General features: G+C 57.3%; 24 protein-coding genes and 1 pseudogene. 22 read left to right on the forward strand and 3 right to left on the reverse strand.

Annotation, left to right across the window (positions count from 1 at the left end):
• Window positions 1-307 precede the first annotated feature (307 nt).
• Window positions 308-1,003 (forward strand): M48 family metallopeptidase, encoded by a 696-nt coding sequence (locus GTP44_RS23395; RefSeq protein ID WP_161021297.1) that lies wholly within the window; start codon window positions 308-310, stop codon window positions 1,001-1,003.
• Between the two features lie 88 nt (window positions 1,004-1,091).
• Here the strand turns inward: GTP44_RS23395 and GTP44_RS23400 are convergent.
• Both GTP44_RS23400 and GTP44_RS23405 read right to left on the reverse strand, forming a co-directional pair.
• A pseudogene (locus tag GTP44_RS23400) lies at window positions 1,092-1,378 on the reverse strand (integrase core domain-containing protein); the annotation flags it as partial.
• Window positions 1,379-1,492: 114 nt separating this feature from the next.
• Complete coding sequence (locus tag GTP44_RS23405) at window positions 1,493-1,873, reverse strand: BlaI/MecI/CopY family transcriptional regulator (protein ID WP_161021299.1); 381 nt, start codon at window positions 1,871-1,873, stop codon at window positions 1,493-1,495.
• A gap of 173 nt (window positions 1,874-2,046) precedes the next feature.
• On the opposite strand from GTP44_RS23405, the gene GTP44_RS23410 reads away from it, so the two are divergent.
• Together GTP44_RS23410 and GTP44_RS23415 are read left to right on the forward strand one after the other, a co-directional pair.
• On the forward strand, window positions 2,047-3,072 hold the full coding sequence (locus GTP44_RS23410; protein ID WP_161021300.1) for an IS5 family transposase: 1,026 nt from the start codon (window positions 2,047-2,049) through the stop codon (window positions 3,070-3,072).
• A 259-nt stretch (window positions 3,073-3,331) separates the two neighbouring features.
• The gene (locus GTP44_RS23415; protein ID WP_161021301.1) at window positions 3,332-5,464 is read left to right on the forward strand and encodes a TonB-dependent receptor plug domain-containing protein; all 2,133 of its coding nucleotides are present in this window, start codon (window positions 3,332-3,334) and stop codon (window positions 5,462-5,464) included.
• A gap of 54 nt (window positions 5,465-5,518) precedes the next feature.
• Here the strand turns inward: GTP44_RS23415 and GTP44_RS23420 are convergent, their stop codons facing one another.
• Window positions 5,519-6,475 carry a TauD/TfdA family dioxygenase gene (locus tag GTP44_RS23420; protein ID WP_161021302.1) on the reverse strand — a complete coding sequence of 319 codons (957 nt, stop codon included), beginning with the start codon at window positions 6,473-6,475 and terminating at the stop codon, window positions 5,519-5,521.
• 379 nt (window positions 6,476-6,854) lie between these two features.
• On the opposite strand from GTP44_RS23420, the gene GTP44_RS23425 reads away from it, so the two are divergent.
• From GTP44_RS23425 to GTP44_RS23515, 19 genes are all read left to right on the forward strand, one after another.
• Window positions 6,855-13,202, forward strand: coding sequence for a non-ribosomal peptide synthetase (locus tag GTP44_RS23425; RefSeq protein ID WP_161021303.1), 6,348 nt, complete (start codon window positions 6,855-6,857; stop codon window positions 13,200-13,202).
• Between the two features lie 14 nt (window positions 13,203-13,216).
• A complete protein-coding gene (locus GTP44_RS23430; RefSeq protein ID WP_161021304.1) occupies window positions 13,217-14,641 on the forward strand; it encodes an ATP-grasp domain-containing protein in 1,425 nt (474 codons plus the stop codon).
• 11 nt (window positions 14,642-14,652) lie between these two features.
• The gene (locus tag GTP44_RS23435; RefSeq protein ID WP_161021305.1) at window positions 14,653-18,159 is read left to right on the forward strand and encodes a non-ribosomal peptide synthetase; all 3,507 of its coding nucleotides are present in this window, start codon (window positions 14,653-14,655) and stop codon (window positions 18,157-18,159) included.
• Window positions 18,160-18,193: 34 nt separating this feature from the next.
• Window positions 18,194-18,724 (forward strand): VOC family protein, encoded by a 531-nt coding sequence (locus GTP44_RS23440; RefSeq protein ID WP_161021306.1) that lies wholly within the window; start codon window positions 18,194-18,196, stop codon window positions 18,722-18,724.
• A 49-nt stretch (window positions 18,725-18,773) separates the two neighbouring features.
• The gene (locus tag GTP44_RS23445; protein WP_161021307.1) at window positions 18,774-19,478 is read left to right on the forward strand and encodes an SIMPL domain-containing protein; all 705 of its coding nucleotides are present in this window, start codon (window positions 18,774-18,776) and stop codon (window positions 19,476-19,478) included.
• Window positions 19,456-21,882, forward strand: coding sequence for a penicillin acylase family protein (locus tag GTP44_RS23450; protein ID WP_161021308.1), 2,427 nt, complete (start codon window positions 19,456-19,458; stop codon window positions 21,880-21,882). The genes GTP44_RS23445 and GTP44_RS23450 overlap by 23 nt, the downstream gene beginning before the upstream one ends.
• Window positions 21,879-23,555 carry a cyclic peptide export ABC transporter gene (locus GTP44_RS23455; protein ID WP_161021309.1) on the forward strand — a complete coding sequence of 559 codons (1,677 nt, stop codon included), beginning with the start codon at window positions 21,879-21,881 and terminating at the stop codon, window positions 23,553-23,555. The genes GTP44_RS23450 and GTP44_RS23455 overlap by 4 nt, the downstream gene beginning before the upstream one ends.
• A 23-nt stretch (window positions 23,556-23,578) precedes the next feature.
• Entirely contained in the window at window positions 23,579-24,160 is a 582-nt protein-coding gene (locus GTP44_RS23460; RefSeq protein WP_161021310.1) for a DUF6817 domain-containing protein, read from the forward strand.
• 164 nt (window positions 24,161-24,324) lie between these two features.
• On the forward strand, window positions 24,325-25,557 hold the full coding sequence (locus GTP44_RS23465; protein ID WP_229257046.1) for an aminotransferase-like domain-containing protein: 1,233 nt from the start codon (window positions 24,325-24,327) through the stop codon (window positions 25,555-25,557).
• A 56-nt stretch (window positions 25,558-25,613) separates the two neighbouring features.
• On the forward strand, window positions 25,614-26,576 hold the full coding sequence (locus GTP44_RS23470) for a TauD/TfdA family dioxygenase (RefSeq protein WP_202424200.1): 963 nt from the start codon (window positions 25,614-25,616) through the stop codon (window positions 26,574-26,576).
• A gap of 128 nt (window positions 26,577-26,704) precedes the next feature.
• Window positions 26,705-28,627 (forward strand): carbamoyltransferase family protein, encoded by a 1,923-nt coding sequence (locus GTP44_RS23475; RefSeq protein ID WP_161021312.1) that lies wholly within the window; start codon window positions 26,705-26,707, stop codon window positions 28,625-28,627.
• Between the two features lie 22 nt (window positions 28,628-28,649).
• Complete coding sequence (locus tag GTP44_RS23480; RefSeq protein WP_161021313.1) at window positions 28,650-36,260, forward strand: non-ribosomal peptide synthetase; 7,611 nt, start codon at window positions 28,650-28,652, stop codon at window positions 36,258-36,260.
• Window positions 36,253-44,370 carry a non-ribosomal peptide synthetase gene (locus tag GTP44_RS23485; RefSeq protein ID WP_161021314.1) on the forward strand — a complete coding sequence of 2,706 codons (8,118 nt, stop codon included), beginning with the start codon at window positions 36,253-36,255 and terminating at the stop codon, window positions 44,368-44,370. The genes GTP44_RS23480 and GTP44_RS23485 overlap by 8 nt, the downstream gene beginning before the upstream one ends.
• Window positions 44,371-44,401: 31 nt before the next feature.
• A complete protein-coding gene (locus GTP44_RS23490; RefSeq protein WP_161021315.1) occupies window positions 44,402-45,550 on the forward strand; it encodes an alpha-hydroxy acid oxidase in 1,149 nt (382 codons plus the stop codon).
• Window positions 45,551-45,569: 19 nt separating this feature from the next.
• Window positions 45,570-46,964 carry a hypothetical protein gene (locus GTP44_RS23495; protein ID WP_161021316.1) on the forward strand — a complete coding sequence of 465 codons (1,395 nt, stop codon included), beginning with the start codon at window positions 45,570-45,572 and terminating at the stop codon, window positions 46,962-46,964.
• Entirely contained in the window at window positions 46,961-47,680 is a 720-nt protein-coding gene (locus tag GTP44_RS23500; RefSeq protein ID WP_161021317.1) for a 4'-phosphopantetheinyl transferase family protein, read from the forward strand. Before GTP44_RS23495 ends, GTP44_RS23500 begins: the two co-directional genes overlap by 4 nt.
• 512 nt (window positions 47,681-48,192) lie before the next feature.
• Entirely contained in the window at window positions 48,193-48,435 is a 243-nt protein-coding gene (locus tag GTP44_RS23505; RefSeq protein ID WP_161021318.1) for a transposase, read from the forward strand.
• Window positions 48,436-48,573: 138 nt separating this feature from the next.
• On the forward strand, window positions 48,574-48,717 hold the full coding sequence (gene tnpB / locus GTP44_RS28285) for an IS66 family insertion sequence element accessory protein TnpB (RefSeq protein ID WP_202424201.1): 144 nt from the start codon (window positions 48,574-48,576) through the stop codon (window positions 48,715-48,717).
• A gap of 109 nt (window positions 48,718-48,826) precedes the next feature.
• Window positions 48,827-49,300: a hypothetical protein gene (locus GTP44_RS23515; protein WP_161021319.1), complete on the forward strand. Its 474-nt coding sequence runs from the start codon at window positions 48,827-48,829 to the stop codon at window positions 49,298-49,300.
• Window positions 49,301-49,376: the final 76 nt, after the last annotated feature.

Consider the following 49,376-nt stretch of genomic DNA (forward strand, 5'->3'; position numbering starts at 1 on the left):
CGCTGCTGGCTGGCGTGCTGTTTAAAGATGGACTTCCGGCGCAGGACAATCCGCCGGAACAACAGAAACTCGCCGCCTGATGGCCCTACGCTTCAGGATTGGCATACACCAGATTTGACATTAGCTCTGCGTCTTGCGCGGTGTTCTTTGTCGCATGCGCAGCATCTGGTAGCAGCCAAGATTGGTTGCATGCGGATCCGCATGCGGGGGCAGAGACTTCTCCATATCGAAGCATGCCGGTAGTGGCCTATTGCGACGACTCCAGATATCGGCCCGCAAGATGATCCCCGGACCATTTTGGCGCCGCATGCTCGCCTTCTTTTGCATCATCGCGGGTGGCCTTTTCTTGCTCGCGGTCGCAGACTGGCTTGCGCCTGATCCATCGCAAGCCAACTTAGCGCAAGCGATCGCGGTCGGCCTGTTCCTGTTTCTTTTCTACGCCTGTGCGCCGTCGTATGCGCGGTTCATCGGCGCGAACGTTATCGTAGATCAGGAAATGCTGACGCGGTTGAACTCAGCCCGATGCGACCGCATCCGCGCGAACTTGCTGCTGTACGACGATGATGTCAAAAACGCGAATGCGGTCGGCCTTGTTCCTGGCTACGCTACAATCTACATTACGCGCAGTTTTCTTCAACACTTGAGCGATGTTGGATTGCGAGGCATTCTGGCGCATGAAAGCACCCATGTGCGCGAGTTTCATCTATTGGTCATTGCGATCTACGCCAGTGTGTTTGCGTCGCTCGCCCAGTTGACTGGCGACGTCTATTTCTTTGTTAGTGGCGTGCTGGGTTTCCTGGCTTTGCGGCGCCAGCTAGAGTTCCGGGCGGATGCCGGTGGCGCGCGCATGGCGGGTAAGACAGCCATGATCGAGGCGTTAGTGGAATTGGCGGTGATCTGCCCCTCGTATCGCTTTGAGCGTTGGGTGGTCTTCCTGACGCCGTACCCGACTTTGTCGATGCGCCTACAGGCGCTGCGCACGGGAAAAAAGCCGTTCGTCTGAACGTTGCTGAACCATCGCTCCGATTCGGGGGCGATTCCGGGTACTCTTGCGGGCAAAAGGCATTCCCCCAATTCGGCAGACACTTCACTTAGGCGCATTTAAATGTTTGGGCTTCGAATTGTATCGGGCTGGCGTAGCCCAGTGTTGAGTGTCCGCGTTTCGGGTTATAGAATTTTTGAATGTAACCGAATACGTCGGCGAGCAAGGCGTCGCGAGTCCGGTTGTGCTTCCTGACTTCAATGTCGAGAAAAAGCTCTCCATCGCGGCGTTGTCCCAACAATTTCCTCTGCTGTTCATGCTGCACAACATGTCGTGGCCTCAAGCAGCTTCTGGAAATGCTCGCTGATGTACTGATAAAACTTGATCGGAGAGATGCGGCATTTCCTTGCGCCGTTCCCGTTGAAATACCTCCACCAACAAGCGCGCCGTTGACCAACTGCAATATCATGACTGACTGCATCAACTAGCCGATCGCCTGGCAATCCCCCTTCAGTTGGCGTGTTCTCGAACTAGCCTTTGGATTTCTTCCCGTTCCTGTTCTGAGGTGCCCGACCGAACGAGTGTCATTAACATCGCGGATGCTGAGCCAGAAAAGGCACTTTGAATAAGCTGACGCATAAGAGAAGTCTGTACGATTTCCTGCGCCTGTGCTGGTGAATAAAGATGGAAGCGGTGGGTCTCATCGCGGACCAGCAAGTCCTTCGTGTGCATGATCTGCATGAGACGAAGTATGGCACCGTGAGACAGGTCGGGCCTTTCTTTTGACATCAATTGGTGTACCTGTTGGACGGTAGCTGGGCTGATAGGCCACAACACTTGAAGTAAGTCCAACTCGCGGGGAGTGGGGGGCGAAGGGAGGGGGGATTTCATGGAAGATTCGGTTGCCTGATTAGCTAGAGCATACTACAGCTGCAAGCCGCCTTCAGCACATGTCTTTTGGGGAAAGACTGTGGCTGGGCTGTCCATAAAGAATACTTAAGGGCACCTCGAAAAACCTCCCCAGTTCTGGCATGATGTTGGCGAACCGTTTCTTACTGATTCCCATGATCAAACACAGCCTGTTTGCCGACCAAGAACGCGAAGCGAAGCTTAACGAGCTTGGCGACACGTTGCGGCTGCTGGAACAGCATGTTGACTTCGCGGCGTTGGCCGCATCGGTCGATCATGCTGCGCCACGCCCCAGCCGCGAGCGTGGCGGTCGCCCGCCGTTCCCCACCGAACTGATGGTCAGGGTGCTGCTGATTCAGCAGCTGTTTAACCTGAGCGATGAGCAGATGGAATTCCAGCTGCTCGACCGTTTGAGCTTCCAGCGCTTTGTCGGGCTACGACACAGCAGCCAGATTCCGGACCGCACCACGATCTGGACGTTCAAAGAACGTCTGATTGAAGCCGGTGCCAGCGAGACCGTATTTCAAGCGGTCAATCGCCAATTGTCCCGGCACGGCTACATGGCCCGCGGCGGTCAGATGATCGATGCCAGTATCGTGCAAACGCCAAAGCAGTCGATCAAGAAAGAAGAAAAAGACATCGTCGCCGCGAAAGCCATGCCGGCCGACTGGTCGCCGACGAAGCGTCGCCAGAAGGATATAGAGGCACGCTGGACCAAGAAGCACAACAAGTCCTATTTCGGTTACAAACTGTCGGCCTGTGCCGACAAGCGTTACAAGCTCATTCGCAAGATCAAGATCAGCACCGCCAGCGAGCACGACACATTGCACTTTGAAGCGGTGATCGACACATCCAATACTAGCCGCGACATCTACGCCGACAAGGGCTACGTCAACAGCGAGCGGGAGGCGCGCCTGAAAAGCCAGGGCTGGCGCATGCATGTTCAGCGCAAAGGCAACAAGGACAAACCACTGTCCGAAGCACAGGAGCGGCGCAACCGCCGCATCGCCTCGCCACGCGCCCGCGTCGAGCATGTGTTCGCAGGACTAGCACAACTGGGCGGCAAAACCTTGCGCTCAATCGGCCTTGCGCGCGCCACGCTACATCTGAACTGGAAAGCAGCGACCTACAACTTGCGCCGCTTTGCCTACTTGAAGGAGGCTGGGATCGTGGCGTTCTGACGCCCGAGGTCCGTCTGGACTGCCCAAAACGGCAGATTCGGATGGTAAAAGAAACATCAAAACGACAAGGTTGGCGGCTTCAGCGCTGCCTGGCGCGCTATATTTTTTGTGGCGGCCGGAATCATCGGTTATTCGAGGTGCCCTTAAGTTCGTACAAGTGCTATGTGCGGACAGGATATTGCACGGATGAATTATTTTTCTTGCAAAGATACTTAAATTGAAATAGGATGCAAATTCTTATTTTTTTCTTATTGATTAAATGCGTCCTGCTTACGTTACTTCGGCCTTGCTCGTATCATGTGCTGCATATGCGCAGCAACCTACTTCCGATAGCCCAGTCCCCCCTTCAGTAGAGATTAAGGCGGACACTAATCTCCAGCGAAAGAATGAGACTGCAAGTAAGATCGTCATCGGGCGAGACGATATTTTAAAGTTCGGAGACCAATCCGTCGTCGACGTGATGAAGCGAGTCCCCGGCGTGACAGTTATTGATGCCACGGTTCGTTTGCGTGGGCTGGGTAATGGGTATACGCAGATTTTAGTTAATGGCGATAAGCCTCCGGCTGGCTTCTCGCTTGATTCCTTGTCGCCCGATTCGGTAGAGAAAATTGAAGTGATGCCCGCAACTAGCGCTGAGTATAGCGCGCAGGCTATAGCGGGAACCATTAATATTGAACTGAAGAAGAGCGCAATTAAACGTTCGCAGGAGCTTAAGCTAAACGCCGGAGGCGTACCTGGTACTAGAGAACAAGGAGTGACCTTTTCACGCTCGGATAAGCTGGACAGATTTTCATATACTGTTGGCGGCACCTTGAACCATAGCGATGCTGAGTTACCCTCTAGCGGTATCGATACTGTCCGCGATAATAATGGTGTACTAAACCAGCTGCGAGAGTCTAATCAAAATAAGCACAACGAATTTACCGGTTTAAATTTGAATAGCCGCCTCAATTGGGCATTGGAGGGGGGGGACACCTTCGCGTGGCAAACCTTCCTTAATAGTAATCGTTCGCACGGCAATAGTGTAGAGGATACTGCTACGTTACTCGGTCCGGTTTACCCTTTTCCCATTTTGAATCTGTGGTTTGTAGGAAATTATTTCAGCTTGCGCAGCGACGCGACTTGGAACGTAAAGTTTGAGAGCGGAAATAAGCTGAATCTCAAGGTGGCAGGGTATGTGTCGCGTTTCGATCGCGGAATGCATCGCCTGGGAAGTGAGGAAAATTCTAAACTGGTGCTGGATCGTCAATTCAATAGTAATGTTTCGGATAAGGGAGGAAGTTCAAAAGGGAAATATTCCATTCCGTACCTGAAGGATCATGCTCTTTCGTTCGGATGGGATGCGGGCTATAGCAGATATTCCCAGCACGATATCCAGAATGACGTGACTTTTGATGGCAGCCTGCCGTTGAGTTTCAATAATCTGTTTGATGCATCTATCACTCGGCTGGCCGGTTATGGGCAGGACGAATGGGATATCAGCTCGCGCTGGTCTTTATATCTCGGCCTGCGCTGGGAGGGAATTCGAACCCGCACCAGTGGCCAAGGTTATGAGCCAACCAGTTCAAGCTACAGTGTGGTCAGCCCGGTAGCTCAGTCCTTGTGGAAGGTGCCCGACACTAAAGGCGACCAAGTACGTGTCGCATTGACTCGAACGTATAAGGCGCCTGAATTATCGCGCTTGGTGCAGGGGCATTTTTATACGGCGTATAATACCTCTACGTCGCCAGACTTTATCGGCAACCCGCACTTGCGTCCTGAACTGGCTACCGGAATTGATGTTGCTTATGAGCGCTACTGGGCCGAAGGTGCGCTGTTATCGCTGAGTGCCAACTCACGTGAGATTCACGACCTGACACAAAACAACATCGTTTTCGATGGTAGCCGATGGGTTTCCTCCCCAATTAATAACGGCGCCGCGCATGTACGCGGAATCGGAGTTGAATCCAAATTTCCACTTAGAACCATATGGCTCGAAGGGCCAGCCGTGAACGTACGTGCCGAAGTTTATCGCAATTGGTCGCGCGTCGATAGCGTTCCCGGGCCGAACAATCGGCTGGATCGACAGCCACAAGTGTCCGCCGTACTTGGGGTCGATTATCAAGAGGGCGCGTATAGCGGTGGCGCAAGTTTCTCGTTTGCATCCCGAGGCTGGGCGAGGACTTCGCCAACTGAGTCCCAGTACAATACAGTGCAGCGTGATCTGGAAGCCTATTTTGTCTACAAGATGAATGCTAAAGACCAATTACGCTTCACGATACGGAATGCGTTGAAAACGGGGAGTACCTCGGTGTCGCGCTACCAAGATATGGCATCTAATCTGGACAGTGCATCGAGCACGACCAGTCCTGGCTATTTGGGCTGGCGTCTTCAGTACGAGCACAAGTTCTGAGGAACTCAATCTTGCTCACTTGCGCTGCTTCAGGCAGCGCAAGTTTTGGGGAGGTTATTGCGTGTGAAGATTCCCCATCATGACCAATACTGCACGCTCTCCAATAAATGGCTGTCTTCCGTGGGCCACTTGCATATTGTCCACCATTAATATGTCGCCGCGTTGCCATTCAAAGACAGACTGAGCTTGAACATACGTAGAACGTATGTGCGTCAATTCCTCTTCGTTCAGTTCCGACCCATCTCCGAAATAAGCATTCCGCGGCAGTTCATTGGGTGGAAATATCTTTAGCATGGCGGCGCGGGTTGCTGCTTCAAGCGCGGATACATGGAATAAATGGGCTTGATTGAACCATAATAATTCCTGGCTAAATGGGTGTCGGGCCATCGCTGGACGCCGCTGGCGGGTTTGCAAATTTTCACCTTTCCAAGCATATTCAATCTGATTTTCTCTGCAGTAGGCCTCAACTTCAGCCTTGATCTGACTTTGAAAAACGGTCTGCCAATTCAAGTCGATACCTGACCCATAATTACGTACATATAATACTTCTTTCTTTTCAAAAGTTTCTTTGATGCTCGTATCCAGCGTGCGAGTAACCTGCGCAATGTCGGCAATTGGTGTTGCGCCGCCTTCGGCTGCAGGTTGCTTGCAATAAAAAAATAACTGCATGGGCCAGTCGGCCTGGTAGGAATTTTCGCAATGGAGGGGGATCGAGTACTGTCGAGGAAACTCTGTGGCGGTATATAATTTTTCGCCAATACTAGTTCTTGGGGTTGAGCGATAGACATATTCAAGCGGCCTAGCGATCGCTTGTACAAACTGCGCGAATGTTTCGTGGTCTTGCGATTTGAAGTTTCGGAACAGAATGGCTTTATTTTTTCTTAATGCGGCGCTGATCGCAGGCTGATTGCTGCGAGCCCACTCCACGAGATCAATTTCGCGATGAGGTTTAAGAACAGCATAAAAGTCCGAGGTTGGGCAAAGCGGTGTCAAGGTAGCATCTTCAAACATGAATTCTCCTAAAAACTGGTGTTGCAGAAGATAATACAGTGAAATGAAGAGCAGCATTGATAAAAATATAAAATGTTTTTTTTGGCATTTTCCGACAAAAATTTTGATTTTTGTCACTTCCGTAGTTGGAAATTACGATATGAATAATTTTGTTACTTCAAATGATTAATTTTTAAGCAATTTGCATGGAAATCGCGATATCGGAACATTCGTCGCTGTTGACTTCAAATTAATGGCCGTGTAACCTGCGGTTTCTTTATATTACTTGCTACTGATTTTATTAATTTTAAGTTGTTTTATTATTAACTATCGATGACTTTATTCTACGAAAGATAGAATATGAGGCGGCTTGGCGATATTTTGTTGTCGGAGAACATGCGTGCACTTGTTTGATTTGACGTACAGCCAGAGTGATATTTACTTCGATCAGATCGCTCGGCCTGAAAGCCCCTTATATAATGTCGGTGGATATATTCAAATTGGTAGTGTCGATCGGCAGCGCATTGCTGCGGCGCATGCCCGCTTAGTGGCGGAGCATGATGCTTTCGGTATTCGCGTGCGAGAGATTGGCGGCGAGGTTCGGCAATATCTGAGCAGTGAAAACTATAGTGGGTTGCCACTGATTGACTTTTCCAGCGAAACAGAACCAGCGCGGAGTGCGGATAGTTGGCTTGCCTCGCTGTTTGAGACGCCACTTCCGGTGCTCGAGAGCGAGTTGTTCCGCGCTTATCTCTTGGTGCTGGGGCCTAACGAGCACCGCTATGTTGGCCTGGCCCATCATCTCGCAATGGATGGTTGGGGGTTTGCCAACTGGGCTCAGAAATTGTCTGAGTATTACCAAGGGCTGCCATCGACATTTGAGGCGCGGCATGGCGCGGAGTGGGAGGCGGTCGTTCGTCAGGATACGGAGTATGTCGCCAGCACGCGGGCAGGTGCGGATAGTGCCTATTGGCAGCAAGCCTTGGCACAATTGCCAGAGCCGCTATTGCTTCAGCTTCCTCTTGGGGAGCGGGACGGCGGTGTCCCGGAACGCAGCCAGCGTTTGAGCTTTGTGCCTTCTCCCCAGCAATTGTCTAATCTGGATCAAGTTGCCGCTCGGATTGGCATCGGCCGGGCCAGCGTATTGCAAGCACTGTGGTGCCAATACCTTTACGGCGCCACTGGCCGTGACCGCTTTGTGATCGGTCTGCCGCTGCATAACCGTACGACGCAAACAAAGAAGCGCATGCTGGGTGTTTTTGCAGCCATCAGCCCTTTGTTGGTCGAGCTTGACGCTGCGATGCCTTTTGCAGAGTTTGCGCTGTCGCTCGCCGAGCAACAGCGCAAGAGCTTGCGTCATCAGCGCTACCCAATCGGGCGTGTGCTGCGCGAACTGAGGGTTCAGGATGGTCGCAAGGGTTTGTATCAAGTAGTCTTCAATTACTTGCGTGTCGAAAATCGATTGGATTTCGATGGCGCTCCAGCTCAGTTGGTCTATCTGAGTCACCATCATGAACCAACGCCGTTGACATTGACTATTTGGGAGCAAGGCGTGGCGGCGGAGTTGGAGGTACAGCTCGACTTCAATCTCGCCTACTTTACCGCGGCACAAGTCGCTGGCATCCAACGTCGCCTGAGCCAGATGCTGAGCGACTTGCCCGACTATCCAACTCGCCGCATGGGCGATATCTGTGTCTTGTCATCTGCGGAGCTGGCGGATCTTTCCTACTCGCCAGACCCCTATGCCCACCAAGTGGAAGAGCGTGGCGCCATGCATGTACTGTTCGAGAGCATGGCTGCGCAGCAACCGGATGCCGTGGCGGCCGAATGCGCGGGTCGGCAGCTAAGCTATGGAGAATTGAATCAACGTGCGGATAAGTTGGCAATGTGCTTACTTGCGCGCGGACTTCAGCCTGAAAGTGCGGTTGGTATCTGTGTCGAGCGAAGCTTTGACATGCTCGTTGGAGTGTTGGCGATTTGGAAGGCGGGGTGCGCCTATGTTCCTCTCGATCCCAATTACCCCGCGGCTCGCTTGAACTTTATGCTCGAGGACAGCGGTGCGCAGCTGGTACTGATCCAGCGGCATGCTCGGCCTCCGTTGCCTGCGGAGAAATTGCTGTGCCTGGACGATGAGTCAATGCCGGAGCTCTCCGTGGCCGCGATGCGGCCCGAACCGTCCGCTGGCCGGTTGGCATATGTAATCTATACATCAGGATCCACAGGGACGCCGAAGGGCGTCTGCATTACGCATGCCAATACCTTGGCCTTGCTGCGGTGGGCAGAGCAGACCTATACACCTGCTGAGCTGCGCGCGGTGTTGGCTAGTACCTCACTTAATTTCGACCTCTCGGTCTTCGAGCTGTTTGTGCCGCTCTGCCTCGGTTATAAGTGCGTCTTGGTACCCGACGCCTTATGGCTGTTAGAACATCCGTTGGATATCAGCCTTATTAATACTGTGCCCTCAGCAATGAAGCATTTGCTGGGGCGCGGAGCGGTGCCGGCTTCCGTTCAAGTGATCAATCTGGCGGGGGAGCCGCTGAGCCGAGAGCTACTCAACGGCCTGTTGCGTCAGCGAGTCTGCCGGCGGGTGTTTAACCTGTACGGCCCCACAGAGGATACGACTTATTCGACTGCTGCTGAATTCCGGAGCGAAATCGGCGAACTGCCTCATATCGGCCAGGCGTTGCCAGGGTCTCGCCTTTATGTGCTCTCACCTGCTGGCCGCCTTCTGCCCCCCGGATCGATAGGTGAGCTTTATATCGGCGGCGCCGGCGTAGCGCGAGGATACCTGAACCGCCCTGAACTGACGCAGGCACGCTTTGTGCCAGATCCGTTCAGCCCGGAGTCTGGCCGTTGCATGTACCGTACCGGTGATCTGGTGCGCTGGCGGACAGACGGTAATCTCGCCTTTGAGGGGCGAATTGACGACCAGGTCAAGATACGCGGCTTCCGCGTCGAACTGGGCGAGGTGGCGGCGCAACTGGCCTGTCAGCCGGAGGTGCAGGATGCGGTGCTGGTGGCGCGCGGAGAAGCGGATAACAAACAACTAGTAGCCTATATCGTACCGCAGCTTGCTAACAATCAGGATTTGGATGAGCGTGCACTGATCGCGCATTTGCGTGCGCGCCTGCAAACCGTGCTGGCGGATTACATGCTGCCGAGCGCTATCGTGCTCATGGAGGCGTTCCCATTGACGTTAAGTGGGAAGATTGACAAGCGCGCGTTGCCGGCCCCTGTCTCTGCAAAAACGGCGCAGGCGGTTGAGCCCCGTAACCTGACGGAGCGGCAATTGCTGTTGCTCTGGCAAGAGTTGCTAGGTGCAGGAACGCTCGGTGTAGATGACGACTTTTTTGAATCGGGCGGCAACTCCTTATTGCTGACACAAATGATTCATCGCGCCTATGCGGCACATCGCCTGGCCATCAGCGTCAAGGACGTCTATCAGGCACGCTCAGTAAGTGCACTGGTGCGCTTACTGGAACAGCAGGCTGGCTACAATCGTCGCTTAGTGACCCGTCAGGGGACTATGGATAGTCCTCTGTCGTCCGGGCAGCGCAGAATTTTGCTGGCTGAAGCCCTGCAGCCGGAAGTGAATCACAATATCGTGGGTGCCCTGCGGTTTGCGGAGGTCTTGCGTCCAGAGCTGTTGCGAGCGGCTCTGCAACTGCTGGTACAACGTCACGACGGCCTCAGGACCAGTTTTTCGGGGATTGGGCAAGCAGATCTGCAAACTGTGAGCACCCAGTTGACGATTAGCCTGGAATACCACGACTTGCGGGCGACCGCAGAGGCCAGCAGCGTCGCCGCATTGCTGCACCAGCATGCAGCAATGCGGTTTGATGTCAGCAGGCCCGGTTTGTTTTCGGTGGCGCTGGTGGTTGAGTCGGAAGAGGCTTCATGGTTGCAGGTGAATTTGCACCATGCCATTGCTGATGGCTGGTCTGCTGTAATTTTCTACGATGAACTCTTGCAGGCGTACCGCGCGTTGGCGCAGGCCCGTCAGCCGGCATGGCCGACCTTGCCCTACAATTTCCGCGACTACGCTGTCTGGCAGCGCGACTTTTCGGACTCGCCGGAGGCGCGCCGGCAGGAAGCCTTCTGGGGCGCCTATCTGCGCGGAGCGCCCGGACAACTGCGTTTGCCGTTCCAGGGGCGCGTTGCTGGCAAGATACAGCAACGGCAGGCATTCGCCGTCCCTATTGATCTGGAATTGCGCGACCGCCTGCGGGCAATTGCGCAGCAACAGCGGGGTAGTCTGGCCAATATCATGCAGGCCGCACTCGCGCTGCTTCTCGCTCGCGTCAGTGGAGAAAGCGAGATCGTGTTAGGTATGCCGGTTGCTGGTCGTAATATTGCGGGATGCGAGGGCGTTCTAGGCATGTTCCTGAACAATCTACCGCTAAGAACCACACTTGATCCAGCCATGCCATTTACCGGTTTCCTCGCCGCTCAAATTGCCAATCTTGCGGACGTACTGTCGCATCAGGATTTGCCCTTTGAACGCATTGTGGCTGTCTCCGGAGTCCAGCGTGAACCGGGGGTGTCGCCACTGTTTCAAGTTTGCCTGAATATTTTGAGCTTGCCGGTTACTCAGCACGGCGCCAATTTGTTCCAGCAAGCCCAGGGCTATCTGGCCGAGATGGGCGGGAAATTCAATCTCTGCCTGTATCTTAGCGATTCGGCGGAGCGCTGTGAATTACACGCATCCTATGATAATGGGCTGTATCAGCATGCGGACATAGAGGTGCTGCTGGCGCAATATCTAGCGTTACTGGAGCAGATCGCCGTAGCACCAGAAATAGCTTGCGGACGTTTCAGCTTGCGCGGACAAGCTTGCCACCAATCAAAAAACGCCTTCGCGCACGAGGTGCTCCAGCCGCTGGTTCTGCCTGACGGAAGTCAATCTCTGTCGCAGTCATGGATCGGTTCGGTCGGGCAGATCTTGAGACAGATCGCCTGCGCCGACCCTGGCCGTCTCGCTCTGGAGAGCCGCAGTCGTTGCTGGTCCTATGCTGAACTGGATCAAGATAGTTCGGCCTGGGCCGCCCACCTGCAATCGGTAGGCGTCAGGAAAGGTGACGTGGTGGCAGTTCTTGCGACGCGCTCCCCTGCGCTGGTGCTGGCCATGCTGGCGATTCTCAAGGCTGGAGGGGCGTTTATGCTGCTCTCGCCAGAGGCGCCGGAGCAGCGGCTCGTGCAACAAGTGATGGCAGTGCCGCCGCGTTGCCTAGTGTTGCTGAACGGGCTGCAACAGATTAGCGCAAGCTTGCGGGCACGTTTGGAGCATGCGGGTTGCATTCAGTTGGTGTTTGACGAGCAGTTCAAGCCATCAACCAGCGCTGCTGTGTTCAGCGCTGTTGATAGCGCGGCAGACGATTTGGCGTATATTGCGTTCACTTCGGGGACAGAAGGGCGGGCTAAGGCGATTCGTGGCCATCATGGTTCCTTGACGATGTTTGCACCTGCGTTTGCCGAACGTCACGGTTTGACCGCTGGAGACCGCTTTGGTCTGTTATCGGGCCTGGTGCACGACCCTTTGCTGCGCGATGTCTTCCTGCCACTGGCCTTGGGTGCAACCTTGTGTGTGCCCTCCGAGCTCGAAATGGGCGCTGTGGAAGTGGCTCCCTGGCTGGCGCGCAGCCGCCTGACAGTACTCAACCTGACCCCCAGCATGGTGTCTTGGCTAGCCCTGATATGCCGGGAGCGACTGACGACTCTGCGGCGACTTTTTGTCGCGGGCGAGATACTGACCGCCGCGCATCAGGATCAGGCACTGGTGCTAGCACCCGGCGCCGCCTTGATCAACCTCTATGGCGCGACTGAAACCGGGCGTGCGCTAGCCAGCCTGGACTGCAGCGCGTTGCCGGATGCCCCGCGGGAGGCGGTCTTGCCGCTGGGGTTCGGTCTCGCCGGGGTAGAGCTTCTGGTGTTGAATCCAGTGCAGCAGCTATGCGGCGTGGGGGAGGTCGGCCAGATCGGCATACGCAGTAATTGCTTGACCCTTGGTTATCTGAATGATCCGGCACTGGATGCGGCCAAATTCATCAGTAATCCGTTCCGCCCGGCGGAGGATGGTCAAGACAAAATTTTTCTCACCGGCGATCTCGGGCGTTATCGCCGTGACGGCCTGGTGGACTGCCTTGGGCGACGCGACGGTCAAGTCAAGGTGCGCGGTTTTCGCATCGAATTGAGCGACATCGAAGTCAATCTGTGTGCCTGTCCCGGGGTGCAACGTGCCGCCGCAGTGATCCGGCAGGCTGAGCATGGCACGGTGATTGAAGCGGTGGTGCAGCCCGATCCCGCCGTGGACTTGAATGTCAGCGCGGTCATGGCACACCTCGCGCAACGTTTGCCCCACTACATGATGCCGCACAGCGTGCTGCAGGTGGACTCCTTACCGCTCAATGAAAACGGCAAGCTGGATCGGGCTCGGCTGCCGCAGATGTCGACTGCCCCGGTCGCGACGGCACCCGCCAATGCTATCGAAGAGGAACTGCTGGTACTTTGGCGCCGGCTTTTCCAGTGTGACGCCATTAGTGTGACGGAGCCCTTTTTCCGCCTTGGTGGCAATTCGCTACTCGCGACTCAGTTACTGGTCTGGCTACGCGAGCAGATCGCGCTCGAGTTGAGCTATCAGGAATTTTTTGCCGGCAGTTCCATCCGCGAGGTGGCACAGCGGGTCGCAGCTCAGCGTGTGGCATTGCGCGGATCACGACGCAGCCGGTCAGCACGCCAGATGACACTGTAAAGCGAGAGATACTCATGAGTGTTCTACCTCGCGCCGATGCCGGCGCTTACCTGTCCGAGCGCCATCAGGAACTGATGGTACTGCTCGAACAGCGTCCAGACTTACGCGGTATCACGCTAGATACCCAAGACAAAGCCGTCGCGGCATGTGTGCGCGGCTACCAATATCGGGTATCGGCCTGGCCCATTATTGTGTCGCCCGCGCGCATCGCCGCGTTCGAGGCTTTTTTGCGCCGCTATCCCGCCCTGTGCTACAAGGCCATGCAATTATGGCTGACGCACGATGTCGATGCGTTTTGTAACTATCTCAATGTTTCGCCTTTGGTGCATGGCATCGTTCGTGATGCCCGTCCAGATTGGGGGCAAATGCTCAACCGGCACGATGTTGTACTGACCTGCGGCGTGCTGCGCCTAATCGAGGTGAACGCAGGCTGCACCATCGGCGGCTGGCAATTGGGGTGGATGGCGCCGCAATTCCGCGCCATTCTGCAGCAGGCGCCTGAGACCGCGCAGTGGGCACTGTCTGGCCGCAATGTCATGGATCAGATGTTCTTGTCGGTCTGCCAGTCGATCGTTCGGGTACGTCCCGGTCGGCCCGGCAACTTGCTGTTCTATCTGTCCGAGGCTGATGCGGTGTCGGAGCGCATGCTGGCGCAGCATTACCGTCAAACCTATGAAAAAGTCCGTCCCGCAGTGATCGACAGCGGAGACATCTTCTTCTTTTCCGATTTTTCGGCAATCGACTTCGGCCTCGATGGGAGCGTTCACTATGCCGGGAATGAAATCGATGCGGTTTTGCTGGGCATACCGGAAGAGCACACCGAGACAACTAATGCCAGTGTGCTGCTGCGTTTGGTGGCAGCACATCTGGCGGGCCAGATCGTTATGCCGGATAGCCCGCTGTACACCATTGTCGGCAACAAGACGCTGATGGCGATGCTGCACGAACCGGAAGTGCAGGAAATGCTCTGCGATGAGGAGAGAAAGCTGATCGAGCTCCACGTCCCTTATACGGTCAGGCTTGCGCCTCGTCGTTTACGTTGGCGGGGGCAGAATTGGGAATTGGCAGCGTTGCTGCAGCAGCGACAAAAGGAGTTTGTACTGAAGAAGTCGCATTCCCGCCAAGGGCGCGATGTCTTTGTTGGACGCTACACAGATGAGGCGCGTTGGTCGGGCTTGGTCGAGGAGCTGATGAACGAACCCGATTGGCTGGCGCAGGAATTCTGCGAGGCAGACGTCGGGCTTGGCGTCGACGACGCCGGTCAACTGGTGAATTGTGCCTTTATCTGGGGGCTCTTCGATACAGGCCATGCCTACGGTGGCGCCTTCGTCCGGGGCATGCCGATTCAGCAAACGGATGGTGTCATTAATTCAGCCAAAGGTGCGATCGAGTTCCAAGTATTGGAAACCGCCGCGCGAAAAAACAAACTGCAATTCTAGTTGGAGAAACAATGAATCTGGAGCAAGTGATAGAGCAGTGTGCACGCTTGGGCATCGAGTTGGCGGTTCAGGATGGCCAGCTCGAGGTATATTTCGATGAGGATCCTCCGCCTGAATTGCTGGCTGCGTTGAAGGCGCAAAAGTCTGCGCTGCTGGCGTGGCTGAGTTCCTCCCGCGATGCGGTCAAGACTGATCCGCAGCTGATCCACTTGGACGACGATGGTGGCCGGAGTGTGTGCTCTTCTGGGCAGCAGCGCATGTGGTTGATGGAGCAGCTACAGTCAGGCTGGCAAAACAATTTGTTCAGCGTCCTTGAGTTCAGCGGCGAATTCGACCTGGATGCGGCCCGTATCGCTTTCGAGTTATTACTGACACGCCATGAGCCTTTGCGTACGGTATATCAGGCGCATGACGGCGAGGTCTTCCAGCAGGTGCTGAACGCGTACCGTTTCGAGTTGCCGCTGCATGATTTGCGCGATCAATCTGCGGCTCAGCAGGAGGAGCGTCTGCGGGAACTCATGCTGCAAGAGTCGCAGAGCCGTTTTGATCTTGCCGCAGATCTTATGTTGCGCGTGTGTTGCGTGCGGACCGGCAATCAGCAGGGCGTCTTGCTGATCAATGTGCATCATATCGCAGCCGACGGCTGGTCGCTGAAGGTGCTGATCGATGAATTCGGTCAGGCTTATAGCGCAGTGCGCAGAGCACAGATGCCACAGCTGATGCCCATGCCAGTGACTTATCGGGATTTCGCACGCTGGCAACGCCAACGTCTGGCCAGCGAATCGCTGGCCCCATCGCTGGCCTACTGGCGGCGCCAGTTGCAAGGATTGCCTCAGACGCATAGTTTGCCGCTTGACCATCCGCGCTCGAATCAGCCTTCGTTTGCTGGTGCTCGGTGCAGCCATTCGCTGGACGGCGCGGTGGTGGCTGCGCTGCGGCAGTTGGCCGCCGAGAACGGCGTCACCCTGTTCATGGTGCTGCACGCAATCTTTGCGGTGGTGCTGGCACGCTATGCGCGAGAGAGCGATATCGTCCTCGGCGTACCCGTGGCCAACCGCAACCATGTCGGTCTGGCGCCAATGATCGGCTATCTGGCCAACACTATGGTGTTGCGTACGCCGGTGTCGATGGCGCAGCCATTCTCGGCCTTGCTGCAACAGATCAAGTCCTGTCACGCGGATGCTCAGACGCACCAGGATCTGCCATTCGAGCAACTGGTCGAGGCGCTCAATCCCCCACGGAGCAATGCTCACACGCCGCTGTTCCAGGTGATGCTGACCATGAATACGGCGCATCGGGGTAGCTTTGTTCTTGACGAACTCATCCTGCGTCCCTTGGCCGCTCCTTCTGTTGCCAGCAAGTTTGACCTTACCCTTAACATCGTTGATAGCGATAGCGGCATCGAGCTGCAGTTTGACTACGCTTGCGACTTGTTTGAGCCCACCACTATTGCATGGTATGCGCGCCATTTTGCCGTGCTTGCCGGCGAGGTATGCATTATGCCGGACAAGCCAGTAGGAGAGCTGCGGCTGGCCGATGCTGAGGAATCCGCCTGGCTGCAATCACTGTTGCAGGGCCCGTCGCTAGCCGTGCCAACGGCAACGCTGGATGCGCTGCTGAGCCAGCGGGCGGCGGCGCAGCCCGATAAAATCGCGGTGTGCGACTGCCATGGCATTCTTACCTACGGCGAATTGGAGCGGCGAGCTGAACTACTGGCGGAGCAATTGCGTCAACGTGGCATCGGCCCTGAGGTGGTGGTCGGCGTTTGTATGGAGCGTTCTCAGGCATTGCCCGTCGCTCTCTTGGCCACACTGAAAGCCGGAGGCGCTTATTTGCCGATTGATCCAGCGCTGCCCGCTGCGCGACAAACCTTCATGCTGGCTGACAGCCGCGCGGCACTGGTGCTGGTTGACGATGTGTGCCAGCATCTGCTGAAGGAATCGCCCATCCCTTTGCTTAATCCGTCCCAGCCATCGGCCGATTTAGTGGCGGTGCCGGAGTCGCGGCAGCGTGGCGCCGATGACTTGGCCTACGTGATGTATACCTCCGGATCGACAGGAACGCCAAAGGCCGTCATGGTCACGCAGCGCAACCTGGTGCATTTCCTGACTGCCGTGGCGGATCTGAGCGGCGGTACCGATGCCGTCTGGCTGGCGTCCACGCCGCTGTCCTTCGACATTTCAGCACTGGAGTTGTTTGGTCCTCTGCTGGCTGGCGGTAAATTGGTGTTGGCACCAGAATCGGGAGCCCGCGCCCAAGCGTTTATGCACCGTCTTGGGACGGTGGCGGCAAAGCATGCCAGCGAGCAGGACAGTGGTGCCTGTTTCTCAGGGCTGGTGGAGCGTCATGCTGTCACGCACTTCCAATGCACTCCAGCGCTGCTTCGCTTGCTGCTTGATGAGCCGGCGGCTCGCAGCGCCTTGGCGACGCTGCGCTGCCTGTTGGTCGGCGGCGAAGCCTGTCCGCCTGCGCTTGCGCGGGAGCTGCGCGGCACCAGCGCAGCGACGCTGTACAACATGTACGGGCCGACTGAAGCAACGGTGTGGAGTACCAGCCAGTTGCTGACGGGCGAAGAGGCTATCGTGCCGATTGGTTTGCCGCTGCCGCATTACGGCTGCCATGTCGTTGATGAAGCCCTGCGTCCAGTCCCGTTTGGCGTACCGGGCGAGTTGCTGATTAGCGGCCCCGGAGTGGCACGCGGATACGCCGGAAGGGCCGATCTTACCTCCGAACGCTTCATCGATTTTGACGCCGGTGGCAGCACGCCGGTGCGCGCCTACCGCACCGGCGATCTGGTGCGTCACCTGCCAGACCGCACATTGGAATTTCTCGGTCGTATCGACCTGCAGCTCAAGGTACGGGGCTTCCGTATCGAGCCCGGAGAGATCGAAGCACGGCTGCTGGAGTGTGCCGGGATACGCGAAGCTGTGGTCTTACTGTCGGCAAACGAGCCGCGCCGTCTCTTGGCTTTCCATACCGTGGAGCAGGCAGGCCAGCCTGATGCGGAGGTGCTGCGTCAGGCACTAGCCTCGACGCTGCCTGAATACATGATCCCGGCTGTCTTCGTTGAGCTGGAGCGTATCCCGCTGACGGCAAACGGCAAGATCGACCGACACGCACTGCTCGCGCAGGAAGTGCCGTTGCCTACGCGTGCCAGTGCTCCTCCGGCCGGGGTAGTGGAAGTGGCGTTGGCGGAAATCTGGTGCGAATTACTCAAGTTGGACAAGGTCAGTCGCGAGGACCATTTCTTCGAGCTCGGCGGTCACTCCTTGCTGACTGTGCAACTGATGACACGCATACGCGATGTTTTTCAGATTGAGCTCAGCTTGCGTGCGCTGTTCGACACACCGCGTTTGGCACAGTTGGCGGCAGCTATTGAGGGTTTGCAGCGGGTTCAGGCGGAGCAGCGCCACCGTGAGCGCCATGCCCAGCTGCGTGCACAGGTGGCCAGCATGTCGCCAGCCGAGCTGGAGGCTGCCATTGCGGCGCGTCGTCAGACCGCGCAGCCTAGCGTATAGCAGTTCTTTTCACCTATGTTACTGGGATAAATTTATGGAAGATACCAATACTGTCATCAAGCCTACGGCCCCCACCTCGGAGGATGCAAACTTGCGCTTCAAGAAAATTGACCACATCGCTATTGCCGTCAGTAACCTTGATCAGGCGATCACCTTTTACAGCAGTCAACTTGGCTTTACCTTGCAGCGTCGGCTCAATGTCGCAGGAAAGAAAACGGGCATGATTTCTGCGGAGATGGAGCGGGATGGGCTGAAATTTGTGCTTTGCCAGGGTACTGAGCCTGAGTCGCAGGTATCTCGTCTGGTGGCCGAGTTCGGGCCAGGTGTGGCGCATATTGCGCTTGAAGTCGATGAGGTGGAAGTCGCGGCTAAGGCGCTGGCCCAGCGTGGCCTGCAATTTGATACATCGGTGATCAACGGCGGCAGCCTCAAGCAAATTTTTTCTAGCAGAGATCCCAATTCTGGCATGAGCTTTGAATTCATCGAACGTCATGGAGAGCAAGGATTCTTGGAAGAGAACGTGCACGAACTGTTCGCGCAGCTGGAAAAGTCCGGCGCCTATTAATCAACTGATCAGCGGGCGGTATGCGCCCCGCTCCAACATGGAGTTGACCATGCTAAGAAAAATCGCCCTTGCCTGTGCCTTCGCACTGGGCGTTCTGAATGCGGAAGCCGGCGACTTGCCGTCCTATCCGTTCATCCACACAGGGGGCAGCGCCAGCCTGAATGTCCAGCCCGATATCGGTGAAATCGACTTGGAACTCCTCTCCAGCGAACAGGATCTAAACGCCGCCTGGACCACGGTGACAACCCGTCTGGCCGACATCCGGGCTTTGTTGAATCAACAGGGCATGGCTGAAACCGAACTGGTATCGCAATCGATCAGCCGGACCGCCCGCAAGGCCGATGCAAGCGGGGTGGTGCAGCTCGACACCCGCTGCGCACTGCACGTGGTGGTGCGCGACCTGTCTAAGTGGCCGGCTCTGGTCAACGGGCTGCTTCAGCTACCGAATGTCAGCGATTTCGCAGTTTCTTTCAGTCGCAGCGACCGTGAGCAGATCGAGACGCAATTGGTGGCTGAGGCGGTTGCCGATGCGCGCCATAAGGCGGCGACAATCGGTAAAGGCATGGGACAACAGGTCGGGGCGGTGCGCGGTATCGCGCTATCGCCATTGAAAAATCTGTCGAACGCGTTTGGTCTGGCAACCGCCGACGGATATCGTGGCAATACTGGACGTTCTGGCGCGGGTGACAATCCTACGCTGATCGCTTCGATAAAAATGGTACAGAGCGTCGATGTTTTGTTTGCAATCAAATAAGGTGCATAGGGTGACTGGTCGATTCCCTTTATTGTGGCGTTTTATCCTTTTGCTACTGCTGCCGGCCACCTTTGGCGCTGTACTGCTGGCGCGAACCTATCTTGCCACGGCACCTGCAAGCGTCGCCACGCTGGTGGTGGCGGCGCCGGCCGGCCCGGCTATAGTGCGCTTTGATGCATTGGGGGTGGCGTCGGTGTCGGCGCGCTGCGAGTCCGATGTGTATTTTGTTACCGGCTACCTTCATGCGCGCGACCGCTTGTGGCAGATGGAAGTGCAGCGCCGCCTGGTCAACGGCACCTTGAGCGAGGCATTCGGCGTTGGCGCTCTAGAGCGCGATACCTGGATGCGTACGCTATCGCTTCGCAGGGCGGCGCAGTCGGCTTGGGACGTTCTAAGCAGCGATGCCCGGCAGTCGTTGCAGGCGTATGCCGCCGGAGTCAACGCCTGGATTGCGGAGGGGAAGCCGTTGCCGCCCGAATTCGCTGCGCTGGGTTTGCGTCCAGAGCGCTGGACGCCGTTGGACTCGCTGGCGTGGATGAAAATGTTTTCGCTCACCTTGTCCGGTAATATGAACCGCGAGCTGGCTCGGCTGCTGGCTGGACAAAGTCTGTCGGAAGCGCAGATGGCGACTTTTTTTGCACCGTCTCTGGGGGCTTCGCCCCGTCCGGCCCCCGCAGTGGCGGAGCCGCTGCAGGCTGCGCTGGCAAACGTGCTGCAATCGGAAAGCCGTTATGTGGGCAGCAATGCTTGGGTAGTGGGCGGCACCCTGACCGGCGGTCAGGGTGCGTTGCTGGCGAATGACCCCCACCTGCAACTGCAGATGCCCTCTCTTTGGTATCCGATCAGCCAGGCAGGTGGCACCCTTCGCACCAGCGGTATGTCGCTGGTGGGACTGCCGCTCGTGGTGTTTGGCCGGAACGAGGCCATCGCCTGGGGAGGAACCAGCATGGTCGCCGATACTCAGGATCTGTATTTTGAACGTACGGATCCGCAGCATCCACGCCAATATTGGAGCAACGGACAGTGGCGACCATTTACCTCCCGAGTGGAATCGGTGCAGGTAAGGGCAGATTTCCCTGCCACACTGCGCCCGGCCTTGAAACCGGTCGAAGTTGAAGTGCGCCAGACCAATCACGGCCCTGTGGTGAGCGACAGGTTGGGTCTTGGTCAGCAGCCGGTTGCCTTACGCTGGGTTGCCTTGGAGCCGGGTGACACAACCTATGAGGCAGCGCTGCGCCTGACACATGCCAGCGACTGGACATCATTCAAGGCGGCGTTGGCTCTATTTGCGACCCCGGCGCTCAACATGCTATATGCCGACCGCAAAGGTAATATTGGCTACCTTGGCGTTGGGCGGATTCCGCTGCGTTCGCATGGCGACGGATCTTTACCCCAGCAGGTGGGCGCCGATGCGGCAGAATGGACAGGTTATATTCCTGCGAGCGAAATGCCGCAACGCTACAACCCGCCCTCAGGCTACATTGTGTCGGCGAATAACAAGATGATGGACGACAGCTACCCCTATTTCTTGTCGCTGGACTGGGCTCCGCCGGGGCGGGCACAGCGTATTACTCAGTTACTGGAACAGGTCAGCCAGCGGCATCGACAAGTGGCGGTCACGGATTTTAAACAAATCCAGGCGGACGTCACGAGTTTGCCGGCACAGCGGATGGTGGGATTGTTACGGCAATTAAAGCCGCAATCCGCGCCGCAGCGCGAGGCTCTGCGCCTGCTGGCGGACTGGAATGGGAGTATGAGCAGCGATAGCGCAGCTGCCGCCGTTTTCAATGTGTGGACGCTACATCTTGGAAAAGCATTGTTTGATACAGCGTTGCATCAGCGCGCCGTAACTGGTGCGGAACACAAGTATCTGGAGGGCTTATTCCATAACGCCAGCGTGGATCAGCTGTACCGTGCGGTGACTGATCCACGCCAGCCTTGGTGCACCAATAAGGCACCGTTCGCTGACAGTGCTTGCGGCCAATTGATGTTGAGCGCCCTTGATGGCGCCTTGCACGATTTACGTAAGTCAGCCGGTTCCGACATCGCCGGTTGGCGCTGGGGACGGTTGCATTACAGCCAGTACGCGCACCAGCCGTTTAGCAGGGTAAATTTCTTACGAGATGTGTTTGACTACACCGGCCCGGGCGCGGGAACCGCCGATACCGTTAATGTCGCCAATTTCGAGGACGATGGAGCTGGCCACTATCGCCAAACCTTCGGTTCGAGTTTTCGGCAAGTGATGCAACTGAGTGCGCAAGGCAGTCAGCACTGGTACATGAATTCGACGGGGCAGGTCGGCAATGTGTTTAGCCGTCACTACACCGATATGGCGACGCTATTTGGCAGCGGTAGTTATGCGGTTATGCCGCCCATAGACGCTGGCGGGAGGGCCGCGCCATGAAGATGCTGATGGAATTTGGCCGGCACGCGCCGAACCGGGTGTTCGCCGCGATTCTGCTGGGCGCCTGTACCGGCATTGCTTATGCACTACTGATTCCCCTCATTGTCGGCGCGGTGGCGGTCAACCCCTCAGCCCCGCAGGCTGCGGTAGACGACATCCTAGTATGGGGCACGCTAGAAATTGCCAAGCCAGGATTTGCTGCGGCCTTTTTTGCCCTGTGCATGGTGGTGGTGTTCGGTCGCGCGCTGTCGCGCATCTTGCTGGCCCAGGCTGCCGGGGCGATGACCGTCACGCTGCGCAGTCAGCTGTCGCATAAGATCACCCAGGCTCCGGTTGCGCTCATCGAGAGGTTGGGGCCGGCGCACCTGACCGCAGTGCTGACGGAAGATGTGCGGCGCGTGGTGATTGGCGGCCAGTTGCTGCCGGATATGCTGACCAACGGGCTTACCCTGATGAGTACGTTAGGCTTCTTATACTATCTGAATGCCGCCGTATTTTTCTTTGTGCTCAAGGCCATTGTGTTTGGCATCGCTACTTATCAGGTGCCGCTCTATCTGGGGCGCCGCCTGTTCCAGCGCTCCAGACAAAATTATGACGAATTACACGAGGCAATCCGAGCCTTGCTGTTTGGGCTCAAGGAATTGAAGCTGGATGCTATCAAGCGTCGCAATTTCTTCGAGCGCGTACTGGCACCGCGGGAGCTGGCCTTGGTCAGGGCCGACAACCGCGCGCACGCGGTGATTGCCGCCAGTCTCAGCTATGGCGATATGATCAGCTTTCTGGTGGTCGGGACGACGGCTTTCATTTTTGTTAATTATCATGCGCTGCAGCCCGGGGAGTTGATCAGCATTATCATGGTGCTGCTGTATTTGGCCGGCCCGGTAGCGGTGCTGCTCAATACACTCTCGCCGATCCTGATGGCCGCCAGTTCACTAGCCAATATCGAGCGCATTACCAGCGGCGTGGTCGAGGAAGTGGCATGCCACCGTTCGGCGGCTGCTCCTGACTGGCAACGCCTGCAGTTACGCCAGATTGCTTATCGTCACGCTGGCGACGGCTTTGCTGTCGGCCCGGTCGATATGGAAATTGCCAAAGGGGAGATTACCTTCATTGTCGGCGGCAACGGTTCCGGGAAATCAACTCTGGCCAAAATTATCTCTCTGCATTATTTGCCGACCTCGGGTGGTCTGTATTTTGACACAGCGGCCGTCAATGACCATACCCGGGAGCAATTTCGCCAGCAAATCAGCACTATCTATACCGACTATTTCTTATTCGACCGTTTATTACGCGACGCAGACCCAGTAGTCTTGGCGCGTGCTGCCGACTTGCTACAGGAGCTGGGATTGGATGGCAAGGTCACGTTATATGACGGAAGGTTTTCCACCACCGCCTTGTCGGATGGACAAAGAAAGAGGCTGGCATTGCTGGTGGCGCTACTCGACGATAAGCAGCTATATATTTTTGATGAGTGGGCTGCCGATCAAGATCCGGTATTCAAAGACGTGTTTTACCGGCGGATTCTACCTGCAATGCGATTGCAGGGAAAAGCTGTTGTGTTAATCAGCCACGATGATCGTTATTTTGACTTAGCTGATGTGCTATATGTTTTACGGGACGGCATTGTGGCCGAAACGGTGCGTACGGCAACTCCGGCCTATCGAACTGCGTGATATCGCCTTACAAGAGGAAAATTTTGAAGATTGACCATTTCGCGATCGAAGAAAAGTATTTGAAATTGCTCGATGCATTGCAAGTTCAGCATTTTCCCCACTTACATGGGAGTGCACTAGACCATTTAATCGGGGTCTATGAGCTGTTGCGTAGCTGGGGAAACCGTGAAGAGGTTTGTCTGGCTGGCCTGTTTCACAATATCTATGGCACTGAAGTTTTTAAACCCAAGGCGGTAGCGCTGGAGCAGCGGCAATCAATTGCTGCAGTGATAGGCGACGAGGCAGAGCATTTAGCCTATCTGTTTTGCGTTTGCCGACGCATTGGTTTCTTTGACCAGCATGGAAATCCCGAGAAGCCGGCCTTGTGGAACGAGGTTGAGCAGCGCCAGTTGATTGCTACGGCGGCGCAGATTAAAGCGTTGATGGAAGTAGAAATAGCTAATGGGATTGAACAATATTCACCGGGATTGGAGCTGCCAATACGTCAAGCCCAGGAGTTGAAGGGAATGGCGGAATGGATGCGTGCGCGTGCCAAAAATACCGTGTCGATAGGTGCGCTTCAGGCTTTAGACGATGTCATTAGTTCTATTATTAAAAATAGTTGACAAGCGTAATTTTTTTTATGACAATCGCCCGCGTAAAACTTTTTTTCTTTTGTCAATGTTTCCCCCTGTTTAATTGATCAATTATTAAAAATTTATTAATATAATTTATGTCGCGTGCGCAATCGGCAGTCGTAGAAAAAAACACTTCCCACAAACTGGAGGTGATGAATTATCTTAATGAAATCGCGGGGCGCTACCCGAACGCCGTGTCTCTGGCTTCCGGGCGGCCGGCTGGAAAGTTTTTCCAAACCAGCCGGTGGGTGCAGCAAATGGAGCACTATGTCGAGTATTTTGCCGGACGTCGTGGACTGCAGACCGAGGCGGCCTTGGTGCTGTTGGCGCAGTACGGCGCTACTAACGGCATTATCAACGAATTGATTGCACGACAGCTCGACTGCGATGAACAGATCAGTTGCACCCCTAACCAGTTGATGGTGACTGCTGGTTGCCAAGAGGCGATTGACTTGTGCGTAGGTCAGCTATGTACGGATGCACGGGACGTGATTATTGTCCAGAGCCCGGTCTATATCGGCATCACTGGCGCGGCCAACCGCCACGGCGTGGACTTGGTGGCGCTGGCTGGAAGCGAGGAGCAACCGCTGCTGTCCCGGTTGCAGGAGACGCTGCGCCAACTGGCTGCTCAGGGGCGGCGCGCGCGCGCGTTCTATCTGGTGCCCAATTTTGACAACCCGACGGGTGCAACGTTAACGCAAACCGTCAGGGAAGCGTTAATCGACTGCTGTGCGGCGCAGCAGATATTAATTCTCGAAGATAACCCGTATGGCATGTTCCGTTACGAGGGCGGGGCAGTGCCTGCCATGTACACATTGGATCGTTCGGGCTGCGTGCTTTATTTGGGGACATATTCCAAGACCATTTGTCCGGCACTGCGTGTGGGGTTCCTGTTGCTGCCGCCCGCTCTGTTCGGCAGTATAGCGGCCGCTGAGGCGCTGATGACGCAGCTGTCGCAAGCGAAGAGTTTTGTCACAGTCAATACCAGCCAACTAACTCAGGCCATTGTCGGCGGGGTATTGCTGTCGCAGCAAGGCAGCCTGGCGTCGCTGCTGCGACCGGTCATCGATTTTTATCGCCACAACCGCGATGCGATGGTAGCCACGCTTGCCGATCACTTTACGTCACAAGATGGCGTGCAGTGGAATGTGCCAGAAGGGGGCTTTTTCCTGGTCGTCGATTTGCCATTCCCGTTTGGCCAACGGGAGGCCGAGATTTGCGCCGGGGAATATCACGTCCTGGTGATGCCGCTGTCCTTCTTTGCGCTCGACGAAAGTCAGTCGCGGCGGGTTCGTCTGGCATTCAGTAACGGCGATATTGCACAGATTGAGGAAGGCGTTCGGCGCTTTAGCCGGTTTGTCCGCGACCGTTTGGGGCGCAACTGAGCACGTTTTCGCTCGTGCCCTTTGGGGCCGTGCTTTTCCTTTCTTAAGCTGAGCATATGCAGATAAATATTTCTCCGCTGTTCGAGGCGGATCACCACCCCATTGTCATCACGCCGACGGCTAGCGCAAACCTCGCCGACCTTTACCGTTATATCGACGGCCAAGGCAGCCATTTGCAGCAGCGCTTACAGCAGCACGGCGGCATCCTGTTCCGCGGTTTTGGCTTGCGCGGGACTGCCGACCTGGCAGCAATGGCCACGCGTCTGGGCGCGCGTCCAGGTAGCTACTCTGGCGGCAATTCGCCACGCACCAAGCTGGCGCCGGATGTTTTTACTTCAACAGAATATCCTGCCAGCGAAATGATTTCGCTGCATCACGAAATGTCGTATCTGCCGCGTTGGCCAAAGCGGCTGTTTTTTATGGCAGAAGTAGCTGCGGCCACCGGCGGACAAACTTCGCTGGCTAGCAGTATAGACATCACTGCGGCCCTGACTGGCGAGATTGCCGACGCTTTTCGTCAGAAAGGCCTGGTTTATATCCGCAATTTCCATCCGGGCGTGGCGATCGGGAAAAGCTGGCAAGCGACCTATGGTGTTGGGGATCCAGTCCAGCTGGAGGACATCGTACGCGGGCAGGGCGGAACTTGCCACTGGGCTGCGGGCGGCGCCTTGCAGGTTCGCACAGAGCTGAGCGCGTTCCGGTATGACGAAGCCAGTGGCAGGGATCTGTGGTTTAACCAGGCGGAGCAATGGCATCCTTCCGCCCTGCATCCCGAAGTGCGCGCGATGTTTGAACGTTCCTTTGGAGTAGGTCAACTGGCACATCACTGCGAGCACGCGGATGGCAGCCCACTGGACGAGGGGATGCTGGCGCGGGTGCGTGCGATCCTGCTCGAACATACCTTGTTGTTCGACTGGCAGCAGGGCGATCTGCTCATGATCGACAACGTCCAGATGCTACACGGCCGGCAAGCCTACCGCGGCCCGCGCAAGACACTGGTTTATCTTTCTGAATCCTGACAGAGCGCCTGCAGCTATTCACTTTTATCGTTTGCGGCAGTGTTGCCGTTCTTCCTGAAATGGGGACTTGTATGTATGTATTGGGACTTTCCGGTGGCCCAGCCACCATTGCGCAGCAATCCATTAATATGGCCGCCGACGACCTGTCGCATGATGGAGCTGCCGTTCTGATTCAGGATGGTGCGGTGGTGGCCGCCATTGAAGAGGAGCGCCTGAACCGCATCAAGCACTCCAACCTGTTTCCTCTGGAGGCGATACGGTTTTGCCTTAAGCGCGCCGGCATTACCTTAGATCAGGTGGATGAGGTTGCATTTTATCTGAACGAGAGCTATCTCGACTATTTGTTGGCCGGTCACATGGAACGGATGGGGGCACCACGACCCTATCTCAAGGCGCGTCAGCTATTGGGAATGCGGCTGCAACAGGAATTTGGCGTGGATGTGACGGCGCGCCTGCGCTTCGTCGACCATCACATCGCGCATGCCTACAGTGCTTTTCCCTATATCCCTGCTGCGGAGGCTCTGGTGCTCGTCATGGATGGTGCCGGCGAGTACGCGAGTGGCCTGATAGGGCGCAGCTACCAAGGGCGCTTTGAAAAGCTCGGACAGTTGGCCTTCACGCAGTCGCTGGGCTGGCTATATGTGTCGACCATCAAGTTCATGGGCTTGAAGATGTTCGACGAATATAAGGCAATGGGCCTCGCGCCTTACGGCGATCCGGCAGTCTACCGTCAGGTTTTCCAAGAACTTTATTGGCTTAAGTCCGACGGGAATTTCGAACTGGCCAGCAAGGAAAAGCTGCAGGCTACGCTAGCGCGCCATGTGCCGTCCGTGACTAGCAGCGCCGACATCGCGCAGTGCCATCGTGACTTGGCGGCTTCGCTGCAGGAAGCGCTTGAAACAATCGTATTCCATATCTTGCAGCATTGGCAGAGGGTCACTGGACTGCGCCATCTGGCGTTGGCGGGCGGGGTCGCGCACAACTGCACCATGAACGGCAAGATCTTGAATTCGGAATTGTTCGATTCGGTATTCGTACAGCCTGCGGCACATGACGCCGGCTGCGCTCTAGGAGCCGCCAATTTTGTCGCGCTTGAGCGCGCGCCGGGATTGCAGATAGCACCGTTTGAAGATGTTTATTGGGGAAGTGCATTGCCTGAGGCCGAGTCACTGGGAGCTTTGCTCAGTGCTTGGCAGCCGTGGGTGGAAAGTCGCTTGTCCGCGGACGTGGTAGCGGAAACGGCACAAATGATCGCCGATGGCGAGGTGCTGGGTTGGGTACAGGGGAATAGCGAATTCGGTCCGCGCGCGTTGGGAAACCGCAGCATTATCGCCGATCCGCGGCCGGAGCAAAACCGCTCCCGCATCAACTTCATGGTGAAAAAGCGGGAAGGCTTTCGGCCATTTGCTCCTTCGGTCACCGAACAAGCGGCCAACGAGTATTTTGAGATGAAGAGTCCGCGACTGCCCTATATGAGCTATGTCATTAAGGTGCATGAAGCTTGGCGCAGCCGGCTGGGAGCGATTAGCCACGTGGATGGTACGGCCCGAGTACAGACTGTATCAGCTACGTCGAATCCGCGCTATTGGTCCTTGCTCAATGCTGTGGGCAAGTTGACCGGCGTCCCCATGTTGCTGAATACCTCCTTCAATAACAATGTCGAGCCCATCGTGGATAGCGCGGCGGACGCGTTGGCTTGCTTCCTGACCACAGACCTTGACCGACTTGTGATAGGTGACTACATCATCAGCAAGCGAAGCGGCGATCGGGTGATGAAGCTGCGCCAGTCAAGGTTGACGCTGGTGGCCCATGCCAGCTTACGCTTGGGGGCAAACGGTACACCGGTGGCTATGACCTCGGCTTTGAGCGCGCAGTCCCTGGCGCTGGAACCCAACACGGCGCAATTGCTGCTGGCTGCCGAACGGCAGCCCCATATCGCATTGGGACAGTTGGTGCACTGGGACGATGCTGTCTGGCAGCAAGTGGGCGCCCAGCTTTATACCTTGTGGGAAAAGCGGTTGATTCAAATTCAACCTGCAGTATCAGCATAACCGGGACTCGGATAGGATTTGTATGCACAACGTAAATGGATTGAGCGACCAGCAAGATCAGCACGCAGCACTGCAGGAAGAACTGCTTTCCCTGCTTATGAGCGAAACCGCAGATAGCGCTTACACTGGAAGCGCCGCCCCGATCGGCCGTGCTGAGCGCACGGAGGCATTGCCCTTGTCATGGGCACAGCAGCGACTCTGGTTCCTCGACCAATTCGACCCGGCAGGAGCATTGGCTTACCACATGCCTGCGGCATTCCGCTTGCGTGGACGGCTGAACCTGCCGGCCTTGCAGGCAGCGCTGGATAGGGTCGTGATGCGACATGAGAGCTTGCGCACCTGCTTTGCGCTGCATAAGGGCGAGCCGGTGCAGGTAATTGGCGCGGCTGACTATGGCTTCGCGCTGGAGGTGAACGATCTGAGCCAAGTACCAGCTGCTGAACAGGCGTCGGCCATCAAGCACTGCAGTCGCGAATCGGCCCGCCGGCCATTTGATCTGGCCCGCGGCCCGCTGATCCGGGGCGAATTGCTGATGCTTTCCGATCAGGAGTGGGTACTGCTGATCAATCAGCACCATATCATTTCAGACGGCTGGTCTACTGGCATTCTCGCGCGTGAGATTGGCGCGATATATACGGCGATGGCGCAGGGCCTGCCTGATCCTCTGCCACTGCCGCCATTACAATACGCGGACTACGCCGTATGGCAACGCCACAGTCTGCAGGGGCCGGTGATGGAAGGGCACATTCAATATTGGAAGCAGCAGTTGGCCGGTTTGCCGCCGTTGCTGACCTTGCCGACTGACCGTCCGCGCCCTGCGATCCAGACCAGCAATGGCGCGGCTCGCGCCTTCACCATCAATGAAACCGCTACCGCTGGGTTACAGGCATTAGCGCGCGGTAACCAAGCCACGTTGTTCATGGTGCTGTACGCGGCACTCAACGTGCTGCTGGCCCGCCATGCGGGGCAGACCGATTTATGCATCGGTACGCCCGTGGCTAATCGCAGCCGGGTCGAATTGGAAGGCGTGATGGGTTTCTTTGTCAATGTCTTGCCGCTGCGTGCACGCATCGACTGGGACAGCACCTTTGTTCAACTGATTGAGCAAGCGCGCCACACCGCGCTCGCGGCGTATGAACATCAAGATCTGCCCATTGATCAGCTTGTCGACGCGCTCAAGCCTCAGCGCGAGACTAGCTATCCACCACTGTTCCAGGTCTTGTTGCTGCTCCAGAATATGCCAGCAACAGAAATCACTGCTGCCGATCTGCGCTTTGAGTCGCTGAATGTGGACAGCATTGGTGCTAAGCTGGACTTGACTATGTATGCCACCGAACAGGGCGGCCGTCTGAAATGCCTGTTCGAATACAACACCGATCTGTTTGATGCCGCTACGATTGCGCGTATGGTGGAGCACTTTGTCCGCTTGATCGATGAGGTCGTGGCTAATCCATCACGTCCGTTGTGCCGGCTGCCGCTGATGGGGGAAGAGGAGCGCGAGCAGTTGTTGTTCGCGTTCAATCAGACGCAGCAGGCATATCCGGTGGAGAAAATGCTGCATCAGCTGTTCGAGGAACAGGTGGTGCGCCAGCCTGACGCGGTGGCGCTGGTGGCGGGCGATGTGGTGCTGAGCTACGGTGAACTGAACGCGCGCGCCAATCAGGTAGCGCATCGATTGCTGGCACTGGGCGTGCAGGCCGATGCGCGGGTGGCGATCTGCGCCGAACGCAGCGTGGAGATGGTGGTGGGGTTGCTGGGCATCCTGAAGGCCGGCGGTGCGTATGTGCCGCTTGATCCGGCCTATCCGGCCGAACGCCTGGCCTATATGCTGGAAGACAGCGCGCCGGTGGCGCTGCTGCAGCACGGCTGGCAGGCGCCGGCCGGGCTGGCCATGCCGGTACTGGCGCTGGGCGATGCGGCGATCTGGTCGGGCTATGGCGAGGATAATCCGGCATTGCCGGGCCAGAGTGCTTCGCAACTGGCTTATGTGATCTATACCTCTGGTTCGACCGGTCAGCCCAAAGGGGTGATGAACCAGCATGACGGCGTCGTCAATCGACTGCTGTGGGCGCAGGACGAGTACCGTTTGACAGCGGCAGACCGTGTGCTGCAGAAGACCCCGTTCAGCTTTGACGTCTCGGTGTGGGAATTCTTCCTGCCCCTGTGTGCCGGCGCCCAACTGCATATGGCGGCGCCGGGTATTCACAAGGAGCCAGCGCGTTTGTCGTCAGCTATTCAGCAGGCTGGCATTACGATCATTCACTTCGTACCCTCGATGCTCCAAAGTTTCCTGGAGCATGAGGCTGCCGCTGCATGTGTCACGCTGCGCGATGTGTTCTGTAGTGGAGAAGCGTTGTCCGTCGCGTTGCAACAGCGCTGCATGTCGCTGCTGCCGCAAGCTGGATTGCACAATCTTTACGGCCCTACGGAAGCGGCCATTGACGTCAGCTATTGGCGCTGCCAGCAGGATACATCAGGCAGTCTGGTGCCGATTGGCGCACCGGTGGCCAATACCCAGCTGTATATCCTGGATGCGCATCAGCAGCCGGTACCGGTAGGTGTTACGGGTGAGCTGTATATCGGCGGCATCCAGGTAGCGCGAGGCTACTTGAACCGTCCTGAGCTGACGGCGCAGCGCTTCATTGCCGACCCGTTCGGTGCCGCTGGCGGTCGCCTGTATCGCACTGGCGACCTGGCGCGCTGGCGGCCGGAGGGCGTGATCGAGTATCTGGGGCGCAACGACTTCCAGGTCAAGGTGCGCGGCTTCCGGATCGAGCTGGGCGAGATCGAGGCGCGCCTGGCGGCATGCGATGGGGTGCGCGAGGCTGTGGTGATCGCGCGCGAGGACGTGGCAGGCGACAAGCGGCTGGTGGCCTATCTGCTGGCGCAGCCCGGTGCGGTGCTGGCGGCGGCGGCATTGCGTGAACAGTTGTCGCAGCACTTGGCGGAGTACATGGTGCCGTCGGCGTTCGTGGTGCTGGAAGCCTATCCGCTGACGCCAAACGGCAAGCTGGATCGCAAGGCGCTGCCGGCGCCGGATCAGGCGGCCGTGGCGACGCGGGCCTATGCAGCGCCGCAGGGCGAGATTGAGACGGCGGTAGCGCGGATCTGGCAGGAGCTGCTGGGGCTGGAGCAGGTGGGCCGCCACGACCATTTCTTCGAACTGGGCGGCCACTCGTTATTGGCGGTGCAGATGATGTCGCGTCTGCGCCAGATGCTGCGGGTGGAGGTGCCGCTGCGTCAGCTGTTCAGCCAGCCGGTACTGGCGGCCTTCAGCCAAGCGCTGGCGTCGGCAGCAGTGGCCGCCGACACGGTGATTGTCCCGGCCGACCGTACTGCGCCACTGCCGCTGTCGTGGGCGCAGCAGCGCCTGTGGTTCCTGGATCAGCTTGACCACGCAGCCGGTGCGGCGTACCACATTCCAGCCGCGCTGCGTCTGCGTGGGCGGCTGGACAAGGCGGCGCTGCAGGCGACGCTGGATCGCATCGTGGCGCGCCACGAGAGCCTGCGTACCTGCTTTGTGGCACAGGATGGCGAACCGGTGCAGGTGATCGCGCCGGCCGATTGCGGTTTTGTGCTGACCGGGCATGACCTGAGCGACCTGCGCGGGCATGAACAGGAGGCGGCGGTGGCGCGCTGGAGCCAGGACGAGGCGGTACGGCCGTTCGATCTGGCGCAGGGGCCGCTGATCCGCGGCCAGCTGCTGACGCTGTCGGAACAGGAATGGGTGCTGCTGGTGACCCAGCACCACATCATTTCGGACGGCTGGTCGATCGGCAACCTGGTGCGCGAAGTGCGTGCGCTATACACGGCATATGTGCAGGGCGAGGCCGATCCGCTGGCGCCTTTGGCGATCCAGTATGCGGACTATGCGGCCTGGCAGCGCGGCTGGCTGCAGGGCGAAGTGCTGGAGCGCCAGCTCGGCTACTGGAAGCAGCACCTGGGAGGGGCGCCTGCGCTGCTGGAGTTGCCGACCGACCGGCCGCGTCCGGCACAGCAAAGCTATGCGGGCGATCGGGTGCATTTCACGCTGCCGGCGGCGCTGACGTCGGGGCTGCGCGAGCTGAGCCGCGCGCATGGGGCGACGCTGTTCATGACCCTGCAGGCGGCGTGGGCGGTGTTGCTGAGCCGCCTGAGCGGGCAGGACGATATTGTGGTGGGCACGCCGGTGGCGAACCGGCAGCGGGCGGAGGTGGAGGGTCTGATCGGTTTCTTCGTCAACACGCTGGCGCTGCGGGTGAAGCTGGATGACGATCCTGACGTGAACGCGCTGCTGGCGCGGGTGAAGGCCGATATGCTGGAGGCGTATGCGCACCAGGACTTGCCGTTTGAGCAGGTGGTGGAGGCACTGCAGCCGGTGCGCAGCATGAGCCACAATGCCCTGGTTCAAGTGATGCTCACATATGAGACCGAAGTCATCGGCGGTGCCTTGGATTTGCCGGATATGGTGTTAAGCCCAATTGCGAAGGCCCAAAACACAGCGCAATTTGATCTGGAAATGTATATCACCGATGCTGGCCACGCTCTCGATGGCAGCGTTGTTTACGCGACTGATCTATTCGATAAGGACACCATCGTGCGGATGGTGTCTCAACTGCAAAATGTGCTGGCGGCGATGGTGGCCGATCCGATGCAGCAGGTGAGCCGCCTGCCGCTGATGGGTGAGCAGGAGCGGCAGCAGTTGCTGTTGGCGTTCAATGCGACGCAGCGTGCCTATCCGTCGCAGCGCCTGATTCACCAGCTGTTTGAGGAGCAGGCGGCGCGCCAGCCGGATGCGGTGGCGCTGGTGGCGGGCGATGTGGTGCTGAGCTACGGTGAACTGAACGCGCGCGCTAACCAGGTAGCGCATCGATTGCTGGCACTGGGCGTGCAGGCCGATGCGCGGGTGGCGATCTGCGCCGAACGCAGCGTGGAGATGGTGGTGGGGTTGCTGGGCATCCTGAAGGCCGGCGGTGCGTATGTGCCGCTTGATCCGGCCTATCCGGCCGAACGCCTGGCCTATATGCTGGAAGACAGCGCGCCGGTGGCGCTGCTGCAGCACGGCTGGCAGGCGCCGGCCGGGCTGGCCATGCCGGTACTGGCGCTGGGCGATGCGGCGATCTGGTCGGGCTTTGGCGAGGACAATCCGGTATTGCCGGGCCAGAGTGCTGCGCAACTGGCTTATGTGATCTATACGTCCGGCTCGACCGGCCAGCCCAAGGGCGTGATGGTCGAGCACCGAAACGTGCTGCGGCTGGTGATCAACAATCCCTATGTCGAGATTGCTACGGACGACCGCGTGGTGCATTGCGCGAATCCGAGTTTTGACGCCGCAACCTGGGAAATCTGGGCCAGCCTGCTTAATGGCGCGCGCCTGCTGATTATCGACCAGCCTACGCTGCTTGACGTTGCAGCCTTCGAGAAGGTGCTGGAGCAACAAGGTGCGAACGTACTGCATTTGACGGTGGGATTGTTCAACCAATACGTGGATGCGCTGGCCAAGGTGTTCCCGAGATTGAAATACCTGATGTTCGGTGGCGACCAGTCAGACATCCGCAATGTGGCCAGGGTGCTGCACAACAGCGCGCCGCAAAAGCTGGTGCATTGTTATGGGCCGACAGAAACCACTACTTTTGCCTCCACTTACCTGGTGGAGCAAGTCCAGAAGGGGGCGAGCCAGCTGCCGATCGGACGTCCAATCGGCAATACCCAGGTGTATATCCTCGACCGGCATTTGCAACCTGTGCCGATAGGCGTGGTGGGCGAGATGTATATCGGCGGGGCCGGGGTGGCGCGCGGTTATCTGAACCGCGCGGAGCTGACGGCGGAGCGCTTCATTGCCGATCCATTCGGCGCCGCCGGTGGTCGCCTGTACCGCACGGGTGATCTTGGGCGTTGGCTGCCTGACGGCGTGATCGAATATCTGGGCCGCAACGACTTCCAGGTCAAAATCCGTGGTTTCCGGGTCGAGCTTGGCGAGATCGAGGCGCGCCTGGCGGCATGCGATGGGGTGCGCGAGGCTGTGGTGATCGCGCGCGAGGATGAGCCGGGCGACAAACGGTTGGTGGCTTATTTGTTGACTGATAACGGCGCCGGCGCTGTCGGAAAAAGCGCTACCGGGATTGAGCTCTGGCCATCGATTGGCGAGTATTTTGTGTACGATGAATTGATTTACTACGGCTTGACCAACGATACGCTGCGTAACCAGAAATACCGCAAAGCCCTCAGCAAAATCATTCAGGATCGCGTGGTGGTCGATATTGGCACCGGCCGCGATGCTGTGCTATCGCGCATGTGCGTGGAACTGGGGGCACGCCACGTCTATGCAATTGAGATCTTTGAGGCTACCTACCTAGCGGCGAGCAAGCTGGTGAAAGAGCTTGGCCTTGAACACCGAATCACGGTCATACATGGGGATGCCAAAAGCGTGACTCTGCCGGAGCCAGCAGATATTTGCGTGTCCGAAATTGTAGAGGCCATTGGTGGCGCGGAAGGGGCTGCACCCATCATCAACGGTGCCTGGAGCCTGATGAAGCCGCAGGGAGTCATGGTGCCGCAACGTAGCCGAACCATGATTGCCGCGGTATCGCTGCCAGCGGAAATTGCTGAACGGCCTGCGTTCACGCCTGTGTCCGAGCACTATGTGAAGAAGATCTTCGAACAAGTGGGTAATTCTTTTGACGTTCGGCTATGTGTGAAAAATTTCCCCCGTGATCATATCGTATCGAGTACAAGTGTCTATGAAGACTTGAATTTCGCCGGCGTGGTGGAGGAGGAATTCAACCACGAATTGTCGCTTACGGTAGAAAAGGACGGGCGTTTCGACGGCTTCCTCTTGTGGATGGTATTACATCTGGATCAGGACGAGGTGATTGATATTTTGGATCATACCTACGCATGGTTTCCCACCTATCTGCCGGTGTTCGATCCCGGTGTTGCTGTTCAGGCAGGGGATCAGCTGCAGCTGCGCTGCTGGTCGCGCATCTCGGACAACGGCGTCAATCCGGACTATTTCGTCAAAGGAACCTTGGTGCGTGATGGTTTGGTGCTGCAACAGTTTGAGCATGCCTCCTTACACCACACCAAGGAGACCCGTCACGGCCCCTTCTACCGACGCTTGTTCGGCGAAGAGAACAAGACTGTGGTGGATCAGAGCGGACAGTGGCGCGCGCAGCTCTCAGCCAGCCTGCCGGAGTATATGTTGCCGACTGCATTCGTGACGCTAGACTCCTTCCCGCTGACGCCGAATGGCAAGCTGGATCGCAAGGCTTTGCCGATCCCGCAGCGCTCCGTGCAGCCCACTGCAGACTACGAGGCGCCTTTAGGCGAGGCTGAACAGGCGATCGCAGCACTGTGGCAAGAGATGCTGAAGGATGACAGGCTACCTGGCCGTCGCGAGGACTTCTTTACGCTGGGTGGAAATTCTCTGCTGGCGGTACAGCTGGTAGGTCGCCTGAAACGGCAATTCTCTGTGGAGGTCACTATCAGGGACTTGTTTGAGCATTCAAGGCTGGCGGATCTGTCGGATCTCATCATTTCGCGACAACTAGCACTGTACACGAATGATGCCGGCCACGACCTGGACACTGCACTTGATGGGCTGTCTGAGGCCCAATTGTTGGAGATTTTAGCCAAAGGATCTGTAAGTGAATAATACCAATCAAGACTTGGAGCGTTTGAAACGTGCAATCAAACTGCAGCGCCTGCAGCAGCGCAATGCGCAACCTGATAGCGCAGTGGATAAGGCTGCTATCCAGCCGGTTTCGCGCGAGGGACAGCTACCGCTGACCTGGGCCCAGCGTAGCTTGTGGTTTCTGGATCAGCTAGATCAGGCTGCCGGCGCCGCCTATCATATGCCGGTCGCATTGCGCCTGCGGGGGCAATTGAATTATGCGGCCTTGCGGGCTACGCTGGATCGTCTCATCAGCCGTCATGAAAGCCTGCGTACGCGCTTTGCGTTAGTCGACGGTGAGCCGGTGCAAGAGATCGTACCGGCCGATGCCGGGTTTGTTCTGGAGGAGCATGACCTGAGCGCTATGCATGAAGCGCAACAGAGCGCCGCAGTGGTGCGCTTGAGCCAGGATGAGGCAAGTCGGCCATTCGACTTGGCACAAGGCCCCTTGATTCGTGGACAACTGCTGACTTTGTCTAGTCAGGAGTGGGTGCTGCTGATCACGCAGCATCATATTATTTCAGACGCTTGGTCCAGCGGCATTTTTGTGCGCGAAGTACGCGAGTTGTACACGGCTTTTGCGCAAGGTAAAGACGATCCGTTACCACCATTGGCGATTCAGTACGCGGATTATGCGGCTTGGCAGCGTAGCTGGCTTCAAGGTGAGGTACTGGAGCGCCAGATCGCGTTTTGGAAAAAACATCTGGGTGGCGCGCCGGCATTGCTGGAGCTGCCGACCGACCGTCCACGTCCGCCTCAGCAAAGTTATGCCGGCAGTCGTATCCATTTCACTTTGCCTGCTGAGTTATCGTCGGGGATTCGGGAGCTTGGCCGCGTTCATGGGGCAACATTATTCATGACGCTGCAAGCAGCGTTTGCTGTGCTCATGAGCCGCCTGAGTGGCCAGGACGATGTGGTTCTGGGCACGTCGATGTCGAACCGAAACATGGAGGAAATCGAATCACTGATCGGTTTCTTCGTCAATATGCGGGCTTTACGCGTTAAGCTCGACGATGATCCAAGTATCGACGCCTTGCTGGAGCGGGTCAAGGGGGTAACGCTGGAAGCCTATGCGCACCAAGACCTGCCATTTGAACAGGTGGTGGAGGCACTGCAGCCGACGCGCAGCATGAGCTACAGCCCGGTGTTCCAAGTGATGCTCACCATGCAGAATACGCCCGGCGGCGGTGAGCTGGCGTTGCCGGGTTTATCCCTGTCGGTGCTGGAACAAGAGGCTAGCACCACTCACTTTGACTTATCGCTGACGTTGCGTGACTTACCGTCCGGCATAGAAGGTACTTTTGAATACGCGACTGACCTGTTCGATCGAACTACGATAGAGCGTATTGCACAGCACTGGCAAACGCTCATGGCTGCAATGGTGGCCGATCCAGGAAAATCGGTTAGTCGCTTGCCCATGCTGACCCCGGCTGATTACCGCTTGCTGACCAAGGATCTGAATGCGACACAGCGCGCTTACCCGTCGGAAAGCCTTTTACATCAGCTGTTTGAGGCTCAGGCGGCGCTGCAGCCAAATGTCGCTGCAGTTGTCGCTCGCGGACGTCAACTGAGTTACAGCGAGCTTAATGCGCGCGCTAACGTACTTGCACACCGGCTGCGCACGCTTGGCGTGCAGCCGGATGACCGCGTGGCGATATGTGCGGGACGTTCGCTGGAAATGATAGTTGGCATACTGGGTATTCTCAAGGCCGGTGGCGCCTACGTGCCGCTGGATCCAGATAGCCCGGCCGAGCGCCTTGCGCATATGATGGCCGATTGCAGACCGCGCGCCCTGCTGATCGAAGGAAGCAATGCGGCGGCCCTTGTTGCCGACACTATACCGGTAATCAATCTGCAGGATGTCGATTTGTCCAGCTGTGTAGATGAACAGATGCAGAACCTTGCTGTCGCCGATCTGACAGCGCAGCATCTGGCATATGTGATCTATACCTCCGGCTCGACTGGGCTACCCAAGGGGGTGATGGTCGAGCACGGTTCAGCAATCAACTTTTGGGATGTACTCAGTCAGGGCATTTATTTGCATTGCCAGGCACCGCTCCGGGTTGCGATGAATGCATCCTATTTCTTTGATATGTCGCTGAAAGCGCTGCTGCAGCTGCTATCTGGGCACACCGTGGTATTAGTGCCGGCAGAGGCACGTGCCAGCGGTGCCGAGATGCTGCAGTTTATTCAACATGAAAATATCCAGGCCTTGGACTGTACGCCGTCCCAGTTGGAACTGTTGTTGCAGGCCGGTTTGATGAATGGTGCCGGTAAGCTGCAGCGTGTGCTGATCGGTGGTGAGGCGCTCAGCGCCGCAACGTGGGATCTGCTGAGTAGCACGAAATCGGCTATCCAGTTTTACAACATGTATGGCCCTACCGAGTGCACCGTGGACGCTACGATAGGCCTGATCAATGGCGCTGGAACGAGCAGAAACATCGGTCAGCCGGTGGCCAATACTCAGATCTATATTTTGGATGCGCATCTGCAGCCGGTGCCGTTGGGGGTGACGGGGGAGCTCTACATCGGTGGCGTTCAGGTAGCGCGCGGCTACCTGAACCGCCCCGAGTTAACGGCGCAGCGCTTCGTTGCCGACCCGTTCGGTGCCGCTGGCGGTCGCCTGTATCGCACCGGCGACCTGGCGCGCTGGCGGCCGGAGGGCGTGATCGAGTATCTGGGGCGCAACGACTTCCAGGTCAAGGTGCGCGGCTTCCGGATCGAGCTGGGCGAGATCGAGGCGCGCCTGGCGGCATGCGATGGGGTGCGCGAGGCTGTGGTGATCGCGCGCGAGGACGTGGCAGGCGACAAGCGGCTGGTGGCCTATCTGCTGGCGCAACCCGGTGCGGTGCTGGCGGCGGCGGCATTGCGTGAACAGTTGTCGCAGCACTTGGCGGAGTACATGGTGCCGTCGGCGTTCGTGGTGCTGGAAGCCTATCCGCTGACGCCAAACGGCAAGCTGGATCGCAAGGCGCTGCCGGCGCCGGATCAGGCGGCCGTGGCGACGCGGGCCTATGCAGCGCCGCAGGGCGAGATTGAGACGGCGGTAGCGCAGATCTGGCAGGAACTGCTGGGGCTGGAGCAGGTGGGCCGCCACGACCACTTCTTCGAATTGGGCGGCCATTCACTGATGACGGTGCAGCTTGTTTCTCGCTTGCGCGCACTTTTCAGGGTTGATTTGGAATTGCGGGAAGTATTTGAGCATCCTACCTTGATTGCGCTAAGTCGTGTGCTTTCAAGTGCTGAGCACTCGACGATGACTGCATTGATGGCAGTGGACAGGGGCGATCCGCTGCCGTTGTCGTGGGCGCAGCGCAGTCTGTGGTTCCTTGACCAGTTTGATAAGGCAGCCGGCGCTGCCTACCGCATGCCGGTCTCGTTGCGGTTGAAGGGACGGCTGGATCTTGCAGCACTGCAGGCAACACTGGATCGTATCATGGCGCGTCACGAGAGCCTGCGCACCTGCTTTGTAGTCCAAGATGGCGAGCCGGTGCAGGTAATCGCACCAGCCAATTGCGGCTTTGCGCTGACACAGCACGACATGAGTGGTTTGCATGATTCTGAGCAGGAAGTCGCGATGGCGCGCTGGAATGATGAGGAGGCAGCACGACCGTTTGACTTGGCGTGCGGCCCACTCATCCGAGGTAGCTTGCTTAAGATAGCCGAAGATGAATTTATACTGTCTATCAACTATCACCACATCATTTCGGATGGTTGGTCTACAGGCATCCTGGTGCGCGAAGTACGAACACTTTATAGCGCTTTTGTTCAGGGCCTACCTGATCCGCTGGCGCCTTTGGCGATCCAGTATGCGGACTATGCGGCCTGGCAGCGCGGCTGGCTGCAGGGCGAAGTGCTGGAACGCCAGCTCGGCTACTGGAAGCAGCATCTGGGAGGGGCGCCAGCGCTGCTGGAGTTGCCGACCGACCGGCCGCGTCCGGCACAGCAAAGCTATGCGGGCGATCGGGTGCATTTCACGCTGCCGGCGGTGCTGACGTCGGGGCTGCGCGAGCTGAGCCGCGCGCATGGGGCGACGCTGTTCATGACCCTGCAGGCAGCATTTGTTGTGCTGATGGGGCGCTTAAGCGGACAGAGCGACATTGTTCTGGGAACCTCGATGGCAAACCGTCGCCGTGCGGAAGTGGAGAACCTGATCGGTTTCTTCGTCAATATGCGCGCGCTGCGGGTGAAGCTGGATGACGATCCTGACGTGAACGCGCTGCTGGCGCGGGTGAAGGCCGATACGCTGGAGGCGTATGCGCACCAGGACTTGCCGTTTGAGCAGGTGGTGGAGGCACTGCAGCCGGTGCGCAGCATGAGCTACAGCCCGCTGTTCCAGGTGATGTTGACGATGCAAAATACACCAGACGGCGGGCCGCTGGTTCTGCCGCAGCTAACACTGTCGCCGGTAGAGCAAAAGGGTAGCAGTACGCACTTTGATTTGTCGCTGACCTTGTTTGATCATCCGGATCAGATCGAAGGAGTGTTTGACTATGCGACCGTCCTGTTTGACGCATCGACGATTGAACGGATGGCGGCGCAATGGCGCCTGCTGTTGACGGCGATGGTAGCCGATCCGGCGCAGCGGGTAAGCCGTTTGCCGGTCATCGACGAGCAGGGGTTGCAGCAGTTGCTGCTGGAGTTCAACGCGACAGAGCGGGCGTATCCGGTTGAACAGAAGGTGCACCAGCTGTTCGAAGAACATGCCGCACGTCAGCCCGGCGCGGTAGCGCTTGTCGTTGGCGATGTGAAGCTAAGCTATGGCGAGCTCAATGCGCGTGCCAACCAGGTAGCGCACCGCCTGCTGGCGCTCGGTGTGGGGACGGATGCGCGGGTGGCAATCTGCGCCGAACGCAGCGTGGAGATGGTGGTGGGGTTGCTGGGCATCCTGAAGGCCGGCGGTGCGTATGTGCCGCTCGATCCGGCCTATCCAGTCGAGCGCCTGGCCTATATGCTGGAAGACAGCGCGCCGGTGGCGCTGCTGCAGTACGGCTGGCAGGCGCCGGCCGGGCTGGCCATGCCGGTACTGGCGCTGGGTGATGCCTCAACTTGGTCTGGCTACAGTGCGGATAATCCGGCCGTGCCGGTATTGTCGTCGCAACTGGCCTATGTGATCTATACCTCCGGTTCCACTGGCAAGCCGAAGGGTGTCATGATCGAACACGCGGGCTTGAGCAATTACCTGCAATGGGCGCTGGCAGACTACTGTCAGCTGCAGGGACACTCGTCTATCGTGTCGTCGCCGATCGCCTTTGATGCGACGATCACCAGCCTGTATCTGCCGCTGGTGAGTGGCAACGCGGTGACGCTGCTGCGCGACGGCGACGAGGTATCGGGACTGGAAGCGCTGTTGCGCACGCAGCAGCACTGGGGACTGGTGAAAATTACCCCTGCGCATCTGGCGATGCTGGGTCAAAGCTTGCGTGACCATGGTGCGCCCTGTGATGTAGGCTTGTTTGTGGTGGGCGGGGAAGCTTTGCCGATGTCGACCGTGGCGCTCTGGCGTGAGATCTGCCCGCAAGCGCGTATCGTCAATGAATATGGACCGACCGAAACGGTGGTCGGTTGCATCACTCATGATGCGCCGCCGGTGGCTAATGACGAGCGGGATGTTCCGATCGGCCGCCCGATTGGCAATACACAAATCTATATTCTCGATGCACACATGCAGCCGGTGCCGGTCGGCGTAACGGGGGAAATCTACATTGGTGGCGCCGGGGTGGCGCGCGGCTACCTGAACCGTCCTGAGCTGACGGCGCAGCGCTTCATTGCCGACCCGTTCGGTGCCGCTGGCGGTCGCCTGTATCGCACCGGCGACCTGGCGCGCTGGCGGCCGGAGGGCGTGATCGAGTATCTGGGGCGCAACGACTTCCAGGTCAAGGTGCGCGGCTTCCGGATCGAGCTGGGCGAGATCGAGGCGCGCCTGGCGGCATGCGATGGGGTGCGCGAGGCCGTGGTGATCGCGCGCGAGGACGTGGCAGGCGACAAGCGGCTGGTGGCCTATTTGCTGGCGCAGCCCGGTGCGGTGCTGGCGGCGGCAGCATTGCGTGAACAGTTGTTGCAGCACTTGGCGGAGTACATGGTGCCGTCGGCGTTCGTGGTGCTGGAAGCCTATCCGCTGACGCCAAACGGCAAGCTGGATCGCAAGGCGCTGCCGGTGCCGGATCAGGCGGCCGTGGCGACGCGGGCCTATGCAGCGCCGCAGGGCGAGATTGAGACGGCGGTAGCGCGGATCTGGCAGGAGCTGCTGGGGCTGGAGCAGGTGGGCCGCCACGACCATTTCTTCGAACTGGGCGGCCACTCGTTATTGGCGGTGCAGATGATGTCGCGCCTGCGCCAGATGCTGCGGATAAATGCGGCTTTGCGTGAATTGTTTATCCACCCTGTTTTAGTTGACTTCGTCAAAGCGATCAGCGTGCGTGGGGACGATCATCAAGGGAATGTCGCCGCGATCAGAACGACTGGAAGCCAGGCACCGCTGTTCTTTGTTCACCCGGCGGGAGGGCAGGTTGATGCCGCCAGGAGACTCGCCGCCGTGCTTGATGCGGAGATCCCGGTCTACGGCTTGGTGGCCACGGGCCTGGAAGCAGGGGAGCTGCCATTAAGCTCTGTGGAAGATATGGCAGCGCGATATCTCGGGGAAATCCGCAAGGTTCAACCGCAAGGCCCTTATCGACTAGCAGGATGGTCGGCGGGTGGCATGATCGCCTACGAGATCGCGAACCAACTTGTCAGCCTCGATGAAACAGTGGAGTATCTGGGGCTGATTGATACACCAAATAACGGTGGCTCTGGCTTGGTGCAGCCAAAGGCTGAGCCGGGAGTGGATGATACCGTGGTTCTTTTGCTGTGGTTGCTCAGAGAGTGGCCCGAGCTTGAAGTGTTGCGCCCGTTGGCCGCAGTTGGAAACGCAAGCCAGTTCCTGCGGGAATGCCAGATAAAAGAACTGTTTGTGGCGGACATTGATACGGCAACTTTCCTGCGCCATTTACGGGTATGGCAATCAACCTCGCAAGCGGTTCAGCAATATGTACCTGCACCGCTGTCCGCGCCCTTGACGCTGTTCATTGCCAAGGAAGTAGTACGTACAGATGAGACGCTCGGTTGGGGCGAATTGATGGGGGCACGCTTGCGTCGCATCCCGGCCAATGGCAATCACCTCTCCATAATGGATTCGCCTCACATTGCCGAATTGGGGCGTGCAATGAGCGAACAGCTAAACGCCGGGGGAGACCCGACCCCTCCGCCGGAACGCGCCTACAGCCCACGTGTCATCATACAGAAAGGCACAGTGGGGAAATCCCCCGTGTTCTGTATCCCTGGGGCGGGGGCTAGCGTTACATCGTTCTGTGCGCTGGCTGAGGCGCTAGGGAACGCAATACCCGTGATTGGACTTCAACCGCGTGGGCTATGCGGGATTCTGGCACCCTACGGCGATGTGGAAACGGCTGCGGACGCCAATCTCAGGGCAATGTGGGAGCAGCAACCCGAAGGACCTTATCACCTCGTCGGTCATTCCTTCGGCGGTTGGGTGGCGCTGGAGATGGCACGGCGGCTTCTCGCTGAAGGCGCAGAGGTGTCGACGTTAATGCTAATCGACTCGACGCCTCCCCCCGATAACGGCCTGAGTGACAGACGCTTCACCAGAGTACAGGGGCTGCTACGATTAACTGAGTTGTTTGAGTTAAGTGTGGGTAAGCCTTTAGGAGTGGCCGAGGGCGATTTTACGGGGCTATCTGGCGATGCCCAGATCGCGCTACTGTTGTCCAAAACGATTGCCTCAGGCTTAGTGCCGCCCAAGACTACGTTACAAACTTTGAAGGGAGTCTTCCGGGCATTCATGGCGGCATTGAATACGCGATATGAGCCGGCGTCTGCGTATTCCGGCGCGCTGCAGTTAGTGCTGGCAGAAAGTCCACGTCACAGCTGTTTGCCGGAGGGCGCCATCTCGGCGTTTGCGCGATGGCGGCGTTACGCCCCCCGTGCCGCGATGCTTGAATCCGCCGGAAATCATGTCACGGTATTGCATTCTCGCAATGTTGCCGAGCTGGCCGATTGGATACATGCCACTCTCCTGGAGCCGTCAAAGTGATTGCAATCGAAAAATTCAGGGGGGATGAAGCATGAGTGCACTTTCGCATATCAGCTGTGTGGAAGACTTGCGTCGGATGGCGCGGGGAAGGGTTCCTCGCATGTTCTACGATTATGTAGATGCGGGATCATGGTCAGAGTCGACGTATCGGGATAATGAGTTAGCCTTAGCACGCTTAAAATTTCAGGCGCGTGTCGCCGTGGACGTGCAGCAGCGTTCAACGCGTTCATCTATGCTTGGCCAGGAGGTAACAATGCCGGTGGCTCTGGCGCCAGTGGGTTTGGCGGGCATGATATGGGCAGATGGGGAGATGCTCGCTGCGCGCGCTGCCAAGCGATTTGGCGTGCCGTTTTCGCTCTCTACGATGAGCATCTGCTCCCTTGAAGATGTCGCGGCGCATATTCGTCATCCTTTCTGGTTTCAGTTGTATATGATGCGCGACAGGGAGTTTGTTGCTAGGTTGATTGAGCGGGCACGCGCAGCAGAATGTTCCGCCCTGATACTCACTTTGGATCTAGCGGTGCCAGCGCGCCGCCACAAGGACATTCGCAATGGACTAACTGTCCCGCTAAGCCCTACTGTGAGGAATCTGGTGCATCTTGCCTCTCGGCCGCGCTGGTGCATGGACATGCTGCGGACGCCGCGAAGAACCTTCGGGAACATTATTGGACACGCGAATGACGTGAACGATCTGAAGTCCTTTTGGAAGTGGTCTGCCGGACAATTCGATCAGACCGTCTCCTGGGCCGATGTCGAATGGGTCAAGCGGCTATGGGGAGGCAAGCTGATTGTGAAAGGAATTATGAACGCGGAAGATGCGGTTCTTGCGGTACGCAGCGGTGCTGACGCAGTTGTGGTTTCGAATCACGGGGGGCGCCAACTTGACGGGGCTGCGGCGAGCATCGAGGTGCTGCCGGAGGTAGTTCAAGCAGTGGGACAAAGCGTGGAAGTACATTTGGACAGCGGTGTACGCAGCGGACAGGATGTGTTGCGCGCATGTGCACTGGGCGCGAAGGGTGTCTATGTTGGCCGCCCTATCTTGTATGGCCTGGGCGCCTCGGGTGAGCAGGGCGTGTCACGCACACTGGAGCTGTTGCAAGATGAACTAGACCTGACGATGGCATTGTGCGGTTTGCGTGGGGTAGAAGAAGCCGGGATGCATATTTTGCGTGGGCGCTGAGCGTATTATTGAGGACGTTATGAACCAGATAGATAAATTCAAGAATAACCGTTTTTATTCAGCGCAGTTTGCGCAGCTGATGCAACAGTTGGAGGAGCGCCCAGCAACATTCGGAAACGCTGGCAGCAACGGGTATGAGGATCTATATCAGGTCGCCTCATGGCCCTTTATCATTAGCCGAGAAAGAGTCGCGCATTTTGATCGCTTCATTGGACGCTTGCATGATATCTACTGGAAAGCGATTCAGATTTTCTTCGCAGGCGATGCCGAAAAATTCTCCCAATACCTGAATGTTCCTGCTTTGGCATATACGATCCTGCAAGAGTATGGCTGTGACCGCAGCCAAATATTGGGGCGGCACGATATTTTGTTTTGCAACGGACAGTTGAAACTCATCGAGGTGAACTCCGGTTCGTCGATTGGCGGTTGGCAGACGGGAGTGTTCGAAGCAGAATTGCGATCTTTGTTGGCTTCGGTTGATCTAGCTGCAACCGGTGAAATTCGGCACCGTAACGCAATGGAGTCGATGTTTTCTAGCTTGCTTGACGCGATTTCGCAGCAGCAAGCGGCGCAAGCAGAAGCGAATATTTTATTGTTTGGGATCGAGGACGATGTATGGCAGGCTGAAATATCCAGTCGGTTTGCTTTAGTGGCCCAAGACAGGAGCCGTCGGGGAGTAAGGCCAGGCAAACTATTGTTTGCATCCGACTGGTCGCAAATTCGCTTCTCGCACAGTGGAAAAGTTTGTGTCGGAAGCGAGGCTGTTGACGCGATTCTTCTGGTTCATGCCGAAAATAATGTGATTCCGCCCGTCATACAGATGAAGCTGACGTCCGCGCATTTGGCAAATAAACTTGTCATGCCGGATAGCGGCCGTAGCACGCTGTGGGGAAATAAATTACTGATGGCGCTGGTACACGAACCGGAAGTCCTTTCCCAGCTGGACGCTGAGGAGAGGGCATGGGTTCGGGAATATATCCCCTTCACTGTTCCACTTTGCGAGCGGGCATTAGCTTGGCGCGGAACATGGTGGGAGCTGAGTGAGATGCTGAAGAGGCGAAAGGATGACTTTGTTATCAAGAAGGCGCATTCGCTGCAGGGGCGTGATGTTTTTATCGGCAAATTTCTTGACAGTGAAACTTGGACAGCCATCATTGATGACCATCTTGGCGTGAGCGATTGGCTGGCTCAGGAATATTGCGTGCCGGATATGGTCTGGGGGCCGGGCACGGCAGGCAATCTTATCGAGTACTCTTTGATCTGGGGCGTGTTTGATACTGGCGGGCGCTACGGCGGTTCTTACGTCAGGGGAGTTCCAGCTGGACATGGGAATGGCGTCATCAACGCGGCAACTGGAGCCGCGCGCTTTACCGTGTTTGAAGACGCTGTCCGTAAGAGCAGGATTAGCTTATGAATGCTGTCCTCGCGCCAGTGGTACCTGGGCTACGAGGCCACGAAGTGTTGACATGGCACATAGGCGGTTTAAGTCCGACTTTGCAACTGATTAAATTCGACACTCAGCAGTTTTGTTTGGACGCGTTTGCTGAGCAGAACGTCGCGTTGCCGACAGATGTTCTGCGCAGTGTGCATAAACGGCAGGCGGAGTACTTCTTTGGCAGGTATGCTGCGCGTCTAGCACTTCGGAAAGGTGGTCTTTCGGAGTTGGAGGCAGGAATCGGTGCGCGGGGCTCTCCGGCTTGGCCGGCCGGAGTCGTGGGAAGCATTACTCACAATAGCGATTGTGCTGTGGCTACGGTGCTGCCCTCATCGGAGTGCAACGGTATTGGAATTGATATAGAGCATTTACCCAGCCTTGAAGTGCAGGAGGCGTTAGCTCAGTCAGTTCTGGATGCACATGAGTTCTCTCTTTTGCTTGCGCACGAAATGTTGTTGCCTCGCGCTGTGTTATTCGGGATTATCTTTTCTGCCAAAGAGAGTTTCTACAAAGCAGTTTCCGCACGAGTGGGACGTTTTTTTGGCTTTGAGGCAATTCGCCTGATTGAAATCGGGGATGTCTTTGTCCGTTTCGTAGTGGTTGAGCCGTTGTGCGCTCATTGGCGACCGGGCGTTACTGGCACCGTGTATTTTCGTCGTCTTGGACAGGATGTTCTAACAGCATTTGCTTGGTAGTTTAGAGTGGGTTGCCGGGTACGTCGCGCGTGACCGGGACGGGCAGTTGTTGGCCGGCGTTCCAGCAGAGTTTCAAGAAGATTTATTCCTTGCCAGATGTGGCATGAGATATCCAATCCGATTGATATCCCCAGTCCATTACAAGCAGCGCCTTTCAGGCGCCACCAGCAGCGGCCAGATGCGAGCGAGACGTGTCAGCGAGCTGTACACCATTGCAGTTTGTGCAGGGATGTGCCGAACGATTGTAAGAGGGCCGCATGCCGAGTAGCGTAGGGATCTGTACGAGCGGATGGCATTTGGGATGTTTGATTTGCTCCCGAGGCTTGATTTTGTAGTTCATGCGCACAACGGCAAAGGGAGAGAGGAGACGCGTTCAATCGTGCAACCTAGCGGCATTTAGTGGACGCAATTACCACCTGCGCGGTGCTGCTCATGGCCCAGTATGGCGACCAAGCTGCAGCGTGGTCACGCTAAGAGTCGTGTGATTTCTTTCGTTCCAGTAGTATCGCTCAATGGTCTTGGAATCCAGTGCTTCCGTTGCTCGCATCGCCCGCGAACACGGCGTCAACGTCAACCAAGTATTCAGTTGGCGCAGACTGTATCAGCAAGACCCCCTCGGCGCGCCAGCGTTGATGCGTGACGATGGTCTGTTGCCGGTGGAGCTGGCTCAGACCGCGACTGCAACAGACAACGCCGGTGCGGACGCCGAAGGCACCATTGTGATTGAGGGGGGGGCAGATTCGCGTCCGTATTGAAGACCAGCCCAACGCAGCAACGCGAGCGCAAGTGCTGGAGCAGGTATTTGCGATGATCGGCCTTGCCACAGGAACGAGGGTGTGGCTCGCTGGCGGCGCCACAGAGATGCGCTCTGGCTTTAATGACTTGCTGCAAAGGTGCAGACGGCGCTGGAGGAAGATCCGTTCAGCGGCCAGGTGTTTGTGTTCCGTGGTCGCGTGAAGACCCACGCTAAATTACCCTGGTGGACTGGCGATGGCCGTAGCGATTCAGATCAAGCGGGTTGCAGTTACAAAGTGTGATTATTTGAGCGTCTAGCTCAATTTCACTTAATTGGTTCTTGGAAATTATTTTATTTGCCGCCATCGGCAACCGCTTAGAAAGGAAATCACTTGCAGCGTCCACATTTTTGTGGAGAAGACTGTTGAGTATGCTTTTGTGCTAGAGGCCGTACATAAACGTACTCTTGCCTTTGTAGCCCCATTGGCCGGCTTAGAGGAACACGCTGCTGGCGACGCAATTTTTGGTGAGGACGATCTTCTGTTTTTGGTTGAGTTCAAAGTAGATCGCTCATCTCTAAAATCCGAAGAGGAGTTGTTCTACGACTATGAGGGGGCGCGGGAGAAAATGCAGAACCGCGATGACCATCATTTCTTTGTGTACGCTGGTCATACCCCGCAGTGTGGGCAACCGATGCCAGCACTTGTTGCGCAAACTTATTTCTCAGGTCAGCCTTTACCTTCCGCGATGGGCTGTTTTGATGGAGGCCTACATCCAGAAATTTTTAAGGAATACATACAAGACCTTTTTGATCTGAAACACCCGGATGGCAGAAGAGCTATAGTCGAATCTGGTGTACGGGCTGAAATCTGCAGGCGGGGATGAGGCGGTGGAGATTTTGTTGGAAAATTTGATTGTCGAGATCAAAACCAACCAACAGAGGAAACTCCACCATGACGAA

This window comes from Duganella lactea, assembly GCF_009857505.1.
Lineage (GTDB): Bacteria > Pseudomonadota > Gammaproteobacteria > Burkholderiales > Burkholderiaceae_D > Rugamonas > Rugamonas lactea.

Coding starts and splice junctions, on each gene's coding strand:
- GTP44_RS23395 (WP_161021297.1), top strand. CDS start 308: ATGCTCGCCTTCTTTTGCATCATCGCGGGTGGCCTTTTCTTGCTCGCG.
- GTP44_RS23405 (WP_161021299.1), bottom strand. CDS start 1,873: ATGAAATCCCCCCTCCCTTCGCCCCCCACTCCCCGCGAGTTGGACTTA.
- GTP44_RS23410 (WP_161021300.1), top strand. CDS start 2,047: ATGATCAAACACAGCCTGTTTGCCGACCAAGAACGCGAAGCGAAGCTT.
- GTP44_RS23415 (WP_161021301.1), top strand. CDS start 3,332: ATGCGTCCTGCTTACGTTACTTCGGCCTTGCTCGTATCATGTGCTGCA.
- GTP44_RS23420 (WP_161021302.1), bottom strand. CDS start 6,475: ATGTTTGAAGATGCTACCTTGACACCGCTTTGCCCAACCTCGGACTTT.
- GTP44_RS23430 (WP_161021304.1), top strand. CDS start 13,217: ATGAGTGTTCTACCTCGCGCCGATGCCGGCGCTTACCTGTCCGAGCGC.
- GTP44_RS23435 (WP_161021305.1), top strand. CDS start 14,653: ATGAATCTGGAGCAAGTGATAGAGCAGTGTGCACGCTTGGGCATCGAG.
- GTP44_RS23440 (WP_161021306.1), top strand. CDS start 18,194: ATGGAAGATACCAATACTGTCATCAAGCCTACGGCCCCCACCTCGGAG.
- GTP44_RS23445 (WP_161021307.1), top strand. CDS start 18,774: ATGCTAAGAAAAATCGCCCTTGCCTGTGCCTTCGCACTGGGCGTTCTG.
- GTP44_RS23450 (WP_161021308.1), top strand. CDS start 19,456: ATGTTTTGTTTGCAATCAAATAAGGTGCATAGGGTGACTGGTCGATTC.
- GTP44_RS23455 (WP_161021309.1), top strand. CDS start 21,879: ATGAAGATGCTGATGGAATTTGGCCGGCACGCGCCGAACCGGGTGTTC.
- GTP44_RS23465 (WP_229257046.1), top strand. CDS start 24,325: ATGAATTATCTTAATGAAATCGCGGGGCGCTACCCGAACGCCGTGTCT.
- GTP44_RS23470 (WP_202424200.1), top strand. CDS start 25,614: ATGCAGATAAATATTTCTCCGCTGTTCGAGGCGGATCACCACCCCATT.
- GTP44_RS23475 (WP_161021312.1), top strand. CDS start 26,705: ATGGCCGCCGACGACCTGTCGCATGATGGAGCTGCCGTTCTGATTCAG.
- GTP44_RS23480 (WP_161021313.1), top strand. CDS start 28,650: ATGCACAACGTAAATGGATTGAGCGACCAGCAAGATCAGCACGCAGCA.
- GTP44_RS23490 (WP_161021315.1), top strand. CDS start 44,402: ATGAGTGCACTTTCGCATATCAGCTGTGTGGAAGACTTGCGTCGGATG.
- GTP44_RS23495 (WP_161021316.1), top strand. CDS start 45,570: ATGAACCAGATAGATAAATTCAAGAATAACCGTTTTTATTCAGCGCAG.
- GTP44_RS23500 (WP_161021317.1), top strand. CDS start 46,961: ATGAATGCTGTCCTCGCGCCAGTGGTACCTGGGCTACGAGGCCACGAA.
- GTP44_RS23505 (WP_161021318.1), top strand. CDS start 48,193: ATGGTCTTGGAATCCAGTGCTTCCGTTGCTCGCATCGCCCGCGAACAC.